This is a genomic window from Desulfuromonas sp. (genome assembly GCA_002869615.1).
Classification (GTDB): domain Bacteria; phylum Desulfobacterota; class Desulfuromonadia; order Desulfuromonadales; family UBA2294; genus BM707.
Genome location: PKUH01000004.1, coordinates 57,672 through 115,342, shown reverse-complemented (window position 1 = coordinate 115,342; position 57,671 = coordinate 57,672). Strand labels below are relative to the sequence as shown.

Below are 57,671 nucleotides of genomic sequence, written 5' to 3'. Positions count from 1 at the left end.
GGCTCTTCTGGCGCGCTTCGACACCTTCAAGACAGGCATCAGCCATTTTTGATGCAAAAAGGCGCAAGGCCCGAATCGCATCATCATTACCCGGGATGATGTAATCGACTTCATCCGGATCGCAGTTGGTGTCGACAACGGCGACAACCGGGATACCGAGCTTGCGGGCTTCCTTAACGGCGATCGCTTCTTTTTTCGGATCGACAACAAAAATAGCCCCGGGAAGCTTGGTCATCATCTTGATCCCGCCGAGACTCTTTTCGAGCTTTGCTTTTTCACGGTCGAGCTGCAGGGCTTCCTTTTTGGTAATAAGGTCGTAAGTGCCATCCTGAGCCATGACTTCGATTTTTTTGAGACGATCGATACTCGCCTTGATGGTCGAAAAATTGGTCAGCATGCCGCCGAGCCAGCGGCTGTTGACAAAATACTGGTCGGCCCGGAGAGCCTCTTCAAGAATCGAGTCCTGGGCCTGTTTTTTGGTGCCAACGAAAAGAACCTTTTCGCCGCCTTCAACAACCTCCTTGATGAACTGATAGGCCGTATTGAAATAGCGGACTGTCTTCTGCAGGTCGATGATGTAGATGCCGTTACGGGCGCCGAAGATATAAGGTTTCATCTTCGGATTCCAGCGCTTGGTCTGGTGACCAAAGTGGACACCGGCCTCAAGCAATTGCTTCATGGTAATCTGTGCCATTTTTTTCTCCTGTTGGTTTGTTGACCTCCGCTTTCATCATCCCAGCGAAAACCCCGATCAGCAAAGACAGAGGCACCCTTCAGCAGGTCAGAAAGCGTGTGGATTTGAGTAACGTGGCTATATACCATGCAGAAACGACCAAGGCAAGGGAAAAAACCGGCCGATCCATGTTTACAGTTGCCGATTGTTGTAATAAGATTCAGGCGCAATGAGCGTAAAAAAACTCAACAGATATATTGCGATGGAAATCGCAACTCCCACCCTGATCGGGATCATGATCTTTACCCTGCTTGTGCTGATGGGGAGAATGATCAGGCTGGTCGAGATGGTGCTCAATAAAGGCGTACCTCTTGCCGAGGTATCCCTGCTCTTTCTTTACATGATGCCGGCCTTCATGGTCATTACCTTGCCCCTTGCCTTCCTGATGGGGATCCTGCTTGCATTCGGCCGCCTCTCTTCAGATGCCGAAATTATTGCGATGAAAGCGAATGGCATCAGCCTGCAGAAAATACTGAAACCGGTTTTTTTTATGGCGACACTCACAGCGCTGGCGACGGCGATCCTCTCGATTTACGCCGGACCGGCCAGCAACAACGCTTTCCGCAGCAAAATTTATGATATATCGACCCAAAAAGCAGATGTCGGTATCGAACCGCAAATTTTCAATGATGATTTTGATGACCTGGTCATCTACGCTAACCAGCTCGAGCAAAAAAGCGGCTTGATCAACGGAGTATTCATTTCAGATGAACGGAGCAGTTCGACCCCGTCGATCATAACCGCCAGAACAGGCCAGATCATTTCCGACCCGGATGATCTGTCGTTGAGTCTGCACCTTGTTGATGGAAGTATTCACCGCCAGACAACCCGTGAAGAGCAGAATACCTATCAGGTTATCGATTTTGCGTCATACGATATCAATCTTGATATTGACCGGGAGCTTGCCCCCCAGGGGGAACGGCGCAAGAAAGAAAAAGAACTCTCCTGGTTTGAATTGACAACACTGATCAAAAACAGCCCGGACCAACAGAGAAAAGCCGAGCTGACAGTCGAGCTGCTGAACCGGACGGTTTTGCCTTTCACACCATTTATTTTCGCCCTGGTCGGAGTGCCTCTCGGCATCCAGACCACCCGTTCCGGTCGAGGTGGCGGATTCGCCCTCGGACTGCTGGTTTTCTTTGTCTTCTATATTCTTTATTCCTTGACCAAGACCCTGGCGGTCGATGGTGGAGTCACTCCGTATATTGTTATCCTGCCGGTTCTTGTGTTCCTGTTTGGAGGTGCCTATATGATGAAAATGGCAATCAATGAGAAGCGTCTTGAGCTGTTAGACCGGTTGCAGGATTTCACAACGAATGTTTTCAGGAATAAAAAGAAGTCATGACCCTTTTAACACGATATACCGTCAAAGTTTTTCTGACAAATTTCGCGCTGGCGCTCGCGGCCTTTGTCGGTATTTTTTTTCTTGTCGAGTTTTTCGAAAAGATCGATAAGTTTATTGAAAAAAAGGCAGCCCTCGGTCTCTACTTCAGTTATTTCATCAACGCCTTCCCGCTCATTATAACCCAGGTTGCGCCATTGGCTGTCCTGATGGCCGCCTTTACTTCCATCGGCAGCCTTTCCCGTACCGGCGAGCTGACGGCAATGCGGGCCGGCGGATTGAGTCTGTTCCGTATTTCCCGGCCAATCATCATTACGACATGCGGCATAACGCTTGCCCTCATTCTGTCCCAGGAACTCCTTTTGCCGAGAAGCACCAGGACCATGAACAAGATCCTCGAGCAGAAGATCAAAGGACTCTCGCAACCACAACTTCTCCGCAATAAATTATGGGTCCGCTCCGGCGACCGGATCATTCACATTGAGCAGGTCGTCCCGCGTGAAGGTGCCCTTCAGGGTATCACCATTTACCAGATGGACAGTGATTTCCAGATTGCCGGACGGACCGATGCCGGCAGTGCCCAATATATCGATGGCTCCTGGCAATTCAAAAATCTGAACATGAGGAAATTCGACGTCAACTCCGGCGCCATGATCGATTCCGTAAAATCGGCGCAACAGAGGATCGACTTCGGAAAATCACCGGAGGACTTTCAGCGTCCGGAGCCGCATGAATGGGAACTCAACTACCTTGAGCTCAAGAGCCTGGCCAAAAAGATGAAAGTCGAGGGGTATGACAATACCCGGTTGCTGGTGAACATGTATTCCCATTTATCGGCCCCTTTTTCGTGCATCGTCATGGTTCTGCTCGGCATTCCATTCGCATTGAACCGGGGACGAAACACCTCGCTATCCCTGGGTATCGTCATCAGTGTGATTATCGGAGTCGCCTATTTCATTCTGCATTCGGTCAGCATGGCCTTCGGCTATTCAGGCATATTGCCGCCGCTCCTCGCAACCTGGTCAGCCAATATTCTGGTCGGTCTTTGCGGTCTCTGGTTGGTCCTTTTCCGAACCCAATAAAAAGCCCCGCCTGATACAGACGGGGCTTTTGACTTGCAACGGAAACAGCTTCTCAATATCGATAATGATCCGATTTATACGGGCCTTCAATCGGCACGTTGATATAGTCGGCCTGCTTCTGGCTCAATACCGTCAATTTGGCTCCAAGTTTTTCAAGATGCAGCCGGGCAACTTTTTCATCAAGGTGTTTCGGTAGGACATAGACCTGGTTATCGTACTCATCCGAACTTCCGAACAGCTCGATCTGGGCGATCACCTGGTTGGTAAAACTGTTCGACATGACAAACGACGGATGGCCGGTCGCGCAACCGAGATTAAGCAAGCGGCCCTCTGCCAGTATGATGATCGCCTTGCCGTCCGGGAACACCCATTGATCAACCTGGTTGCCATGTTCCTGCGGGTTCTTGATATTGATCTTCTTGATCCCGGGAACCCTGGCCAGGGCAGCCATCTCGATTTCATTGTCGAAATGCCCGATATTGCCAACGATGGCATTGTGCTTCATCTTCTCCATGTGCTCAACCCGGATGACATTGTAGTTACCGGTGGTGGTGACAAAAATGTCCGCAGTTTCAACAACATCCTCGAGCGTCCGGATCTCGTAGCCCTCCATCAATGCCTGCAGGGCACAAATCGGGTCGATCTCGGTAATGATGACCCGGGCGCCCTGACCGCGCAGCGACTGGGCACTCCCCTTGCCGACGTCACCGTAGCCGCAAACCACTGCAACCTTGCCGGACAGCATGACGTCGGTCGCGCGCATGATTCCGTCGACCAGACTGTGGCGGCAGCCGTAGACATTATCGAACTTGCTCTTGGTGACCGAATCGTTGACGTTCATGGCCGGGAACGGCAATGTTCCTGCTTTTTCGAGCTGGTACAGGCGATGGACCCCGGTCGTGGTCTCTTCGGTCACTCCCTTGATTGTGTCGCGCATAGCGGTCCAGTCGTTACGCTTTTCGGCAATTGAACTCCGCAGGCACTTGACCAGTTCGACCCAGTCTTCAGGATCATCATCCTTTAATTCCGGAACCCCATCCTTTTCCCACTTGGCTCCTTCGAGAACCATCATGGTCGCGTCACCGCCATCATCAAGGATCATGTTCGGCAACTGACCGTCCGGCCATGTCAGGGCCTGCTCGGTACACCACCAGTATTCTTCGAGGGATTCACCCATCCATGCAAAAACCGGAACACCGGCCTCGGCGATAGCGGCTGCGGCATGGTCCTGGGTCGAAAAAATATTACATGAAGCCCAGCGCACTTCAGCGCCGAGGGCAATCAGGGTTTCGATCAGTACCGCCGTCTGGATCGTCATGTGTAACGAACCGGTTATCCGGGCGCCGGCCAGAGGTTTTTTTTGCCCATATTCTTCGCGCAGGGCCATCAGACCGGGCATTTCGACCTCGGCCATCCCGATTTCCTTGCGGCCCCAGTCGGCCAGGGCGATATCCTTCACCTTGTAATCCATGTTTTCTTCTCCTTAAGTTCTGTCTGTTGTCAGATTTCGATTTTCTCAGCAGTCAGCACAAAAACCGACGGCTTGCTGTCATCAATCTTTATTTGCACATACGGACCGGCCCGGAACCCGGCGGCATCGAGCCAGCGATCCATTTCCCTTCTTTCAAAACCCATCCATTGATCAGCCATCTGCACCTGAAACCATTCCATATCATGTCGGATCAGGTCAGCGACAATCAGCTTTCCTCCCGGCTTCAGGACCCGGCACAGTTCATTCAGGGAATCCTGGGGATTGGCGGCATGATGTAAGACCATGTTGAGGATGACGCAGTCGGCGTAGCCGTCCGCTACCGGCAAGTGAGTCAATTCCCCAAGCCTGAGTTCAACGTTGTCGAGTTGTCCGGCATTCACCCGGGCACGCGCTTCATCAAGCATTGCCGATGATTGGTCGATTCCGACAACATATCGTGCCGAATTCGACAGATCATTCAACAGACGGCCGGTGCCAACGCCAACATCAACGACCAGATGTCCGGGGTCAAGTTCGCGCAGAATATGATCGGCGTAATGCTCGACCGGGATCAGTTCACTCACCATCCGGTCCCATTGCCGGGCGTGCTGATCAAAAAACTGCCTGCTTTTACGGCGCCGTTCATCCAGGACCCGGCTCAGTCCGATCTGATCCCGGTGATAGCCATCGATTCCGCTGAGCCGCGGTATTAGCTCAGCTTTAATAGCAGCGAAAAAATCAGCCTTCCCGTCGATCTTGAAATAACTCCAGGTTCCCTGTTTTTCAACTGTACAGATTCCGGCTTCAACCAGGATCCTGAGATGCCGGGAGACACGTGATTGCCCCATCTCGAGTATCGCAACCAGGTCCTGTACCGTAAATTCTCCATGCTCCAGTATTCCGATCAGCCGGAGCCGCGTCGGATCGGCCAGAGCCTTGATGACGTTCAACATATCATATCCAGTAGATTTAATTAATCAACTTTTCTTGATATATCAAACCGGGGAAGGTTGAGTCAACCGTAAAATACTATTCAAAAGAGACCAGGCAGTCAGAGATCAAGGAGAACGGTATAGAGTTTTCCGGTCCGAATCGCTTCAATCTGAAGCCTTAACTGGCCGGCAGAAAGGGCCTCTCCGGGAAAAAAGAGAAAGCCGCGGGCCAGTTCGCCGGGACGAACCGGATGATTTTCCAATGCCTTGGATCCGAGATCGCGCGAAATCTGATACTCGGCCTCCGATGATTGAAGCGCCTCGGCACCACCGGTCACTGACCCGAGAGCACCCCCGATGGCAGCGCCCTTGCCGGCCCCCTTCCCGACATTTTCGCCGCCAACTATGGCAATGGCACCACCGACAACAGCACCGCCGAGAGCACCCCAGAAGGCATTTTTACCTGATTCACCAGTCACGTTGGCAAACTCGGTACTCTCGGTAACGCGACGATAGGCAGTCCTGTTGTCGAGGAGGTTCCAGTAGTTGCCCTCCTGGTCGACCAGAAAAGATTGCTCTGGACGAATTTCGAGTGCATCCTCTCCGGCATTGTCAATAACCACCTGAACCGGTAAAAGGCCGGCCTTGCGTATATCAAATCCGAATAATTGCCGCGCTTCAGATACCGTAACATATGCCTGTGCCGCAATCTGCGCTCCGGCAACCACTTTCATGGTCGTGTAGGCCGCAGGTGGGCGAAAAGGTATCTCCTGATTTCTGTAGCCACCGCTGCCACAACCGAAAAGAAAAAGCGAGGCAACAAGTATAATGAATATATTACGTCGCATATGGCATCTCCTGTTCGTTAGTCAAATTATAACAGAGAATTAGAATCATGGATGGAGTTTGCCGGTTCGATAGCGCCAGACCGTCAGTCGATACCAAATCCAGGTACCGCCCATTGCGACCAGGCGGCCGAATAAATTATCGGTCAGCAGTTCAAACCACCGATCATGAAACTCAAGAGCCGGCAGCGTGATGTCATCGACCGGAACCGCATCTTTGAAGTTGCGTTTGATATCTTTCAGGAAAGCCAGCTGCCAGGCATTGGGCCGGACATAAATGCCGGTCCGGTACCATCGTGTCAACCTCTGCAACAACGAAGACTGTCGATTCAACCGATCAATCAGAGCAAAAAACGGAACAAGGTCGAGCCCCCCGGTTTCGGACTGCTGCCGATAAACATCGCGGGCCTGTGAAAAAAAATCATTCCAGCCGATTGCGGCGAAATTCATAATGAGGGCATTCAGAGTCTGGCGTTGCTGAAGACCTTCATTCTCGAAACGGCGGGCCGAGGTGCAGAGCGAAGAGGAAAGGAGGTGCCATGCGCCGAGAGCCCGGACACGTTCAGCCAGCCTGGTATCTTCGGCAATGGGAACATCAACGTCAAACGGGCCGACTTTATCAAACAACTCGCGGGTCATCAGAAAACCCTGATCGCCATGCGTACATTCCGGTCGATCGAGCCTGGCTTTCGCTTCCCAGAAATAATAGCCGAACGCTGACTCTTGATTTGCGCGCTGAAATTGCAGCCGGAAATGCGCTGCAACGCACCGGTCAGGGCTATTATCGATAACCGTCCGATACTCATCCACCGCCCGCGCCAGGGTCAGGGCATCATTGAAAACAGTGTCGATATGGAGAAACAGCAACAGATCTGAGGCGGCCCGTGCGGCGCCGGTGTTAAGCTGACGGCCGCGACCGGGCGCTGATTCTACAAGGCAAAGCGGGCCGGGGTATTCTGCAGAGCTTTCAGAAACAAACGAAGTGCTGCCATCGCTGGAACCACCGTCGACAATGATCAGCTCAAACTCGAGACCCTGCTGCCCTGCCAGCATCCGTAAAAAAGCGGGCAATTGATCAATCTCATTGAGTACGGGGACAATCACTGAAAGCTTCATGCCGCCATCATAAGTGAAGATCCGGACAGTGACAAGAACACAAAAAAGCCGGACCTGCAACCAGGTCCGGCTGATAAAACACCTTAACCGGAAGAATCAGATGCCGGCACGTTTCTTCAATGAATCAACCCGATCGGTCTTCTCCCAGGTGAAATTCGGCAGTTCACGGCCGAAATGGCCATAAGCTGCTGTTTCACGAAAAATCGGGCGCAACAGGTCGAGGGATTCGATAATTGCCCGCGGCCGCAGATCAAACTCTTCCCGAACAATCCTGGATATTTCATTGGACGGGATCACTCCGGTACCGAAAGCATTGACCAGAACCGAGACCGGATCGGAAACACCGATGGCATAGGCGAGCTGAACTTCACATTTCTCAGCCAGGCCGGCCGCTACGACGTTCTTGGCAACATAGCGGGCCATATAGGAAGCGCTGCGGTCAACCTTTGACGGGTCCTTGCCGGAGAAAGCGCCGCCACCATGTGAGCCCTGGCCGCCGTAGGTATCAACAATAATCTTGCGCCCGGTCAGACCACAGTCACCCTGCGGGCCACCGATGACGAATCGCCCCGTCGGATTGATGTAATACTTGGTTTTTTCATCAAGCAGTTCATTCGGAATCTCTTTCTTGATGACCTCTTGCATGATCGCTTCCTTGAGCGTTTCGTAGGTAACATCCGGTGTGTGCTGAGTCGAAACAACAACCGAATCAACACGAACCGGCTTGTCGTCGATATATTCAATTGATACCTGCGACTTACTGTCGGGACGCAAAAAGGAAACCTGGCCGGCCTTGCGAATATCGGCCATGCGCTTGGTCAGCTTATGGGCAAAGGTGATCGGCATCGGCATCAATTCCGGTGTTTCATTGCAGGCGTAGCCGAACATGATGCCCTGGTCACCGGCGCCCTGCTCCTTGAACATCCCCTCGCCTTCAGTAACGCCTTGCGAAATATCGGGGGATTGACGATCGAGCGAGACCAGCACGGCACAGGTCTCCCAATCGAAACCCATTGCGGCATCACTGTAGCCGATTTCCTTGATCGTTTCGCGGACAACATCGGCGTAATCAACCCGTGCTTCGGTTGTGATCTCACCAGCAATCATCGCCATTCCGGTTGTTACCAGGGTTTCACACGCGACACGTGATTTAGGGTCCTGGGTAAGGATAGCATCGAGAATTGCATCGGAAATCTGGTCGGAGACCTTGTCAGGATGGCCTTCACTCACCGATTCTGATGTAAAAAGAAAGTCTGTCATTGGCATGGGATAAATCCTCCCCGTTTAAGATTTAAAAAGCGTCGTATTCTAATCAGATGATAAACCAAAGTCAAGTCAGCATTAGAAAGAAGGCTCACCGAACAGGTCCGGGAAAAGGTCGGCCATCCGTTTTTCCAGGCACTGAATGACTTCCTGGGCTGTCGTCAGGCCGAAAATTTCGTCAATCACTTTCTGTCCGGCAGACCGGTCAACCTGGCGCAGGATTCTTTTCACTCGTGGAAGCCCTGACGGGTTCATCGAAAGCTCGTTGATGCCGAGACCGAGCAGGATCAGGGTATAGAGCGGATCACCGGCCATCTCACCACACATACTGACCGGAATATTGTTTTTTTCTGCAGCCTGACAGATCAATGCAAGCGCCTTGAGAACTGCCGGGTGAAGAGGTTCATACAGATACGCGACATGCTCATTCGCCCGATCAACCGCCAGGCAATACTGGATCAAGTCATTGGTGCCGATGGAGAAAAAATCGACTTCGCTGGCCAGATGGTCGGCAATCAGGGCAGCCGCTGGCGTTTCAATCATGATCCCGACTGGTATTTTTTCATCAAATTTGATACCGGCCGTGCGCAATTCATTTTTTATGGCATTCAGATATTCAAGGCACTGACGCAACTCGGCAACGCCGGTGAGCATCGGAAACATGATACGCACCGGACCCTGTGCCGAGGCCCGCAATATCGCCCGCAACTGGACATTGAGCATCTGTTTCTCATTCAGCGAAAAACGGATACCGCGCAGGCCCATCGCCGGATTCATTTCATCATTCAGGTTGATTTCCGGTACAAACTTGTCGCCGCCAACGTCGAGCGTGCGGATCGTTACCGGATGAGGGGTCATCCTTTCAACTACTTCAAGGTAGGCATGGTACTGTTCTTCTTCATCCGGAGGGGTCGGCCGCCCCATGAAAAGAAATTCACTCCGCATTAATCCGACACCTTCGGTGCCCTGGCTCAATGCCTGTGAAATTTCCATCGGCAGCTCAATATTGCTCTGCAGGGAGACCCGGAACCCGTCCCTTGTGATCGCCGGAAGTTCTTTATAGGAAAGAAGTTCCTGTTCCTGGTATTCGTAATCTTGCTTTTTCCTGAGATATTCCCGGAAGGTCATCTCCGACGGATTGAGGATCAGGGTCCCATTGGTGCCATCCATGATCACCGGAATTCCGCCAGGGACAAGTGCTGTTGCCGTTTCCAGACCTACGACCGCCGGGACTCCAAGGGAGCGCGCGAGAATCGATGTATGGGAGGTGCGACCACCGACATCAGTGACAAAACCGATAATCTTCTTGCGGTCGATCTGAAGCGTATCAGCCGGAGACAGATCATGCGCAATCACAACCACTTTCTGATCGATATCGGTGAGAGACTGGCGCGTCTCTCCGGTCAGGTTACAGAGGATGCGATCACCGACCGAGTCAATGTCACTTTGTCGATCGCGCAGGTATTCGTCCTCGAGACTGGAAAAGACATCCCTGAACTTGCGAACCGTCTTCTGCAGTGCCGCCTCGGCGTTCAATAGTTCCTTTTCAATCAGTGAAATCGTATCCTTGACCAGCATCTCGTCATCGAGAATCATCAGATGGGTATCGATAATATAAAGATGGTCAACCAGTCGTTGATCACTCACCCCGTCCTTTACTTCACGGAGTTGAACCTGCGACATCTTCAGGGCCCGCCTGAAAGAAGCGACCTCACCGGGAACCTCTTCCGGAGTAATCTGGCGCGGTACGACCGTCGTCCGGTTGCGATGCAACAGAAACGATTCGCCGATAGCGATACCGGGAGAAGAACCGATACCGACCAGGAAAGTATCTTGCGGGATATCAATCTTCGCCGAAACCATTTTCAACCAATTCCCCAACCGCTTGCATTGCCGATTCGGCATCGTCGCCATCAACATTGACAGTGATTTCCGAGCCACATACCGCAGCCAGCATCAGGATTCCCATAATACTTTTGGCGTTTACCGTCTCCTCGTCCTTTTCGATCAGGATTTCTGATGTGAACAGGTTGGCCGTTTTAACCAACTGGGCGGCAGCCCGGGCATGCAGACCGAGGCGGTTTACAATTTTCATTGTTTTCGAAATTTTCATGTAATAACCTGGAACACCGTAATAACCAGCAGGACCGAAACAAAAACGAGAAATAACGTCGAAAGCCCTTTCCGGGCCAACCAAACCACTGACAACACAACCGGCAGGGCAAAAAGTCCCCAACCGGCTTCGATTTCACTCAATCGACATGTCTCAGTCGTGAGAAAAGCAATCAGGCCGCCAAGAAGGATAACCGCCCCCTCCTTGAACCGAATGGCAACATCCGGCAACCGCCGCCGCTGAATGATTTCGACAACACTGACACCCCGAACGTACCCCCTGGCAAAACCCCATGAGCGCATCATCAGATGAGGCAGGTTAAACAAGGTCAGAAAAACGAACGGAGCGAGCAGCGACCCCTTCCCGGCAAAGAAAAGAGCCGTACAGGCAGCCAATGGCCGTACCCCGCCCCAGAAAAGGGCGTCACCAATAGCGGCATAGGGGGCCATGATCATGCTTTTGAAATCTTCAACGCTGAAGGACATCTCCTGCCCATCGGCCCGACTCTCTTCCTGGGCCAGGGTCGCGCCCAGAACCGGAGCCGACATGTACGGATGGGTATTGAAATAAGTCAGATGCCTTTGATATGCCTCTTCAAGATCCTCGTCCTTGTATAAAAACCTGAGTGCCGGACTGAGTGCATACAAAACTCCCATGTTCTGCATACGCTCATAGTTCCAGCTTGCCTGAAGCAGCAGTGAGCGCCAGAGTGTTCTGATCAGTAGAGTAACCGGCAACTTCATCCTTGACGTCCTATAGCAGCCACAAAATCAGTAAAGAACTGGTAAAAGAAGCGCTGAATAAGGTAACGGACCGATTGATGTTGATCGACCGGAGAATCATCGCCGCACCAATCAGCGGAAAGACCAGCAACAGCCACTCTCCCGCCGGAACCAGATACCTTGCAAGCAGCGGAAAAATTGCATAGCAGATAAGGGAACCGATCCCGGCAACGACAAGAAACGTGCTGAGCGAGGAGATGGCAAAATGGCCGAGTCCGACAAGATGGCTCCGCTCGACCGTTCCGAGTTCACCCGCCTGTAAAAAACGATCAACTTTTTTACCGAGGTTGTCATTGGCCCGCCGTGTCATGTGATCAAAAAGTTGGCCCGACTTGCCGAGAGGGATGGCAACAAGGAGACAGATGGCTATCGTCACCGGTTGCGGATAATTCCAGATTCCGGCTGCTGATATGGCCAGAAAAGTTGCCCCGGTTGCAATCTGTGTATCATCAGGTGGTATCGACGCCCCGACCGGCAGGCGACCCAGCCAGAGCAACTCGACCAACAATCCGACTTCAAGACCAATCAGAGGCGCGCCGAGAACGAAACCGGTCAATGGACCGGCAACAATCGGACGAGAAATCATGACCTGACAAACCGCCATACGATCAAGGCCACATATAACCGCAACCAGGCTGACGGTGATGTAATCGAATAATGTCATGCTAATTCCTGGTGATTTTCAACATTTTATGCCAGCTGACTTCCTTGTCGGAAGGAACGCATTGTGAAGAGATTTTGATGCCGGCTCTCTCGAGATTCATAAGATTCTCGACATCGTCTTCATCAAGAGCGATGGTGCAGGAGCATTTCACCTTGCCGGCACCGGCATGCATGTTTCCGAGGTTCAGTTTTTTGTATTGAACACCCTGACGATTAGCCATCAGAGCGTCTCCCGAAGTAGCAAAAAGAAGAAGGATTCTGGCATTTGTCAATTCTTCGGAGTCAAGAACTTCACCAAGTTTATCAAGACTTACGATAATGACCCGTATCCCTTTCGGAACGGATGCTTCCATTAACAGTTTCTGCATTGCACTGTTCGCGATCTTGTTGTTGGCGACAACAATGCAATTAGCCTTGATCGTCGGAATCCAGGCCTCCAGAACCTGGCCATGGATCAGACGATTATCGATACGCGTCAATACGAGATTCATTGTTTAGGTCACTTTCTCAACAGGTCACTGATACAGCTTACGGCCCTCTGTCCATAGGCCCGCAGCATATCGGCCAACTCGTAGAGTGACAGATCATCACTGCTATTAAAAAATTTCAGGACCATCGGCAAATTGACACCTGTCAACAATTCGATCTTGCCTTCTTCGATAAAGGATGCGCCGAGGTTTGCCGGTGTACCGCCTATCATATCAGTCATGATAACGACTCCGTCCCCATCGCCTCCGACTTCAGTTATTGCTTCGATAAAGAATTGCCGTACCTGCTCAACCCCGTCTTCCCGCTGAACCGAGATTGCCCGTGCGCAACGAACCGGTCCGATAATCAGCTCGCATGCGCGGAGCAGTTCATCACCGAGATTTGCATGGGTTGCGATCACCAGGCCTTTCATTTTACATACTCCTCGTTATCGACATCGCGATGTTCCACTTTGACATAAAGTCCTTGCGCCGGCAAGGTGCGGGCCAACTCTTCAGCAACAGCAACACTTCGATGTTTCCCACCGGTACAGCCGAGAGAAATTGTGAGATAATTTTTACCTTCATCCCGATAACGTGGGATGAGGAACCCAAAAAGCTGCTGCAATTGGACCATCAGCTCTCGACATTCCTTTTTCTCGAGAACGTATCGACTGACTTTCCCATCCCGACCGGTTAATGCCTGGAGGCCAGGATCAAAATGAGGGTTGGGCAAAAACCGGACATCGATAACAATATCAGATTCCGGCGGCAAACCGTATCGGAATCCGAAAGACTGGACCCGGACGGTCAATCTGCTTTTATCCTCGAGTCCGGCAATAACACCGACGACACGCGCTCTGAGCTGATGTGGCGTCAATTGGGACGAATCGATAGTCACCGTTGCCCGGTTGCGCAACCGGGCAAGCAGTTCCCGTTCGAGGCGAACCCCATCGCTGACACCCATGTCAAGAGCGAGCGGGTGGCGGCGGCGTGTTTCAGAAAACCTTTTAAGGATATCAATTTCATCGGCGTCAAGAAAGAGGATTTCCGGTTCTACGCCAAAGGCCTCCACTTCATCGAGGATCTTATCGCATTCGGACAAAAACTCACGGTTTCTGACATCAAGGACTACCGCGACCTCATCGGTTTCGACGGCGCTCCCCTCGAATGTCTTCAGAAATTGAGGTAACAGGACGACAGGCAGGTTATCAACGACAAAAAAACCCTCATCTTCGAGGGCTCTGGCCGCAGTACTTTTACCGGATCCTGACAAGCCGGAAATGATCACAAGGCGGCCGGGTATCATTCGAGATTGTCTCCGATGATCTCATGTGCATGCAGATGCGCGATTTCGGCCATTCGCTTTTCAAGGCGATCCTGAAACTCAACAGCACTGTGATAACCCATTTCCTTGAGCAACTGATTACGGGCGGCAACTTCGACAATCGAAGTGATATTACGCCCGGGGCGAACCGGTATTTTCTGCATCGGGATATCGAGGCCGAGAATCTTGTATTGCAAATCTTCAAGCCCGAGCCGATCATAATCCTCGGTTGCATCCCAATCGACCAACTCAATAACCAGATCGATCTTTTTCCGCTCGCGAATAGCCGCAACACCGAAAAGGTGTTTGATATTAATAATCCCAAGACCGCGAATTTCCATATGATAATGGAGAAGGTCACTCCCTTCACCAAATAGAACAGCCGGTAATTTCATCCGAACCTTGACAACATCATCGGCGACCAGACGGTGGCCGCGAAGAATAAGATCGAGGGCACATTCGCTTTTACCGATACCACTCTTGCCGGTCAGCAACACTCCGACGCCGAGAACATCGACAAGAACACCATGCACAGTGGTTGCAGGCAACAACCTCTCTTCAAGCAGACGGGTCACAAGGGATATGAAATTGGAACTCTGGTGATGGGTCCGGAGTAGCGGGAGACCCTGCTGCTCCGCCTCTTTGATCAATGAGTCGGGCGGTTTTTGATTCTTGGTAATAATCAGGCAGCAAATAGGCAGAGCACAAAGCTCACGAATATTGTTCCGCGCCTCATCTTTGGATAGAGAGTCAAGGTAGGTAAGTTCGGTAGCTCCGAGGATCTGGACACGATCGGGATGAAGGCTGGTCGTATAACCGGCAAGCGCCAGGCCCGGCTTCTGAATCCGGGGAACCTTGATCAGGTTTTCAAGACCGGATTCACCTGCAAGCAGATCCAGATTGAGTCCGGCTTCTTTCTCGGAAAGAAGGTCCTTGATACTTAAACCGGCCATTTCACCTCGTCGGGATCAGAGTCTTTCTTCTTCAGCAGCTATAATCCTGAACAGTTCATCAGCATCATTTGCTGCCAACAGGGAATTACGAACTCCCGAATTTTTGAGGAGTTTTGAAATGCGGGCGAGAGTCTTCAGGTGAACACCAACCGACTCTTCGGGAGCAAGAAGAAGGAAAAAAAGATGTGCCGGTTTGCCGTCCATTGAATCAAAGTCAACCCCGGTCTTGCTACAACCAAAAGCCAAAAGCAGATTGTCGATATTTTTCAGCTTGCCATGCGGAATTGCAACACCATCGCCGATGCCGGTACTTCCAAGGCGCTCTCGTTCTTTGAGGACTTTAAGCACTTCCTCACGATCAAGACCATCTGCAAGGGCAACAATTGCATCGGTCAGTTCAACCAGTGCCGAATTCTTGTCGGTCGCCTTCATGTCGGTGGTAATGGCCGCCGGGGTTACCAATTCTGTGATTTTCATTATTGCGGTTAATCCTTTTCCATCAGTACAAGACCAAAAACGGTGGCAGGGGATTCACACCCCCTGCCACCGCTACATCTGAATTCAAGCGTGCGGAACGATCAGTCCGTAGTTTCCGTCCTTGCGCTTATAAACAACATTTACTTCTTCCGATGAGGCATCGGTGAAAACGAGGAAATCGCGATGCATCAAATTCATCTGCATGACTGCTTCTTCAACTGCCATTGGTTTGATTTGGTAATTATCAGTCTGAATTATTTCCGGATCGGGGTTGAACTCATCAATGCTGTCAGCCGCCAGAACCGATTTACTGATCTTTCTTTCACGGCCGGCGTGCGGCTTGTGGTCCTTGATTTTTTCCCGATACCGCTTAAGCTGACGTTCAATCTTGTCGACAACAGCATCAATCGTAGCGTACATGTCTCCGGTCTCTTCAGACCCCTTGATCGTAATTCCTTTGGCGTTTAATGTCACCACCGCTTTATGCCTGATCTTCTTGGCTACCGAAAGCACAACCTGAGCGTCGATCGGCTCATCAATATACTTTGTGACCCTGGAAACTTTCTCTTCAGCATAGTCCCTGATCGGTTGACTGACTTCCATGTGACGAAAAGATACGGCAATTTGCATAGAATCAAACCTCCTGCTGGATTGGGCGCTTACGCTCCGCAAGCGCAGTGGGATAAGTGTTTACAATTATAACACAAAACCGTCAACGCCCCGACACCTAAAACAGTCTTTTTCTCTCGGTAGACGAACCGACACCAAGCATTTCCCTGTACTTGGTTACCGTCCGCCGGGCAATATCAATTCCATTCTCTCGCAACAGCACGACAATTTTCTGATCCGAATACGGTTTCTTCGGATTTTCACCGGCGATAATCTCCTTGATCCTCGTCTTGACGCTTTCCGAGGCAACCGAATCACCACCTGTCGTACTGATACCACTGTTAAAAAAGTATTTCAATTCAAACAGACCACCGGGTGTCTGCATATATTTATTGGTCGTCACCCGGCTTATCGTCGATTCATGCATGTCGATATCGGTCGCCACGTCGCGCAAGACCAGAGGTTTAAGGTATTCGATCCCTTTGTCAAAGAACTCGCGCTGGAACTTTATAATACTTTTGGTGACCTTGTAAATCGTTCGCTGTCTCTGATGAATACTCTTGATCAGCCAAACGGCGCCACGCATCTTTTCCTGTATATACTCACCGGCCTTCTCATCAATTTCCGAGGCGCCGGAGAGTGCACTGCGATAGAAGGAATTGATTCTGAGGTTCGGCAAGCCCTCGTCATTCAGAACAACAACATACTCTCCGCCGATCTTGTAGACAAAGATATCGGGCGTGATGTACTGAACATCTTCCTGGCCATATTGCGATCCTGGCCGCGGGTCCAAACTCGCGATAATTTTGGCGGTTGCCAGAACCTCGTCGAGGGGGACTCCGAGTGTCTTGGCAATAACCTGATACTTTCTCGATTCAAGTTCGGAGATGTGGTTTTCGAGCACATTTTCGACAAGCGAGCCAGCCATTCCGAGCTGTCGCACCTGTATCAGCAAGCACTCCTGAAGGTTTCGGGCGGCGACACCGGCCGGGTCAAATTCCTGAACCGCCTTCAATGTCTGTTCGACCAGTTCGGAGGCAAATCCCGTAACCTGGGACAATTCGTCAATTGAAGTCTTGAGGAAACCGTCATTATCGATATTGCCGATAATCTCGGTGGCAATTCTGGTTTCCTGCTCACTCAGTCTGGTCAACTTCAGTTGCCACATCAAATGATCAACCAGCGTCTCTTTACGGGTCAGCAGATTTTCGAAAGATGGACGATCTTCATCCTCTTCATAGGAGCTGGCGACCGTTCCTCCGAGGTTATAACCCTCGAGATAGGTCTGCCAGTCAATATCGTTCAGTCCTTCATCATCCGCCTTGACTTCCTCGACCTGGTTTTCGGAAGGAGCTTCGGGTTCACCCTCTTCTATCTCGGGAGCGTCGCCTGCTTCGACATCAGCTCCCTCCTCAAGAACCGGATTCTCTTCCAGTTCCTGCTGAACCAGATCAATCAGTTCCATCCGTGACAGCTGGAGGAGCTTAATAGCTTGCTGCAGCTGGGGTGTCATCACCAGCTGTTGGCTCAATTTCAGTTGTTGCCGTAGCTCTAAAGCCATTCGTCAAGCCTCATCAAAAGTGTTCTTGAAATTACCAGAGCTGAAACCTCTCACCGAGATAAATTTCTTTCGCCTGCGGGCTGGCCGCTATCACATCGGGCTCACCATATTCGAGGATTTCGCCTTCGTTCAGAATATAAGCCGAATCACAAACCCCCAGCGTTTCACGAACATTATGATCCGATATCAGAACACCGATTCCCTGCTCTTTCAATTGCAGTATAATATTCTGGATATCAATCACCGCGATCGGATCAATCCCGGCAAAAGGTTCATCCAGCAGAATAAACTTCGGGGACAGAACCAGCGCCCGCGCAATCTCGATCCGCCGGCGTTCCCCCCCCGAAAGAGCAAAGCCATATGTTTCCGCAACATGTGTCAGCCTGAACTGTTCCAGCAACTCATCCTTGCGTTCATTACAGGCTGATTGCGACAGACCGAGAGTTTCGAGGATGGCGAGCAGATTCTCGGCAACTGTCAGTTTGCGAAAGACCGATGCTTCCTGTGGCAGATAGGAGATCCCGGAACGGGCCCGTTCGCACATCGGAAGGCCGGTCAAAGCGAGATCATCCAGAAATACCTGGCCTTCATCCGGCTGAACCAGCCCGACGACCATGTAAAAAGATGTCGTCTTGCCGGCACCGTTCGGGCCAAGAAGCCCCACAACCTTACCTGAATCAACATCGAGGTCAACCCCGTTTACAACCTTGCGGCCACGATAACTTTTACAAAGTCCCCGGGCTAACAGTTGGTGCGCCATTACGGTTTCCCCCCGGGACTGAATACGGCATTTACTCTTGAATCAGGCCGACTCTTAACGACACTACGGGCCTCGTTAAGATAGTAAATGATTTCGTCGCCGACTATACTGTTGCCGGACTGATGAACCTCGGCGCTGCCATAAAGCACAATCAGGCCGTCTGTAAATTTATAAATACCGTGATCAGCAGTCGCCACCCGGTCGCCCTGAACTATCCGCAAACCACCATCGATCTCTATCTTTTCAATCTCTCTGGCTTCACCGGGCCGATAAGCGAGGGTCATTTTCTCGGAGTAAATGGCCATGCCCGATTGTTGCGCAACGACCTGGCCATAAAACATGACCGTCCGATTCTTCTCATCCGCTTCCATCCGGTCGGCCGAAACCCTGATCAGGTCTTCGGCTGCCTTTTGCTGGTCACTGGCGCCAACAGATCCCGCCAAAATCAATAAAAGCATGGGCATCAACAGCAGGAGCTTTTTCATGGCAATCTCATCGCTCCCTTAAACTCCGCTTTGACCGAATCCAACAGTTTGAGATTGCCCTGGTCAATGTCATATCGCAACCCCACCGCCGTTAACTCCAGTTCGGCCGATTTGGCATAAACAGATTCGGAACTTTTCAAAACCCGCGTCGCACCATCAAAAAAAAGATCCTCGGTGAAGATCGAAAAACCATCGATATTTTCGACAACAACCTGACCACTCAAGACAACAGTTCTTTTATCAGAATCGAAACTCCCGCTTTCTGCAGTAGCCAGAATATCACCCTGTTCGCGACCGAACACGACAATCCTGACGTTATGGATACGAGTCATGTTCTGTTCGCGGTCATGGGTTGCCGAATCAGCCTGAACAGACCATTTTCGCTGTCCGTCGCGGGTTTCGGTATAGTTGACTTTCTGCATCGCCAGATCGGCATTCGGCCGCACAAAATCGGCAACGACGTCAGGCTGTCTCTGGCGCAGGTTGCCGACAACCAGTGCCGTCAAAAGCATCGCCAGAAGCAGAATAAAACCTGCCAGAAAAACCCGTGCGGAAAACCAGTCAGCCATAATTTCAGCTCAGTATATCATTCTGAAAAATGCGTGTAAAGACGAATAGACGTGATTTGGCATGAGAATTGAATGGAGCTGGCGCGTTAGGGGAAGTAGCGCCCGGCAACTGAATCCCAACGCCCCGACTGCTTAAGGATTAGATCACATATTTCGCGAACAGCGCCGCGGCCACCGGAACGCTCGGAAACGTAATCAACATATCCTTTGACATCTTCGACGGCATCGGCAACGGTGGCCGAAAAACCGACCCGGGTCAAAACCGGCAGATCAACGACATCGTCGCCGACATAAGCAACATGTTCATCGGACAGACCGGTCTGCGCGAGAATTTCCTCATAGGGTTCCAACTTGTCACGACATCCCTGATAGACAATCTCTATCCCGAGCTCTTCGGCTCTTGCCGCAACGATCTTTGACTGGCGGCCGGTAATGATTCCGACCTTGATACCGGTCCGTTGCACCAGCTTGAGGCCATGCCCGTCCTTGACATCAAAAGCTTTTGTTTCCTGACCGTCGTTACCGTATATGATCCGCCCGTCGGTGAGGACTCCGTCGACATCGAGCAAAAGCAATTCGATCTTGTTCAGCCGTTCCTGCATCAGACAACTCCCGCCTTGAGTAGATCGTGCAGATGGATAATTCCGACCGGAACCGACTCTTCTTCGGTTTCAAAAACAAACAGTGAAGTGATTGAATATTTATCCATCTGCTGCAATGCCTTGGCTGCAAGATTGGTCCGCAGGATCCGCTTCGGATTAGGCGACATAATCTCTTCAATCGGCAGTTCGAGGCTTTTGCTGTCCTTTTCTATAACCCGGCGCAGATCGCCGTCAGTAAAAACGCCGACCAATTCCCGGGAGCCATTAACAATCCCGGTGATTCCGAGTTTTTTACTGGTAATCTCAAACAGCGCCTCTTTCAGACTCACCCCTTGATCGACCGTCGGCATGGCCTCACCGGTGTGCATCAGATCATCTACCCGGGTCAGCAGTTTCCGTCCGAGGGCGCCACCCGGGTGATAGAGGGCAAATTCTTCCTCTTTGAAGCCACGCTTGACCAGGAGGGCAACGGCAAGAGCATCGCCCATCGCCAAAGTCGCCGTCGTGCTTGAAGTCGGAGCAAGGTTGAGCGGGCAGGCTTCCTCGACAACAGAAATATCGAGCGAAGCATCCCCGGCCCGCGCCAGGGTGCTCTCAGGGTTACCACTCATCGCGATCAGTGGCAGACCCATCCGTTTGATCACCGGCAGGATACGGGTGATTTCATCGGTTTCACCGGAATTCGAAACGGCAATCACGACATCCCCCTTCATCAGCATTCCGAGATCGCCATGAACCCCTTCAGCCGGATGGAGAAAAAAAGCAGGGGTCCCGGTTGACGCCATGGTCGACGCAATCTTCTGACAGATCAGGCCCGATTTGCCCATTCCGGTAATAACGACCCGGCCGGCACAATCGAAAATCATTTCAACCGCCCGCACAAACTGGTCGTCAATCCGATCGACCAGGGCGAGAACCGCTTCGGCTTCTGCCTTCAGAACATTTTGTGCCTTTTCAATTATATCTGACATCAGTTTTCCTTGACCAGGCGATCTATGGCCAGCATCTGTTCAAGCATCCGCCGGACATCTTTGAGATAGAGTGAATTCGGACCGTCACAAAGAGCCTGCTCGGGATCGGGATGAACTTCCCAGAAGAGACCGTCGATACCGACCGCAGCAGCAGCGCGGGAAAGGTCACCGACAAACTGCCTCTGCCCGGCCGATGCGGTTCCGGCTCCGCCGGGCAGCTGGACCGAATGGGTCGCATCAAAGACAACCGGACAACCCAACTCCCGCATGATGACCAGCGACCGCATGTCGGTTACCAGATTATTGTAGCCGAAACTGGCCCCACGCTCGGTCAGGATGATATTTCGGTTGCCGGTCGATTCAATCTTGGCAACGACATTTTTCATGTCCCCCGGGGCCATGAACTGTCCCTTCTTGACATTAATGACACAGCCGGAGTTTCCTGCAGCAACCAGCAAATCGGTCTGCCGGCAGAGAAAGGCCGGAATCTGGATAATATCGAGGACCTCGGCCGCCGGTGCGAGCTGGGAGATATCGTGGACATCGGACAGCACCGGCAGGGAATATTCTTTCCTGACCCGGGCGAGAATTTTCAAACCTTCGGCCAGGCCGGGGCCGCGAAACGAGTCGACAGATGTCCGGTTGGCTTTATCGTAGGAAGCCTTAAAAATCAGGCCGGCACCGAGTTCGGTGCAGATCGCCTTCAATGCCTCGGCGGTGGCCAAAGTCGCTTCTTCATTTTCAATGGCACAAGGCCCGGCAATAAGTGTCAGGGGACGGTTTCCACCGATAACCAGGTCACCGATTTTGATCTCGCGAACCGACATCTCAGCCTTTCCCTTTTTTAATACAGGCACCGACAAACGATTCAAACAACGGATGCGGTTCCATCGGCCGTGACTTGAACTCCGGATGAAACTGGCAGGCGAGGAACCAGGGATGATCCTTTAATTCGACAATTTCGACCAGATCGAGCTCCGGGTAGGTTCCGGAGATCACCAGACCATCCTCCTGGAGCTGCGCCCGATACGAGTTATTAAATTCGTAACGATGCCGGTGCCTTTCGGAAATTTCAGATTCGCCATAGATCCGACGGGCCATCGATTTTTCAGCCAGAACGCAGGGGTAAGCACCGAGACGCATCGTCCCGCCCTTGCCGGCAATGTTTTTTTGCTCCTCCATGATATGAATCACGTGATCAGACGCCTCCGGGTTGAACTCGGCTGAATGGGCATCCTTGATCTGGCAGACATTCCGCGCATACTCAACAACCGCCATCTGCATACCGAGACAGATACCGAAGAAAGGGAGCTGATTTTCACGGGCGAACTGGATGGCGGAAATCTTCCCTTCACTGCCCCGTTCGCCAAACCCGCCCGGCACCAGAATGCCATCTACTTCTTTGAAAGTTTCACTGACACCGTGACGTTCCAGGGCTTCGGAATCGACGTAAACAAGCTTGACCTTGCTGTTGTTGGCAATGCCACCATGAATCAGCGCCTCCGAAAGAGATTTGTAGCTCTCCGTCAGGTCGACGTATTTGCCGACAATGGCGATAGTCGTCTCTTTTTTCGGTTCCTTGACCCGTTTACCGATCCTCTCCCACCCCTTGAGGTCGGGCGCCTTGGTCCAGATGTTCAGATAATCGATAATCCTCTCGTCAAGACCCTGCTCATGAAAAGCGATCGGAACGTCATAAATTGTTTCAACGTCGCGAGCCGTGATGACCGCATCTTCCTGAACATTACAGAACAGGGCGATCTTTGACTTCATATCATGTGGAATTTCACGATCACACCGACACAGCAGAATGTCGGGCTGGATACCGATTTCGCGCAGATCCTTGACCGAATGCTGTGTCGGTTTGGTCTTTAATTCTCCGGCTGTCGGGATATAAGGGACAAGGGTCAGATGAATGTACAGAACATTGTCGCGACCACGATCGGTCCGGAATTGCCGGATTGCTTCAAGAAAAGGCAGTGATTCAATATCGCCAACCGTACCGCCGACCTCGACAATCGCCAGATCGGCCCCCTTGGCATTCTCCAGTATCTTGTTCTTGATCTCGTTGGTAATGTGCGGAATGACCTGAACGGTACCGCCGAGATAGTCGCCCCGTCTCTCCTTGCGGATAACTGAATCGTAGACCTGGCCGGTCGTGAAATTCGATTTCCGCGACAGGCTGGCCCGGGTATAACGTTCATAATGACCGAGATCCAGGTCGGTTTCGGCACCATCGTCTGTGACAAATACTTCACCGTGCTGAAAAGGGCTCATCGTGCCGGGGTCGACATTGATGTACGGATCCATTTTCTGCATCGACACCCGCAGCCCACGCGCTTCCATCAGCGCTCCGATCGAGGCGGCTGCGAGCCCTTTACCCAGCGAGGAGACGACCCCGCCGGTCACAAACAAAAACTTGGTCTTCATGCAAACTCCTTCATCGACAAATCGAAAGCGTCAAATCATGCAAAGCTAATCCGGTAATTTAATATAGAACCGTTCAAAAGGGAAACAGAAACAGAAAAAAAGAGGCGCAGATTCAGTTAGCAAGTCGAGCCAGAACCTTTCCAATATCACCCGGCACATCGACCCCGATCGACTCTCGTGCCGTTTCCGTCACATAAATCCTGTATCCATGTTCAAGTGCTCGAAGTTGCTCGAGCTTCTCCGATTTTTCAAGTTCGGTCTCCTCCAGTTGCGGATACTGCAGCAGAAAATCACGCCGGTAGACATAAAGACCGACATGCTTGTAAATCCGAGTGCTGCCAAATTTGCTATCACGCAGAAACGGGATCGATGAACGGGAGAAGTAGAGAGCAAAACCGGACTGATCGGTCACGACCTTGACGATATTCGGATTGAGATATTCGCTTTCATCGACCAGTCGGCTTTTGAGCGTTCCCATTCTGATTTCCGGGTTGTCAAGCATCGGCTGAACCGCCTCGTCAATCATTTGCGGATCAATCAGTGGCTCATCGCCCTGGACATTGACGATCCACTCCGCATCAAGGCCTGCCGCCACTTCGGCGAGACGATCCGTACCGGAGGGATGATCGGCACGGGTCATAACCGCCTCACCGCCAAAGCCGAGAACCGAGTCGCAGATTCTCTCGTCGTCGGTTGCAACGATAACCCGATTGACCAGAGCCGACTTGGCGGTCTGTTCATAGACATGCTGGATCATCGGTTTTCCGGCAATATCGGCCAATGGTTTTCCGGGGAAACGGGTTGAGGCGTAACGAGCTGGAATTATGGCAGAAACCGTCATCGAACAGACCTTTTGACAGGGGTAAACAAAACAGCGGTCAGGTTATGCAATCAGTTCGATTATGTCAAGAATCTGTTTGCCGCTGCAAAATAAAAAAGCCGCCAGAAGTTAGTAGCCGGCGGCATGAATTTAGCACTGGCAGCAGACCTGTCATGTTGATTTACGGACATGAATTTCGAGGGCCAATACCTGGTCAACGGCAAACTCGGAATTACCGATCCTGAAAATGTAGGAAGGAAATGCCTGCTTCAATTCTATCTGGTTCCCCGGGAGCACTCCCATGCTCATCAGTTTCTGCATCTTTTTCGAATCATTGGTTGAGAGGTAAGCGATCTCACCGGTTTCCCCCGGTTTAAGTTCGGTCAACGGAACGACGCCAACCTCACCAGTCTGCCTTGCCTGCTCGCAACAGATTCCGGGAGGAATCGGTTTGCCATGCGGACAGGTGGTCGGGTGATTAAGCAACGTACAGATCTTGGTGTCGACACCCTGATGCAGAAGGTGTTCAAATTCACAGGCCTTTTCATTGCCATGATCACCTTTGAGATCGAGAACATCCATCAGCAGACGTTCTGCCAGGCGATGCCGGCGAACGGTCATCTTTGCTTCGTCACGCCCTTCTTCACGGAGGTAAACCCGCGTGCCTTTAATTTCAATATAGGCACGTCGACCAAGTTCGACCAGTCCCTCATCGTCAGGAGCAACATTGAGCCGATCAAACTGAGCCGCGACATCGCACTCTTCCTCGGTCGCAATCCACAGCGCTTCGAGGATCTCTTCCGCTTTTTCTGATAATTTCATAAAACTATTCCCTTCCCTCGTCCGAATCGTCCTTAACAAGTATTTTTAAAAAACCCGGTGTGAGAGGATTACCATATCCACAATAGGGACAATGCACCAGTCGGCAACCTCCCGAGCAGGCACCGCAGCGGTTTTCCCGGCCAGGAGTCGCATCCGGGATCTGTTTATGGCACATTCCACATTTCATGATAAAAGACCTGTCTGAATTAAAACAAAATTAAGCAGGCACCCGAAAACGAATGCGAAAATCGTTACAAACGCAAATATTGCGAGCGAGACTTTCCAGCCGCGCTCTTTCTGCATCATCAAAAATTGGGCAACGCACGGCACAAACAGGGTCAGGGTGACCGCCGCCACCGTCAGTTGCACCGGTGTCAGAATCCCTGCGGTCTGCATGTCATAAAGCCCGGCCGCCCCAAAATCGCGGCGAAAGAATCCGAGGATAAACACCGCGGCTGTCTGCAAAGGCAGGCCCAGGGCGCTCATCGCCGGTTCCATAACCCGGATCAGCCACTCCATCAGGCCGGTCATTTTACCGGCCCAGAGCAGAACCGATGCAATAATGAACAGGGGGAAGATTTCGAGAAAGTACCAGTGCATCCGGGTCAGGGTTTTCACCATGACGTTGCGCAACTGCGGCAAGCGCAATGGCGGAATTTCCATATAAAACATCGGCTGCTCCCCCGGCATCAATTTCGAAGCAAGCACGCCGATCAGCAGGAAGACCAGAGCAATACAACCGGCCCAGACGGCAAGTGCTCCCGGTACCTCCGAAAGCAGCGCCATGATAACTCCGAGCTGGGCGCTGCACGGAATTGCCAGGGCCAGCAGGACGGTCGCGATAACCCGCTCGCGCACACTCTCCAGCGTCCGGGTCACCATCGTCGCCATGGTATCGCAACCGAAACCGAGAACCATTGGGATAACGGCCCGTCCGCTTAATCCGAAGAATTTGAAAATACGATCGACAAGCAGTGCCAGGCGCGGAAAGTAACCGGTATCTTCAATAATCGAAAATGCGATAAAAAAGGTTCCGACGATCGGCAGGATAATCGCCACAGCGTATCGGATGCCGAGAGTAAATATGCCATATTCGCCGACAATCAGCTCCCGCAACCACTCCCATTTCAGGTAATTGTCACCCAGAGATACGGCCCAGGGATTGAGATACTCCTCAAAAATCGATCCTTCAAGAAAGTCGACCAGGGTGCCGGCCCCGAAACCGCCGACAAACTCATAGAGACCGAAATAAAGAGCGATAATGAGCAAGGGGACCCCGGTCACCGGATTCATACTGAGCCGCGACAGCCGCTCGGAAAAAGGTGTGCGCCGGCCGGTACTCTGTGAAATAACGCCATCGAGCAGTCCTCGGCATACATGCTTGCGTTCAAGGCTGATCCTTAGGTGAAGATCGGCACGTCGCTCAAAGATGATCGACGAAACGGCCGCTTCGACAGCCTTATAATGATCGCCCTCTTTTTCCTTGAGCAATTCATTGACGTCTTCGTCGCGTTGCATCAGCAAAAGAGCGAGCGCCCGTTTGTCGACCCGGTAATCTCCGTTGAGAACGTTGACGATCACAGAAATATCATTCTCCAGATCGGTGGCGTAACGGAACGTGGCCCGGCGCATTCGATCGTATTGATCGATGGCACCATATAGCTCTTCGTAACCACGCTTGCGCGCAAAAGCCGCATCAACAACCGGAATGCCGAGTTTTTCCTGCAACAGCTCAATATCGATCGACATCCCGATCCGTTCGGCTTCATCCATGATATTGACCGCCAGGATCACCGGCAATCCGGACTCAATCAGTTGGATCGTCATCGGCAGCATCCGCTCGATGTTGCGAGCGTCGAGCAGATGAACAACGACGTGCGCATCTTCATTGAACAGAATATTGCGGGCAACCCGCTCTTCTTCGGTAATCGGCATCAGCGAGTACATGCCGGGAGTATCGAGGATCTGGTACCTTTCCCCGTGAATGGTTGAATGACCACGTGACACCTCGACCGAAGTGCCGGGATAATTTGAAACCGTTGTATATGCGCCGGTCAGTGCATTAAAAAGAACAGACTTGCCGACATTCGGGCTGCCGACAAGGATTATGTTCTTCGGCGAGACCTCTTCCAGTCCTGACTTCATAAAGACCCTTCCAACCTCTCCCTGCTAATGAAAATCGTTTTCATTGATGTGGCAAAAAAAATCATTTTTACTGGCATTTTTCACAGAGGCCATAAAGTTCGAGACGATGATCAACAACCTTGAAATTATGCTGGCTGGCAACTTTATCCTGCAGTTGTTCAATCCGGTCATCCTCAAACTCGATAATCAGACCACAGGATTTGCATACGAGATGGTCATGATGCTCTTCTTCCGAGATCGATTCGTAACGGGTTGTTCCGTCTCCGAAATTTTGTACGGATGCGATACCGCATTCGGCAAACAATTTCAGAGTACGGTGCACAGTCGCATATCCGACACTCGGATTTTTCTTCCGCACCCTCAGATAGAGGTCTTCGGTCGACGGGTGTTCACCAGAAGCGAGAAATTCATCGAGAATCAATTCACGTTGACTGGTCGATTTCAACCGTTGGGACTGTAGATAATCCCTGAATATTTTTTTCTTGGAATCAGTCATGTCATTATCAAGAATGAAAATCGTTTTCAAAAATACGCAAAGGATCGAACCAAGTCAAGAAATAAAATTCATTTTAGCAAACAGATATCGTTAAATGATCAACAACCGTTGAGCGAACACAAACATCTGCCAGACTGCGATCATGATTCAAAATTAAATTGATCGGTTACGAAAGGCTAAGTTTCTGCAGCAGAATTGGATATTCTGTCATCGCAGGAATTGGCGAAAAGAGGATAAAAAGAACGGTCTATCCCAGGTTCGGAAACCAGCGGTACAAATAACCCGACATTTTGCCGAACAGATCAAAGAAGAGTGCGACACCGACCGCCATCAGCAGCGCGCCGGTAATAATCTCGGTAAGCCGGATATGCTTTTTGAACTTGTTAAAGAATTGAAGGAACGTGTGAGAAAGCAGTCCGGAGAGGAGAAAGGGAACGCCGAGACCGGCCGAATAGGCAGAGAGCAACCAGACCCCCTTACCGACACCGCCGCTCGACCCGGCAACCATCGCCAGAATACTGCCAAGGATCGGACCGATACAGGGAGTCCAGCCGGCGGCAAAGGCAATCCCGACCAGAAGCGTTCCGAAAAAACCGGTCGGTTTACGTTGGAGATGGACCCTCTTCTCACCAAGGAGTACTCCGAAATGGAAAAGTCCGGTCAGGTGAATCCCGAACAGGAAAATCAGAATACCGCCGATTCTTTGAATCCAGACCAGCCCTTCCCGCAAATTCGCCTGGAAACTGGAAGAAGCGAAGCCGGCCAGAGCACCGAGTGATATAAAGACGACAGAAAACCCGAGAATAAAAAACAGCGAATGATACAGAACGGTCAAACGGACCCTGGCGCTCGGGCGTGCATCCTGAATCTGGCTGAATGAAAGACCGGTTATATAAGTGATATATGACGGGATCAGCGGCAGGACACACGGCGAGACAAACGAGAGAACCCCCGCTGAAAAAGCAATCCAGAATGTCACATCAGCTGTTGTTGACAAATTCTACTCCTGCATCAGGCCGTTAATATAACTCAGTGCGCCTGGATCGGTCCAGTCAATGGCACCAATAACCCGTTCTACGATGATCCCGTTCTTATTGACTATAAAAGTTTCGGGAAACTTGAAAACACCATACAGTTGCTGAACCGAGGCATCTTCATCGAAAAGAACCGGAAACGAATGGGGAAACTCCTTACTGAAATCATCCATCAGGCTGGGGCCTTCCGGTTCAACATTTATGGCGAGCAGTTCGAGGTTCCCTTTGCCATAACTTTTATACAATTCTTCCATGGAAGGAATTTCCGAACGGCAGGGAGGACACCAGGTCGCCCAGAAGTTAACCAGTACGACCTTGCCGCGCAGCGATGAAAGGGAATAAATCCCGCCATCCTTGTCGCGCAGTTCAAAATCGGGAGCGGGTTGCCCGACCGAGACCGTTTCCGAGATCGCACCGCTCGACTGGTCAAACGACCCGGCGAAGTACATCCCGACCAGACCCGATGCAATCAACGCCAAAAAGACAAGCCCGATACCTAAATAACGCATATTATCTCCAAAACTTTTCCGCGTTCATCCTCCGGCGTCGTTCTATCACCGGCAGTGGGGACAAGTCAAGATGTTAACCGGTCAATCGGCAAACCCCTGGTCCCGGGCGACTCGAAAGGTCGACGAAAAACGGGCAACCATGTTCTCCGCATCATCAAACAGGTCAGCTATTCCGTGAAAAGTACGACCCTCGGGTCCGGAAACCATCGCTTGCGCCCGCACCATGCCCTGGCGAACCGGGGCCAGAAAAGTCATCTGCAGATCGGTCGTCGCAAAAATCGTCCCCTCCGGCAGCAGGCTCTTGATTGCCATTGCGACGGCGGTATCGGCCAGAGTGGTCAATACGCCACCATGCAATAATCCACCGCCCTGGGCCAGCTTTAAGCGGAAGGGAAGACTCAACACGGCGCGACCCGATCCGGCTGATTCGATCGTGATGCCGACCAGATCTTCAAACGGAGCGGTATCGATCCAACCGTTGAGCTCAAAACCTGTTTCGCCTTCAGCAACGACAAGCGTATCGCCATTTTTCTTTAACTCCGCCATAAAAGCTCCATCATGGGAGGTCGATATAGTAGCCCCGATTGTCGCGGACGATCAGAAAAGAAAGCGGTAGTTTGCCAAGATTCTGCTCGATGACGTCAATATAGGTATTAATATCGGAGATGGCAATCCCTTCGACTTCGGCGATCCGGTCGCCCGCCCGGATTCGGGCTTTCGCCGCGTAGGAATCTTCCACGACCTTGTCAACGACAACTCCCCGGGCTGAAGCCTGGACAACCAGGCCGAAGAGTTGTCTGCTGTATCTGAGACCATAATTCTCCGGCATTTCCGTCAGTAATGCCGAGAGGGTGATTTCATCCTGACCACGCAACACTTTGAACACGACCCGGTGTCCGGGAGTATAGGAGTCGAGAACCTGCATCAGTTCTGCCGGACTTTCAACCGGCATTCCGTCCAGATCGAGAATAACATCAGCCAGAGAAAACCCGGCTTGACCGGCCGGCGAACCTATATCGACATCGGTGACCAGAACCCCGCCAATACCCCGTGAACGAACCAGGGCCCGGTTGACATTTCCGGGCAGCAAACCAAGATAAGGCTTGCGCACTTTGCCGAAATCAATCAGGTCGCTGACAATCCTTTTTGCCAGATCAATCGGAATCGAGAAGCCTATCCCCTGGGCCTGGCTGGCAATCGCCGTATTGATGCCGATCAGGTCTCCTTCAATATTGAGCAATGGTCCACCCGAGTTGCCCGGATTGATCAGGGCATCGGTCTGAATGAAATGGCCAACGATGCCATCGGACATCGGCACCCGTCGATGAGTCGAGCTGACGACGCCGGTGGTCACCGAGTTACCGAGTCCGAGCGGATTGCCGATAGCGATGACGGTTTCACCAAGAATCAGGTCATTCGCACGGCCCGGCTTGAGAAAAGGGTAATCATCCCCTTCCGCGATCCTGATCACAGCCAGATCAAGTTTTTCATGCACGCCGACCAGAGTCGCCTCGATCTCTTTCTGTTTGCCTGAAAGCGCAACATAAATTTTTGAAGCCTGCTCGATGACGTGCGCATTGGTCAGAATATAGCCGCGAGAGTCGACAATAACGCCGGATCCGAGAGACTGGGTTTTGTAAACCCGGGTCGGACCAAACCCCCGAAAGAACTCTTCGAAAAAACTGTCACCGAATCCGAACAGCGGTGAACCGCGGCGCTTGATAATCTGCTCAGTCCGGATATTAACAACCGCCGGACCGGCCTTGGCGACGACATCGACAACCGGTGAACGCCTCAACTCCGAAGCTTTGCCCGCCATCGGCAGGAGACAGATCAGCGAAAAGAACAGCGCCGCCGGCAAAACACATTTCCGCAAAATCATTTCGTTACAACCTCAATTCCGATTTACTTTTTTCAATTCATACTTTTCCATTCGATAGACCAGGGTATGCCGGGGAACCCGGAGAAAACGGGCCGCTTTCGTCTGATTCCAGCCACAATATTCAAGGGCCTGAACAACAGCTTCTTTTTCCAGTTCGGCCAGCGGGTAACCGTCCGCAGGAAGATTGACGACAGCCGAGGACCGGGGTACCGACCGGTGGCTGTTGATCTTGTCCGGCAGATCTTCGATTCCGAGCAAATCACCCTGGCGCATGATTATCATCTGCTCAATCGCATTTTCAAGTTCCCGCACATTGCCGGGCCAGTCGTAATTTCGTAAAGCAGCCAGTGCCTCATCTGCCATCTGCAGCTTCTGGTCGGCATATCGATTGAGAAAAAAACGGGTCAGAACCGGGATATCCTCTTTCCTCTCGCGCAGGGCCGGAAGGCTTAGCGGGACAACCGAGAGTCTGTAATAGAGGTCTTCACGGAATCTTTTTTCGTCAATTGCCTGCTCAAGATTGATGTTCGATGCGGCAACAACCCGGACGTCTACTTTCCGGAGCTGTCCGGAGCCGACCGGCTCGATCTCCATCCCCTGAAGAACCCGCAGTAACTTTGGCTGCAGATCTAACGGCATTTCACCGACTTCATCGAGGAACAGCGTTCCGCCATCGGCCTGTTCAAATTTACCGATGCGATCACTGACCGCACCGGTAAAAGAACCCTTGCGATGACCGAACAGTTCACTCTCGAGCAATTCCCGCGGAATGGCGGCGCAGTTGATCGGAACAAAAGGCGCATCAACCCGGTCACTGTTATTATGAATGGCCCGGGCAACCAGTTCCTTTCCGGTTCCGCTTTCACCGCCGATCAATACCGTTGCATCCGTTGCCGCGACCCGGCGGACCATTGAAAAGACCTGCTGCATGGCATCAGAGATTCCGATCAGGTGATCGAAACTGTTCCGGTCATCGAGTTGTTGACGCAGTCGCGCGTTCTCATTCTTCAGGCCGCGAAAGGAGAGCGCCCGCTCAACTACCATGGCCAGTTCATCCTTGCTGAACGGCTTGGTAATGTAATCGAAAGCGCCATCCTTCATTGCCTTTACCGCCTGCTCGACCGTCGCAAATGCGGTAATCATGACGATCAGGGTCTCTGTATTTTCGGCTCTGATCTTTTTCAGGACGTCATAGCCGGAGATCCCTGGCATCTGAATATCAGAAATGACAACGGCCGGCTCCATGCTGCGGAAGATGGCGAGGCCATCTTCGCCACTGGCAGCCGTTAGGACCCTGTGGCCGGCTTCATGCAGAGTGAATTCCATGACCCGTCGCAACGAATCATCATCATCAATAATCAGCACGACCGGCTTGTTTCTGCTCATGCCTCCCTCCCCTTCCAGAGCGGCAGTTCAACAATAAATGTTGCTCCTCTTCCCGGCAAACTTTCGACCGACAGTTTACCGCCATTGCTGTCGATAATCCGGTGGGTAATTGCCAGACCAAGACCGGTACCGTCACTCCTTGTTGTATAAAAAGGGTTAAAAATCCGGTCATGAAGTTCGACCGGGATCCCCGGGCCGGAATCATTGAAAAAAATCTTCAGGCTTTCGCCGGTTTCCGCGCATGAAATGTCGATTTTACCGCCATCCGGCATCACCTGCAGGGCGTTGAGAACAAGGTTCAAAAAAGCCTGCTTATAATGTTCGAGATCGCCGGCAACCAGTGCCGGCCGGGTTACCGGGGCCAGGTTAATCTCGACGTTGTTTTTAATCGCCTGTTGACGGGTCAGGGTGACGACTTCGGTCAAGGCTTCGCAGATCGGCACAGAACTTTGTCCGACCGCCGACGGTCGGGCAAAGTTCAGAAAGTCGCGAACGACTCCATCGAGACGGTCGACTTCCTTGACCAGTATTTCCGCAAATTCGTACCGCTTATCCTTCTTGTCAATTCCGTCCCTGATAATTTCTGCGGTTCCGCGGATAGATCCAAGCGGATTCCTGATCTCGTGAGCCATCCCGGCCGACAGCTCACCGAGCGCCGAAAGCCGGTCGGCCCGGCGCAGCTGTTCTTCAATCTCGAGCAGTTCATCTGCCTGATGCCGCAGCTTGTCGTAGCTCTTCTCGAGCTGTTCCGATGTTTTCTGGTATCTTTTTTTCTGTCTCTGCTCGCGTTGCGACAACAGCCCGGTCAGAAGTCCAATAACGTTGTAGAGCAGGATCTCGAGATATTGCTCCAGTTCGGTACCGGGCCAGTGCTGCCACTGGAACAAGACATGCGGCGCATAGACGATAGAAACCAGAACGGCTGTCGAAAGACCACCACCCAAGGTAAACCAGAGGCCGCCGAGAATGATCGGAATATAGTAAAGACGCCTGTAGATATCATGAAACTGGTGCAGTGTGGTCGAGGTCAGGTAATGCAGGGCGGTGATGATGACGACCAGCAGAATAATGATGGCTGATTTTATGATTACCTGACGATTCATGACGCTCTCTGCTCCTGAAAATTACTGATGAATATTCTACAATAGATCGCCCGTCAACGATACCTTTTTGCAGCTTCGGTTGACGATTCAGCATGGACATCCGGATATCGGGTAGGTTATTCTCCTGTAATTACTGGAGAATTTATGGCCCTGTTTGTTGAAATCCTGAATATCGTCCTACCGGTCTTTATTGTGATCGGTCTCGGAACCCTGCTTCGCCGAATCGGGCTGATCGATATAAATTTCGTCCAGCACACCAATCGACTGGTTTATTATCTCGCCTTGCCGCTGCTGCTTTTCTACAAGATCGGGACTGCCAACTTCTCTGCCAATTTTAATATCAAACTTGTCGTCGCCTCGATCATCGGCATCGCCCTCCTCTTTCTCATCTCTTTCGGTTATGCAAGATTGAGACAATACCCGGCCGAGGTTCACGGTGTCTTCAGCCAGGGATCCTTCCGCGGAAATATTGCCTATGTCGGACTCGCCATAGCTATGAACGCTTTTGGTGAAGTCGGCCTGACCAGAGCCGGCATCCTGATGGGCTTCATCGTACCGTTCCTGAATTTTTTTGCCATTATCGCCTTGCTGTTACCGCACCGGGGGAGCGGCAACCATACCGGTGCACGGTTCTGGTTGAAACAACTGATTCTCAACCCGCTGATCCTCGCCTCGGCCGCCGGCATCATCTGGAGTTTTCTCGCAATCCCACTACCGTTGATCGCCGAACGCAGCCTGCAAATAACGACCGGCATGACCCTGCCGCTGGCCCTGATTGCGATCGGTGGCGGCTTCTCCCTGGAAAAACTGAAGGGCGACATTGTCACCACCTTTCTCGCCAGCACCGGCAAATTAATCATTCTGCCGCTGATAACAATCGTTCTACTGAAAATTTTTGGAGTGACCGGTATGGATTACAGCATCGGCATCCTGATCGCCGCTACCCCGGCAGCGACGGCCAACTACATCATGGCAGCTGAACTCAATGGGGACGCCGAACTGGCCGGATCGATCGTCATGCTCTCGACCCTCCTCTCAGCCTTGACCTACACCATCATCCTTTACCTGCTCCGATCCGGCACTTTATGACACGTCCCGGTGTTTCAATCCTGATGTCGGTGCGCAACGAGGAACGTTACCTTGAAGCCGCACTCATTTCCCTGCGGCGGCAAACCTACGAGGAGTGGGAGCTGATTGCCGTTGATGACGGGTCAGATGACGGTACCGCGGAAATCCTGAAGCGGCATGCCGGTGAAGACAAAAGGATTAAGCCTTTTATCCGTCAACCGGCCGGTCTGGTCAACGCCCTTGTTTTCGGGACAGACAGATGCCAGGCAGACGTGATCGCCCGCATGGATGGAGATGACATCTGCCATCCAAAACGGCTGGCAAAACAGGCTAATTTCCTGCACGAAAATCAGGACATTTCCCTGGTCGCGACTAAAATCCGCTATTTTCCGACCCATGTTGTCCAGGGTGGCATGCGCCACTACGAACAATGGCAGAATTCCCTGACCAGTCATCAACTGATGATGCGTGATCTGTTCGTCGAATCACCGGTCACGCAACCGAGCGTCATGTATAGAAAAAATGCGGTCGATCAGGTCGGCGGCTATCAGGATAACAGCTGGGGCGAAGATTACGATCTCTGGCTACGGATGGCGCTGGCAGGCTACAGGTTTGCCCGGATTCCTGAAACTCTCTTTTTCTGGCGCGAGCACAAGATCCGCCTGACTCACCTGGCCGACGAGTTTTCCCTCGATTCGTTCCGGCGCTGCAAGGTGCACTACCTCAGGGAAAGTTATCTCAAGGGACACGACACCGTTACCCTCTGGGGGACCGGGCAGGAAGGAAAAGCCTGGCGCAAGGTCCTAAAAGCCGCCGGAATCAGGGTCGTACACTGGATTGATATCGATCCGAACAAGATCGGCCAGACCATCCACCAGGCCGCCGTCACCAACCCCGATTCCCTGCGCCCGGGCTGCGGTCCGATGCTGATTACCATCGGCGCCCGCGGCGCCCGGCCACTGGTCAGGAAAAAATGTGCCGAAATGGGTCTCACCGAAGGGACAGACTTCGTCTGCGTAACATGAAATGAATTACCAACCGTTTTACATCGGCAAACAATTCCGTATTGTGGCCCCCGACACACCTCCGGAGGAAGAACGGATCGATATTATCATGGCGCGCGGCGCCTTCGGTTCCGGTGAGCATGAAACCACGGCCAGCTGCATCGAGCTGATGGAAGGGCTCGACCTGACGGGCAAAACTTTTCTTGATCTCGGCAGCGGCACCGCCATCCTTGCGATCGCGGCAGCAAAGCTCGGCGCGGTAGATGGCCTCTGTATCGATATAGAACAGGATGCCGTTGCAAGTGGTCGCACGAATTGTGAATTGAACGGTATCGGCGACAGGGTCGCTCACCATTGTGGCACCCTGGCAAACGTCGGCGCAGAAGGGTTCGATTTTATACTTGCCAATATTTACGGTGACATCCTGCTCGATGTCTGCACAGACCTTGTTGCCAAAGTCAAACCGGGAGGGTGGCTCCTCCTGTCAGGGATTCTCTGGGAATACAACTTTGATGTTCGGCAGAGCTATCAACGGGGCGGTTGCGAGCTCATCCGGAACCGGATGCTGGATGAATTCAGCACGGTCTTGTTAAAAAAGAATAACTCCGGAAAACCCTGAGAAAACCTGATGACAGCTGGCTGGACAAGCGTCCCGTCAGGCAGGGAGCATGACCAACTTACTTCCGGACCGGTCATGGCCGGCTACTCGATGGCAATCACGAAACCGCCATTGAACTTGAGCTTGATATTCTCGGCCAGTTCAAGAGATGGGAATTGCCCGACCCAGACTCGGTAGAATTTCTTCCCCTTGACCCACCCCTCGTTGATCCGGGCGTGTCCATACTGGCTGCGCATTTTTGTGGCCAGGCGTTCGGCATTGGCGCGCACCGAGAAGGCACCGACCTGCACGGCAAAAGTACCGATATCGTAACTTTTTGGCTGGGTATAAACAGGTTGTGAAGACGGCTTGTCGTCGGCCCGGAAACCGAGCGCTTCAATCCGAACCGGGGCGGTTCCGGGCCCGACCACGCCGACCTGTTTGGCCGCCGAATAGGAAAGATCAATAATCCGGCCGGCCACAAACTGCCCGCGGTCATTGACCCGAACGACCGATCGTTGCCCGGTCAACTTGTTGGTCACCCGAACATAAACGCCCATCGGCAGTGTTTTATGTGCAGCCGTCATGGCGTACATGTTGTAAATCTCACCGTTGCTGGTCTTGCGCCCATGAAACTTCTTGCCGTACCAGCTCGCCATTCCCTCTTCCACGAATCCGGAATGGCTGCTGAGCGGATCGTAACGTTTGCCGTTAACAATGTAAGGCTTTTGATGGCCCTGAAGCTGCCTGTTCGATGGTGTTTCAACAACCGAAACCTGATAACTCGGTGCACATGATATAATTATACTTAAAATGAACATAATTAATGTTTTATTAATCATTTTTTTTATTAAATACATTTATTATAAACCTTATTTATTATAGTTATTTCTAATTCGTATTCATTATAGTTATTTAAGATTTATTTACATTTAAATATAACATTAATTCATTTAAGTTAGGTATCGCTGAACGGCCACCTAACTGACGAGATTTTAACGCAGCGGCTGCCGCGGAGAACCTTGCAATGCGAACCAGCTCCCACCCGTTCAACAAACCGTAAATATAGGCGCCATGAAAAACATCACCGCAACCGGTGGTATCTACCGTATCGACTGTAAAGGCCGGCTGATGAAAAGGCTTCCCTTCCCGTTGACAGGACCAGCTCCCCTGGGCACCCAAGGTCACAGTTGCCGCCACAGCACCGAATGACAGGAGACGTTCGAGCTTCTGTTGAACCGAACCACCTGGCAACAACTGTTCAGAAAATTTCTCACTGACCACCGGATGATCGATCCACGGCAACAGCTCGAGCGTCCCATCACGAACCGAACCACCGTCAAGGACTGTTACAACCCCTTGCTCACGGGCCAAATGCGCAGCCGCCAACGATGCTTCGTGCTGCAGACCATCGAGATGAAGAATACGACAACTTCCGATCAGATCTGGATCCAGTTCATCCCGGGACAACGGTTCAGCCGTGCCGCGATGCCAGAAAATATTGCGGCAGCCGGTTTCTTCAACAGCGATAAAAGCGACCTGACTGGTGGCATTCTGCCCGACCAGCAAAGAAGTACAATCGACCCCTTCGGCCTGCAGTCCCTGGCGAATGCGGTCCCCATATTCGTCATCACCTGTGCGACCGCAAAATGCGACCCCGGCGCCCAGGCGCGACAATGCAACAAGGGCGGTGGCCACTGGCCCACCGCCCTGATGTGTCAATTGATCGAGTTCGGTTTTCTGGTCGACCCCGGGAAACTGACCGCAATGCCCGAGTATATCAAAAGAACACTGACCGAGACCGACAACGTCGAAACGTTTTCCAGCCATCATCAGGATTCTCCGTCCTGCTATTCCTCAATCCGGGACATTGCCCGGTATTTCTGATAACGCTGTTCAACCAGTTCCTCGGGAGACATCTTCTGCAACTCGTCAAGGTGTTTCTTCAGGTAATCCTTGACATTGGCAGCCGCCTGTTTCGGATCATTGTGAGCCCCACCTTCCGGTTCAGGAATAACATCATCAATGACACAACCGAGCTCGTCAACATCCTTGGCAGTCAACTTCAGGGCTTCGGCCGCCTGCGGGCCGAGAGCGCCGTCATTCCAGAGAATTGCAGCACATCCTTCCGGAGAAATTACGGCGTAGACCGAATACTCCATCATCATAACCTTGTTGCCGACGGCAAGGGCCAGCGCCCCACCGGAGCCACCCTCGCCAGTGACCGTAACGATGACCGGCACCTTGAGGTCGGCCATCTCGCGCAGGTTGCGGGCTATTGCCTCGGCCTGGCCGCGCTCTTCGGCGCCGATACCGGGAAAGGCCCCGGGAGTATCAACAAAAGTAAAGATCGGCAGCCCGAATTGCTCGGCCATCTGCATAACCCGCAGCGCCTTGCGATACCCTTCCGGGTTCGGCATACCGAAGTTGCGGTAGACCTTTTCCTTGGTATCACGACCTTTCTGATGTCCGATTACGGCACAAGGCTGACCATCAAAACGGGCAAAGCCACAAACCAGGGCCGGATCGTCACGAAAATTACGATCACCGTGGACTTCAAAAAAATCGGTGAACATCAGGTCAATATAATCGAGAGTATAGGGACGGGCCTGATGACGGGCCAACTGGGTCCGCTGCCAGCGGGTCAAGTTGGAGAAAATATCCTTGCGCAACTTTTCAGCCTTTTTTTCCAGCTTTTGCAATTCGCCGGAAAAATCGACACTGTCGGTTGAGTAATCACGCAGTTCGTTAATCTTTTTACGCAATTCTACAAGCGGCTTTTCAAAATCAAGAAAAAATTGCATGTAAATAGCTCCTGTTTCTATTCAAACGTCACGACATTGTAGCTGAAAAGACGTTCGGTATCATCCATTAATTGATCGGTTGCTGCAACTTTAAGGTTTTCCGGCAATTTAATCATCGTCTCGCTCCGATTCGGAATCACCATATGCAGCATGGCATCACATTCTCCGCGGTGCTTGAGCAGCAGATCCCGCAATTGACGGAGCTGATCCTTGTCAAGCCCCGGCGTTGAAAGCCGGAAGTGAACTCGCGAGGTCTGCTTCTCCTTGACATCGCGCAGCAGAATCACCTCGGTAGCGAGAATTTTGCAACTCTCTTCGCCTATCTCGAGGGTACCGGTTACCAGAAGTGGTTCGTCGCCATTCAGCAGTTCGGCCGAGGCCTGGTAGACCTCCGTGAAAATCGTTGTTTCGACAAATCCGGTCATATCCTCAAGGGTAATCCGGGCCATGCGATCACCCCTCTTCGTTACCAGCTCCTTGATCCCGGCAACCAGACCACAAACCCTGACCTCGCTCCGATCGGCCCGTTCACTGAGGCTGGCCGTATCACAAGTCGCAAAACGTTTGATTGCGTCGCTGTGCCGGGCCAGCGGATGACCGGTAATGTAAAAACCGAGAGCTTCTTTTTCGTTGGTCAACAGGATATTTTCAGCCCATTCGTCGATATCGGGAAGAGTGCCGTAGCCGTTTCCACCCTGCGAGACGAGTTCCTCGGTTCCGAACAAAGATTCCTGTCCGGTCTCTTTCTCCTTCTGCATTTTCTGTCCGAGGTCGATCGCATCATCAAGAATGGCTATAAACTGGGCCCGCTTGCCGCCGAGCGAATCAAAGGCACCGCACTTGATCAAGGCCTCGATAACCCGGCGGTTCACTTTTCGCAGATCAACCCGTTCACAAAAATCGGAAAGGCTCTGATATGGCTCGTCCTTTCTGACCTCGACGATAGACTCGAGGGCCGCGGCCCCGACGCCCTTGACCGCACCGAGGCCGAAACGAATCGCGTTATCATGTACGGTAAATGAACGTAGCGATTCATTAATATCGGGTGGCAGCACATCGATCCCCATAGCCCGGACTTCGCTGATATTCTTGATGACCTTGTCGGTATTTTCCATATCCTCGGTCAGCAGCGCAGCCATAAACTCAACCGGGTAATGGGTTTTCAGGTAGGCTGTCTGAAAAGCAATCAGTGCATACGCCGCCGAATGTGACTTGTTGAAGCCGTACTCGGCAAACATTTCCATCAGATCAAAAACAGCGGTCGCCTTCTTGATATTGAGGTTCTTCTTTTTCGCCCCGGCGAGGAAAATCTCCTTCTGCTCGGCCATCTCCTCGCGAACCTTCTTGCCCATGGCGCGACGCAGCAGGTCGGCACCGCCGAGGGTGTAGTCGGCAAGGACCTGGGCAATCTGCATAACCTGTTCCTGGTAAACGATAATTCCGTAGGTATCCTTGAGGATCGGTTCAAGCTCAGGAAAGTCGTAAACGATCTTCTTTTTGCCATGCTTGCGCAGGATAAAATCATCAACCATGCCGGAGCCGAGCGGACCGGGCCGGTAGAGGGCACAGACCGCGATGATATCTTCAAAACAGTTCGGCTTAAGCTTGACCAGAAGCTCCTTCATGCCGCTTGATTCAAGCTGAAAGACGCCGGTTGTCTCGCCGCGGGACAACAGTTCATAGGTCGCGGGATCGTCATCGGACACGAGACCCAGATTAAAATCAGGATTAGCCTTGCGCACATGCTTGAGACAATTATCGATTACGGTGAGGGTCTTCAGACCGAGAAAGTCAAACTTGACCAGACCGATCTTCTCGACATATTTCATCGAATACTGGGTAACCTGGGCCCCTGTTTTCGGATCGGAATAGAGCGGCAGATACTCGGTCAGGGCCTTCGGCGTGACGACAACCCCGGCGGCATGGGTTGACGCGTGCCGGGTCAATCCCTCGAGCTTCAGGGAGATATCGACCAGCTGCTTGCTCTTGGCGTCCCGTTTGCTGACATCCTTGAGCTGCGGCTCCTTTTGCAGGGCTTCACCCAGGGTAATCCCGAGCTGATTCGGGACCAGCTTGGCGATACGATCGACATCTCCGTAAGGGAGATTCAGGGCACGCCCGACATCACGAATGACCCCCTTGGCCTGCATTGTTCCGAAAGTGATGATCTGTGCAACATTATGTTCGCCATAACGATCGCGGACATATTTGATGACATCCTCGCGACCATAGATACAGAAGTCGACGTCGATATCCGGCATACTGACCCGCTCCGGATTGAGAAAGCGTTCGAACAGCAGGTGGTACGGAATCGGATTGATATCGGTAATCCGCAGGGCGTAAGCAACCAGGCTCCCGGCGGCGCTACCGCGCCCCGGACCGACCGGAATGTCACGATCCTTGGCCCAGTTGATAAAATCGGCAACAATCAGGAAATAACCGGGAAACCCCATCTGCTTGATACAGTCGAGCTCCTTTTCGAGACGATGCCGGTACTTTTTAACATCCTCCTCTTCAAAATCCTTGCGTCGTTTCCGGATTTCATCAAGCCGTTCCTCAAGCCCAACCCATGCCTGTTCATCGAGAACATCATCAAGGCTTTGGTCTTCAGGCTTTTCATATTGCGGGAAATGGTAGGTTTTGAAATCGAAATCGAGATTACAGCGTTCGGCTATTTCGACGGTGTTGTGCAGAGCCTCCGGGACATGGAAAAAGAGCTTCGCCATCTCCTCGGGTGACTTGACATAGAATTCGTCATTATGGAAACGCATCCGGTTTTGATCATCCATCGTCTTGCCGGTCTGAATGCAGAGCAGCACCTCGTGCGCATAAGCCGCTTCCCGGGTCAGGTAATGACAATCGTTGGTTGCAACCAGCGGCAAGCCGGCTTCCTGCGAAAGCCGGATCAGACCTTCATTGGCGACTTTCTGTTCCGGAATAAAGTTTTCCTGCAGTTCGAGATAAAAACGACCATTATCAAAGATCGCTGCCATCTCTCGAGCCCGGATCAGAGCCTGATCGTACTTGTTATCCATCAGCAGCGACGGCAATTCACCACCGAGACAGGCCGACAGGGCGATCAGTCCCTCATTATGATCCTGGAGCTGATCCCAGTCGATCCGGGGCCGATAGTAAAAACCTTCGCGATAGGCGCTCGAGACAAGATGGCAGAGGTTTTTGTAACCGGTCTGGTTCATGCAGAGAAAAATCAGGTGATGCGATGCTTCGCCCGAACCACGCACACCGGTCTTGTCGAATCTGGAACCCGGGGCGACATAGATTTCACAGCCAATGATCGGTTTGACCCCGGCTTTCACCGCTACGAGGTGAAATTCGAGGGCGCCGAACATGTTGCCATGATCTGTGATCGCCAGAGCCGGCATATGCAGGTCATGCGCCCTTTTCACCAGATCGGGTATCTTGATCGCCCCATCAAGAAGGGAATACTGGGTGTGCAGATGCAGATGTACGAAGTCAGCGTGTCTCATCGGAGTAAGGATCGATACAAGTATTGAAGTTTAAAGAGAAAAAACCGACTTGCGCAACAGAATTGCCAAGGTTGCGAAAGCGGCTTCACGGCGGGATCATATTAGCACCGGCGAAGCCGGACGGTCAAGCTAACAGACTACAGAATTTCAATACCGAAACGCTCAAGCAGTGCCGTCAACTTGATGAGCGGCAGACCGATCAGACTGTTGTAGTCTTCCCCTTCCATCTTCTCCATCAATGTAATGCCGAGGCCTTCAACCCGGAAAGCGCCGGCACAATCATATGGCGATTCCCGGTCGACATACGAGGCGATCTGCTGATCACTCAGTTGACGGAGGGTCACTGAATATTCGGAATAATCAGAAGCGGCCTCACCGGTTTCGGCGTCGAAAACAGTGACCCCGGTATAAAACGTGTGGCGTTGCCCGACCATCGCCTTTAACTGAAGAATCGCTTCTTCACGGCCGGCCGGCTTGCCAAGAACACGGCTCCGCGGATCGACAAAAACCTGGTCGGCACCGATAATCAGTGAATCGGGAAAATGCTTCTGCAGGCTTTCGGCTTTACAGAAAGAGAGGTGTTTGACCAGCAACTCGGGAGCAACCCCCTGGTCCAGCTTCTCAACATAGAGCGGCGACGAGACAACAAAGGGAATCTCGAGTTGTCTTAAAAGATTGCGCCGATAAGGGCTGGTGGAAGCAAGAACAATTTTACGCATCGATATTTCCCCGAAAATTTTTACTGTTTTACCGCAGCTCCGGGGAAAAAGCAACGATTCAGACCGGTCTTGACCAGAGCGGATTCTCTTCGCAAACTGTGGGCGCCGATGCCCTGAACCAATGCGGCTGTTCCTTGCCTCCTGAGACCCCTGAATCACACTGCTGATGCGCAATATCGAGCAGTTCATACTCGAGTTGAGTCGAATCTAGCCTCGACAGCAACTGTCGGCCGCAAGACGACCCGGCGGACAAATCGATGTAGGTGACTTCGCCCTCTTCGTTCGGTTCCACCAGTACCGAAACCTCAAACAAACCGTTGCCGCAGATGCCACTGACCGCATACTGCCAGCGCCGACCGACCCGGCGTCGTTCAACATGGTGCATATCGAAATAGAGAGCATTACCCTGATCATCACAAATATCGAGCCAAATCATACCGTCACCTCCTGTTGAAAAACTGTGTAGCTTAACTATCAGTCGAGGCAGAGACAGAATAAGTCACTAGGTGTTTTTGAGTGATTCGGTCAGTACGGTACGAAATCGTTCTTTCAACTCGGGCGGCTGCAGGATGTCAACATGCGGTAAAAAGGAGAACACCCAGGCGAGGATCTCCTTGGCGCCGGCTGCTTCGAATTCAAGCAGTACCGACCCATCATCATCTTGATGCAGTTTCTGATTTGGATGCCAGGTCCGTTCGCGTATCAGGTGGGCGACGGCCGGCATGAACCGGATTTTCACCGACATCGGCGTGTCATCAACCAAACCAAAAGCACTGCCGGTCAGATCATCAACCCGGTAAGACCCAGGAACCTCAAAACGTTCTTTTGTCACGGTGACCGATCGGATCCGATCGACCAGAAAAAGGCGCAACCCGTTGCGGTTATGAGCAAAACCTCCGAGATAAAGAGAGTCCTTGAAAAACAGGAGCGTATAAGGGTCAAATTCGTAAATATCGGCGTCACGATTCGGCGGCGCATACTCAATCTGACAGCGGTACTGGTAAAGCAGTGCCCGGCGCAATTCGCCGAGCATCTCCTTTTTGTCGCGATAATCGCGGACTCCCTGAAAACGGGGCGCCGAAGCTTCGGCGATCCGCTCGAGATGGGCAACAGAACTCGGCCGCAGAGATGACCGGATTTTACCGAAGATAGCATCGAGGTCGTCATGGAATGGGGTTCCGCTCAGAAAATCGAGCTGGCCGCGGCAGAGATAAAGGGTCATCAATTCATCAAGTGAAAAGGTAATCGGCGGAATCGACTTGAACCCGGTCATGAATCGATAGAGGACCCGGCCATCATCCTCCGGCTCGCGAACCAGTGGATATCCGGCGTCGGCAATCGCCTGCAGATCGCGAAAAATAGTCCGGCGATGAACCTGGCACTCCTCGGCCAGTTCCTCGACCGTCGCCCCGTACCGGGCCTCAAGGATACGGATGACATCATGCAGGCGGGCCGCCTGGCTGTATTTCTTGGCCGGCTTCCCCGGCTTCCTATTCGTCGCCATGCTCGTCCCGGTAATAGGTATACTTGTGTGACTTGCCGCGAACTTTATCCTTCGGGTACTTGCGGATATTCTTTTCCATCTTGTCGATAATCGCCTCGGCCAGATCAATATTCAGAAAGTTGGAAAGCGAGAGTGCATAGATCACGATATCCGCCAGTTCCTCGCGGATATCAAGTAACGCTTCCGGGTCAAGGTTTTTCGACTGCTCGACCGTCAACCACTGAAAATGTTCCATCAACTCGGCTGCCTCGATGGCGATCGACATCGAAAGGTTCTTCGGCGTATGAAACTGTTCCCAGTCCCGCTCGTGAACGAATCGGGACATCCGTTCCTTTAACTCCTGAATTGTCGTAACCTGATCAGACATGGTTCCACCTGAAACGATTCGGGGACACATAAGCTATGTGTCCCCGAATTTTAATTTCACATCACTCCCACTCAATTGTTGCCGGCGGTTTTGAAGAGATATCATAGGTGACGCGATTGACGCCCTTGACTTCATTAATGATCCGGTTACTGATCCGGGCCATATCGGCATAAGGTAGCGGATACCAGCCGGCGGTCATGAAATCCCTGGTTTCGACCGCGCGCAGGGCGATGACATATTCGTACGTACGCCCGTCGCCCATGACGCCGACGCTCTTGACCGGCAAAAAGACGGCGAAGGCCTGGCTGATCTTGTCGTAATGCCCGGTCCGGTAGAGCTCCTCAATAAAGATATTGTCGGCCAGACGGAGGATATCGGCATACTCTTTTTTTACCTCACCGAGAATACGGACCCCGAGCCCCGGCCCCGGGAAAGGATGCCGCCAGACCATGCGATGCTGCAGCCCGAGTTCTTCACCGATCGCCCGGACCTCGTCCTTGAACAGCTCGCGCAACGGCTCAAGCAACTTCAACGTCATATAATCGGGCAGACCGCCGACATTGTGATGGCTCTTGATGTTGTGCGCCTTGCCGGTTTTGGCGCCGGCCGACTCAATCACATCCGGGTAGATTGTTCCCTGGGCGAGCCATTTGGCATCAGTGATTTTCTTCGACTCCTCCTCGAAAATATCAACGAAAAGATTGCCGATAATCTTCCGTTTCTTTTCCGGATCGGACTCCCCTGCCAGCTTTTCGAGAAAACGGTCTTCGGCGTCGACCCGGAGCACCTTAACCCCGAGGTTTTCAGCGAAGGTCGCCATAACCTGGTCCCCTTCACCGAGGCGGAGCAGGCCGTTATCGACAAAGACACAAGTCAGCTGATCGCCGATCGCCTTGTAGATCAGGCCGGCTGCGACCGAGGAATCGACGCCGCCGGAAAGGCCGAGGATAACATGCTCCGCACCGACCTGTTGACGGATCCGGGCAACCGCATCCTCAATGATCTGCCCAGGTGTCCACTGACCGGTACAATTGCAAATTTTACGGACGAAGGTGTCGATCAGAAGCTCGCCCCGCGGGGTATGATTAACCTCCGGGTGGAACTGAACACCATAGAGGTTGCGTTCGACATCCTGAATGGCACAGACCGGGGCGTTGTCGGTTGCAGCAACAACTTCAAAGTTTTGTGGAATCAGCTCAACATGGTCGCCGTGACTCATCCAGACCGGGCTGTGGCCGTCGACAAAAAATGAATCAAACAGCGGGCCGGGTGTATTTTTGGCGTACAGATCGGCATGACCATACTCCCGTTTGCCGGCCGGTACGACTTTGCCGCCAAAATGGTTCGCTACCAGCTGCATGCCGTAGCATATGCCGAGAACCGGAACACCAAGCTCGAACAACTCCCCGTCGATGACCGGAGCGCCATTGTCGTAAACCGACTTCGGCCCGCCGGACAGAATAATTCCTTTGGGATTAAACGATTTGATTTCATCGAGCGCCATGTCAAACGGATGCAGTTCACAGTAGACATGTGCCTCACGCACCCGCCGGGCGATCAGCTGGGTATACTGTGATCCGAAATCAAGAATCAGGATTTTTTCAGAATGGATATCAACCATTATCAATTGCCACGCTCAACCCGGTAATTCGGTGCTTCATGGGTAATCGCAACGTCATGCACATGCGACTCACGTAAACCGGCGTTGGTGATGCGCATGAACTGGCCGTTTTTCTTGAGGTCGGCGATTGTCGCGCAACCGGTGTAGCCCATGCCGGAACGCAAACCACCCAGCATCTGGTGGATATTTGCCGAAAGCGAACCGCGATAAGGAACCCGTCCTTCAATCCCTTCCGGGACAAGTTTGGTATCGGTCTGGACGTCCTCCTGGAAATAGCGATCCTTGCTCCCCAGCTTCATCGCGCCAAGGCTGCCCATGCCGCGATAGGTTTTGTAGGTCCGCCCCTGGTAGAGGATGGTTTCACCCGGTGACTCGTCGGTACCGGCAAACAATGAGCCAATCATGATAACGTCGGCACCGGCGGCAATCGCTTTTGGCAGTTCCCCGGAGTATTTGATGCCGCCATCGGCAATCAGCGGGACCCCCTTTTTCCCGACAACTCTGGCAACATCGGAAATCGCCGTAATCTGCGGTATCCCGACCCCGGCAACAACCCGGGTCGTGCAGATCGATCCCGGCCCGATTCCGACCTTGACCGAATCGGCACCAGCTTTTATCAGGGCCTCGGCCGCATCGGCTGTGCCAATATTTCCGGCAATCAACTGCAACTCGGGAAAGTTGATCTTGGTGTCACGAATAGCATCGAGCACACCTTGCGAATGGCCATGCGCAGTATCAATAACAACGACATCGACTCCGGCTTCAATCAGGGCCTGCAGGCGCTCATCGCGATCCGGCCCGACACCGACCGCGGCGCCGACCCGCAGTCGACCGAAATCATCCTTGCAGGCAATGGGGTATTTGCGAACCTTCTCGATATCCTTGATCGTAATCAGCCCGGTAAGCCGATAGTCATCCTCGACGACAAGAAGCTTTTCGATCCGGTGTCGGTGCAGATGCTCCTTGGCTTCTTCCAGGGTCGTGCCGGGGGGCACGGTAACCAGATTATCCTTGGTCATGACATTCGAAATCGGCTGTTCGAAATTGGTTTCGAAGCGCAAATCGCGATTCGTTAAAATGCCGACAAGCTTACCGTTCTTGGTGATCGGAATTCCGGAGATCCGGTATTTCTCCATCGCCTCGAGAGCTTCGAATATTTTCTGGTCCGGATCCATGGTTATCGGATCGACAATCATGCCGCTTTCCGATTTCTTGACTTGATCAACTTCAAGCGCCTGCTCGTTCGGCGTCATGTTTTTATGAACAATGCCGAGCCCCCCTTCACGGGCCATGCAGATTGCACTCCGTGCCTCAGTGACCGTATCCATCGCGGCCGAAAGCAACGGCACATTCAGACGCAGGGTCGGAGTCAGCTGGGTTGACAGGTCGGCGTCCTTGGGCAGGACCTGCGAGTGGGCGGGAACAAGCAAGACATCATCAAAGGTAAGGCCTTCACGGATAGCAGGGTCCGACATGGGAAACTCCTTGGGGAAAGAAAAGCGTTATGTTCGGGTTATTTTGACAAATCACCGTTCGCCAAAATATTAATCAGAGAAGGTACAAAAGCACCGGTACAACGTCAAGCAAAAACCGGACAGTTTGTTCATTATATTACCCTTATTGAAAGTTGCACCGAAACAGCGAAGGGCTCCCGTCCGGGAGCCCTTCATTCAGTTCGGGATGAACATGTTTTTTGACTCTATTCGGTAGATAAGTCCGACCAGCAATCGTACTGTATTTTCGAGATCCGCCAGAGACAGCACCTCGGATGGCGAATGCATATAACGTAAAGGCACACCGATCAGTCCGGCCGCTACGCCGCTGCGCGCCAATTGGATAACATTGGCATCGGTACCGGTTGCTCTCGGCATACCGCTGACCTGGTACGGAATCGCCTCTTCTTTGGCTGTTGTCACAAGCAGATCAAAAAGGGTCGGATTGATATTGGCACCCCGGGCGATAATCGGTCCCTTGCCAAGCTCCAACTCACCAATTTCCATCATATTAAGTCCCGGTGTATCGGAACTGAAGGTGACATCGACAGCAATACCGATATCCGGATCAATACCGAATGCACTGGTCGTCGCGCCGCGCAAACCGATCTCTTCCTGTACGGTTGAGACCCCGTAGAAATGAACCGGCGGCGTTTTTTTACTGACCTCCTGCAAGACACGAGCAACAACCCAGGCCCCCATCTTGTCATCAAAAGCGCGTGAGGTCACCCGCTCCCCCTGCAGTCTTTCAAGCCCGACCGAGAAGGTGACCGGATCACCGATTGCGACGAGTTTCTCAGCCATCTTTTTATCGGAACATCCGATATCGATGAACTGGTCCTTGAACTTGACCACCGATTCCCGTTCTTTCGGATCCATCAGATGGATCGGTTTTTTGCCGACCACCCCCCGGACCGGGCCGGTCGCAGTATGAACGTTGACGCGCTGGCCCGGGACCAGGTGGGCATCAACACCGCCGATCGGGGCAAAAAAGAGAAACCCGTTTTCATCAATATACTTGACCATGAAGCCGATTTCATCGCAATGCCCGGCCAGCATCAGTTTTGCTGCATCGGCGCTGGCCGCGTTGACCCGGCCGATCACATTACCCATTACATCGGTCTGCAGTGAATCAACGACCGGTTCGACGTGCTTGCGGAAAACCCGTTGTGCCGGCTGTTCATAACCGGACGGGCTCGGCGCCTCGACCAGTTCCTTCAGTAGTTCAATAGCTTTATCATCCATCTGTCCTATATTATCCTCTCTGGTTATATACCGGCCAGGGCTTCCGAATTTTTAAGGGCCCTGGCGATATCATCTTCGGTCATTCCGGCACCGAGTGCGATCTGGTGAATCAACTCCGGTTTGAGCAGATCACCGGGCGCATGGGCGTCGTTATTGATGACCAGCTTGGCACCATGTTTCCTGGCCATCAGCACAACATGACCATTGGTCAGGCTGTGCCCCTTGCGGGTCGTAATCTCCAGGCAGATCCCCTTTTCGGCAGCCAAGGCAGTATCATCATCGTTGATCAGCCCGGGATGGGACAAAATATCAACCCCCGCCTCAAGTGCGGCCCGGTTTGTCCCGGGTGCGACCGGCTCAACAATTGTTTCGCCGTGAGCATTAACGATTCGGGCTCCCAGCTTGCGGGCTTCAACCGTCGCCTCTTCATATTGGGCCGGCGGAACATGGGTCAATTCGATCCCGGGAACAACCTTGAGCCCCCACTGCGCTGAAAGATCATCGGCAACCCGGACAACTCGCGGAATAATCAAGTCAAGGTTCGACAGATCCCCGTGATCGGTCAGAGCGATAGCCCGATAGCCGATCACCGCGGCCCGTCGGGTCAGCTCGGCCGGTATCAGTTCCCCATCGCTGAACAATGTATGAGTGTGAAGGTCGATCATATTATTGTCTCCTCGATTTCGCTCCCGGTAAACCGGACAGCAAAGTAATGCAGCAGTTTTCGCAGCCCGAGTCGATCACCGCGGCGTAAAGGCAGAATACCATCAAAGTTCTCAACATCGCGATATTTTGCCACCGGAACATGGGCAGTTTCAAAAAAATATTTTTCGGCATCCTGTAAAGATTCGTCTCTGGCCAGGGACAGGACTCCGAAAAGACGGTGACAGAACGGTCGCCAGAAAGGTGCCGATTCATCACCGGCCGGGAGCAGAAAAAGCCGCAGATGGAACTTATCCGAAATATCAAGACGGCCGATATCACCGAGGGCGAGATCAGCACCACCCTGCAGAAAATCGGGTTCCGGTTCAAACTCGTCAATCCCCTGTAGTGATTGAAGGAAAGCCGCGGCCTGTGCATCATTTTCAGCAAGAACAATCAGCTTGGCCGAAGATTCTTCGAGCAGTGCATCGCTTTCGCCGAAAAAGTCCTTGATCGAAACAACTTCCTCACTGTTCAGCAGAACGCTCTCCTCACCAATCTCGTCTTTTTCACTTCTGCTTTCCCTGAGAACCCCTTTTTCCAGAAGTGCCCGAAGAACCTGCAACGCCTCATAATCGGTCCGGGGACTATTGTCAACAATATGCGAAACATGTGTTTCGCCATCGAGCAACTCAATGATCTCGAGGGTTCCCGGACGCAATCCTTTCGGCAGGTGCTCCGGCGGAACAGCCAGTTCAAGCAATTTGTCTGCTGCCGGGAAAGTCGACATCTGAGCCAGCATTTCATCGTTCTGGCGCATCCCCTCGAGCAGCAGCTGATCCGTCGCCAGATCGATATGATTCTCAATTTGCGGACTTCCGGGTGTAAACCGGAACTTGCCAAAATCCCAGAGAAGAAGCCGAAAGAATGCTTTTTCCGCAGAAACCCGGCCGATCCTGGCACTGACAACCTGCCCTTCGAGAAGATGGATATACCCCTTTTTCTTGTTGTTTGAAAGGGCCAGAACCCCGTCCTTACGATTATGCGAAAAGATCTGCAGCAGATCGGGAAGAGAGATTTGTTTCAGATCGCCCTCGACCTCGGTGCGGGTTTTGCCGAGTTGCTCACTTTTTTCGCGCCGGCTGAAAAAGGTCAGAATTTCAGCGAGCAGCTGTTCATTGTTAAACGGCCGCGGCACATAGCGGTCGATCTTGTTGCGGAACCCTTCGATCTGTTCGCCATCCGGACCGATAAAGAAAATCGAGTTCAGTTCGGTCTTGCTGTTGGACCGGAGGATCTGGACAAGCTTGTCGGCCGGCAGTACAGGTATGGCGGTGTCGACCAGCATCAGTTCCGGCTTGGCTTTCAAAGCAATCTCAAGAGCCTGTGCGCCATCAGAACACTTCGAAACCTTGAAACCGGACTGCTGTAACAGCCCTTCCATCGGATCGAATAATCCGCTTGAGGAAGCGAGAAGTATTTTCTGTTGCGCAAACGCCATAATCTAGATTTGTGACCTCAACTGATACTGTTCCTGAAGTTTGGCAATCATATTCTCGACAAAATAGAAATCCGAAGAATGAAAGCCGATCAGCTCGTCCCCGACCCGACGAGCCAGCATGGCATAAGCATAATCTTCATTCATGTAGAGGAGAAACGCATTCTGCAGAAAATTCCGGTCATCTATATGAATTGGTACGACATGGTTCATATCCCAGTTCGCCCTCTTGTTGCCGCCAAGCATAAAAAATGATGTTTCGGTTTTCTCGAGCTGATCAACATAGCGGAGAGAACGACGCATCGCCTCAAAATCGGCGCAGCCGCAATAGATAATACCGCGTACCCGGCTCGCTTCAACAACCTCGCGGCAAAGGGCCCGGGCGATCTCATCCAACCTCTCGGCCGGTACGCGAATAAAACGACTGCGGATCGGTGATTCAAATTTCTTCAGATCACTTGAGACAATCAGCTTCCCGTCGACCGTCCTGACTTCACCGGGGCGGCCGAGCACCCGGTTAAAAATTGACCAGAAATCGAGTCGGACCAGATTGCTTTTATAAAAAAGGCTGGTCCGCAGGCGCTGTAACCGGTTTTCAGTGGCCGCTTCCAGGTCTTCCAGCGTCGCGCCATCGGCCGGGTATGAAGACGAACGGAGAAAAACGTCAAAATTCAGTTCCCGTTTCATGTTGCTCAATTTCAACTCGCCCTCAATCGCCTTGCGGATCCGCTTCTGGGTCACCAGCGAACCCCAATAATCGGTCTCGGGCAAGAGGATACTGTAGCTGCTGTCCGAATGCATGGCAATGATGTCGGCGTCGCGCAACACCGCGTTGACCAGATCAAGCATGCGGGACTGAACCGCATCCAGATCACGCTGGTTAAAAAGACTTTTAACCTGATCCATATTATCGACCACCAGCCTGACATAAGAGAGCTGGCGATTGTAACGCCGGGCCTTGTAGAACTCCTTGGCGGCGTAATCCCTGAAGAAGGCCATACTATAGGCCTCATCACGACTGGCATGCAGGGAACTATGTTCAAGGGCGCGAATCTGCAGGACCTTATTCAGGGCGCTGGCGGAAAAGTCGGCGACCAGCTCGGAAACACGCAGATCCTGGCGGTTAAAGCCGGACCGGCCGATCGGGGACTCGATGCGAACCAGCCCGAGCGGTGTTCCGTTGTATTCAAGCGGCACCACGACAATCCGGTCTTCGCCCTGCAACCGGGATTGCCCGGAGCGAACCATTTGCCATTGCGTATCTCCGAGATTGAAGCTTTGTTCGTTCGGCCGAATGCGCGCCAGCCCTCGTCGGCAGCGGAGCAAAAAATCCTGTCCGTCAACAGCCAGCCAGAGGGCACTCCCCTCGGCCGACAAAAGCTCCATCAGGGTGTCAAGAATCAGATCGCCAAGTCGATCAAGGTCATCGACCTTCAGCAAGTCAAGACATTTGCGATACTGGGCGAGGATTGCATGAAACTCGACGTTCTCATCTATCAACCGCTGATGCTCCTGGTTGACAGCCTGACGGTAGAGGATCCGGTTAACCAGAAGGAGAAACTCTTCATGATTAACCGGCTTCAACAGGTAATCCGAGACGCCGAGCTTCATTGAATGCACGGCATGCTGAACATCCTGCTGACCGGTGACAATCAGAATATCCTGCTGCTGGTTGTACTTGCGAATCGAGTCGATCAGTGAAATGCCTTCACTGTCGGTCAGATGAATATCGGCGACGACCAGATCAAAGTCGTCCTTGCGCAATGCTTCAATCGCCTCGGCGGCGCTCGACGAAACACGGACGGCAAAGCCCTCGGACTCGAGAGTATTGCGGTAAAAGCGTTGATAGAATGATTCTCCATCGATGGCAAGGATTTTGCCCTTGGCCATTACAGATACCCCTTATCGTCAGCCGTCAGGCGACCTGTGTCTTTTCAACTTCACCCAGTTGCGAATTCCGAAAATTCCTGATGATCCGGACCGGTACGATTTGACCTATCATATCAGAAGTTCCGGTAAAGTTAACGATCCTGTTCCAGGTAGTCCGGCCGAACAATTGACCGTTCGCCTGTCGGCTTTCACCTTCAACCAGAACAGGCACAAGCCGGCCAACATCACCCTGCCAGAAGGTCAAACTTATCTTCTGCTGAGTTTCGATCAGCCGGTCGAAACGTTGCTGTTTCTGTTCCGGGGCAAGGGTCTCTTCCAGTTCTGCCGCGGCAGTCCCCGGGCGGGGTGAGTACAGGAAGGTGAAAGCATCGGCGAAACGAACCTTTTCAACCAGATCGAGTGTCTGCTCAAAGTCCGACTCTGACTCGCCGGGGAACCCGACAATAATATCGGTTGTAAACCTGATATCGGAACAGATCCGGCGCAAACGCTCAATCAAATCAAGGTAATGCTCCCGGGTGTAGCCCCGGTTCATCTTTTCAAGCACACGATTGGAACCGCACTGAACCGGCAGATGAATGTGATGACAAAGCTTTTCAAGTCGACCGAAACAGGAGATCAATTCCTCGGAAATATCCCTTGGATGCGATGTTGTGAAGCGGATCCGGTCAATACCGTCGATCGCGTTAACCTGATCGAGCAATCCGGCAAATGAGAGTTCTCCGACTTCGCGCAGACCATAGGAATTGACGTTTTGTCCGATCAGGGTCACCTCCCTGACACCTTCGCCGGCCAGGGAGCTGATCTCATTAACGATTTCCTCACTCGGACGACTGATTTCCCGACCACGGACATGCGGAACGATGCAGTACGAGCAGAAATTATCGCAGCCCTGCATGACGGTCACGAAACGGTTCACCGTATCTCCTCCGGTGCGGCTCGGAAAAAGATTGAGCCTCGTCTCGCGATCGAGGAACCCGGTCTCCTGGAAACGCCCCTCGGCGCCTTCGACCTTGAGCACCATTTCGGGAAGCTTGTGAACATTATGGGTTCCGAAAACGATATCGAGATGCGGTATTTTTTCGAGAAGTTTTTCCCCTTCCTGCTGGGCAACGCATCCGCCGACGCCGACTATCAGGTCGGGGCGACGGTCCTTGATCGGCTTGAACCGGCCGAGATGTCCGTAGACCTTCCGTTCGGCCCGGTCACGAACCGAACAGGTATTAAGCAGCACCAGGTCGGCATTATCCGCCGAATCAACCTGATGGTAGCCGATCTGTGCCAGAAGGTCGATGATCCGCTCCGAATCGACGATATTCATCTGACATCCAAAAGTTTCGAGATAAACCGTTTTACTCATAAATTATATTCTCTATCGCCACCTGACTCGACAACAGCGGCAGTTTTATCAGACCTCGATCTGTCACCGGAGGGGCATTCTTATTCGTTGCGACCGGTAATGTCAATACCGTTTGCCGAAAGGACCTCTTCGAGAATTCCGGTCAGCTGACGCGGGTGCTCGACACAGGTTACGGACATTCGCTGCTGAGGCTCGCGCCCCCTGATCCTGATGGTACCGAGTTCCTCACCGAGCGGTCGGAGTTCGAACCACACGATGTCCGCAAGAGCGATCGTTTTGATCCGGCGCGACCAGAGCCCGCTGATGGCGATTACCCGTTGATCGGTCAGTGCAAAAAAAACATGCTCCCACTCAAGCCTTGAGAGCACCAGGTGGCCAAACGCGAGGTAGACACCGGCAAGCAGAAAAGGTATCGGCAACAAAATAAAAACAAAACTGCCCTGTGCCGTCGCCAGATGCAGGCCATGGATTGACCAGGCGACCGCGGCAATCATGATAACGACCCCGAAAAGGGAATGTATCCAGTTACGGAAGGTATAGCAACGTGGAGCCGGCCGCCCCTGCCAACGGATCTGTTCGTTCTCGTTCAGATATTCAGTCCAGTTCATTTCGTTCCTTCAATCTCCCTGATTCGTTTCACCGACAGTTTAGCCATCGAGGAGTTCGGCACCGATTGCGCTACGACCTGGTAACGTTGAAGCGCTTTTCCGGATTCGTCAGAGCCATCATAACCACGCGCTGCCAGGTAAACAGACTCAACCGTGGGAAAAAGCTCAAAGCTTTTTTCAGCATGCAGGATTGCTTTTGAAAAACCTTCCCGGTCAAGATAGACATACGCCAGGCCGAGCCGGGACAAATAATAACTGCCATCGATCCTGACGGCTCGCGACAGGTGCTGCTTGGCAGAGACAAAATCTTCAAGTCGCAAATAAGCCAAACCAAGACCAGTCAGGATCAGAGACTCTTCGGGTGCCAGAGCGGCGGCTTCGAGGTAGAGTCCGATCGCCCGCGCAGAAGACTTCTCTTTTTCGATAAGCAGAGCCTGATCATATTTTTTGTATCCGGGGATGGCTTTGCGCATTTTTTCGGTCGCAATCAGGAATTCCTGATCAGGCTTGCGATCCGTCCGGTTCGCTTCCGGATAATTTTCAGCAATATATTCCCTGGTCTCTTCGAGACGTTTTTTTGAAAACGGATGGGTTCTGAAAAGACCGTCCAGCCACTGCGGATCTTCCGGTTTGTCGATTTTCCGGACAAAAACCTGCTGCAGGTCAACGGCGTCGACCGGATTGTAGCCGGTTCTGATCATGTAGTCGATAGCGAAACGATCCGATTCACTCTCCTGCTCGCGGCTGTAGGAATGCTCAATCAGGATTGTTGAGACTTCCCCGGATGAACGAATCAAGGCAGAATATCGAGCGCTGTCGGTCATACCGGGCAGAGACGTCAGGCCGAGACCGAGAAGATTGCTCCACTGCAGCCCCTGGAGCGCATGACGGGCATCGACATGGCCAATCTCATGCCCCAGAACCGCCGCCAACTGCCCTTCATTGGCGAGGCTGGACAACAAGCCCCTGGTGATGGCAATGTAACCACCCGGCAAGGCGAAGGCGTTGGGTGCAGAATCATTCGCAACCCTGAATGAGTAAGATACGTCTTTACGATATCCGGCATTCTTCAGCCGATCACCAACCGATTGGACATAGTCCTGCAGTTCCGGATCCGGATATTCACCCCCCATTTTCTGTAGAACAACGGGGAACATTTTTTGGCCAAGCGCTTTTTCTTCGTCAGCCGACATTGATATCAACGCCAGTTCGGAACGTCCGCTCGCAGGATTCACGGCACAGCCGGACAAGGGCGCAGTCAGGACAGCGAGGAGAACAGAGAGAACGACTATCATTTCAGGGGTGCGAGACATAATTTTCCTGTTACTTTTCATCTTAAAACGATCCGGGTTGAACAACAAGGCATAGATATAATCAAACATCATAATTAAATCTGAAAAAACGATGTTGGCCTTGAAAAAAAAACGTATTCCGCATAGCATAGCCTCAACATCATTGACCTTTTTAAAAACCTTGAAATAATGGAGGTTGTGTGGAAACAGCTTTAAAAAGCAAGGAAAAGAAGATTCTGCTCGATATTGCCCGTGACGCCATCCAATCAGCCATCCTCAAATCAGACGTTCTTCCCGAGCCACGCGAAGAAAAAGCTCTCAATGTTCGCAGCGGCTGTTTTGTCACAATCAAGCAACACGGCGACTTGCGGGGATGTATCGGCAATTTCCAGTCGGAATTGCCGCTGTTCAGGGAAGTCGCAGAAATAGCAGCGGCTTCGGCCACCAAGGATCCCAGGTTCTACCCCCTACAGGAAGTCGACCTGGAATCAATCTCACTTGAGATATCAGTCCTTTCACCTTTGCAAAAGATAGAGGATATCAGCGAGATCGAGATCGGCAAACACGGCATCTATCTCGAGAAAGGTTTTTACCGGGGTGTTCTGCTCCCCCAGGTCGCCGAAGAGCACGACTGGGACCGTGAGACCTTTCTCAAACAGACCTGTCTTAAAGCCGGCCTTCCGACTGACGCCTGGGAGGCCGAGGACGCTGATATCTATA

At 52.3% G+C, this 57,671-nt stretch carries 58 protein-coding genes (2 of these 58 cut by a window edge); 6 read left to right on the top strand and 52 right to left on the bottom strand.

Annotated features, from left to right (window positions below; all coding sequences use genetic code 11):
• Positions 1 to 694, bottom strand: partial view of a 30S ribosomal protein S2 gene (gene rpsB, locus C0623_01200; protein PLY03663.1) — the 5' portion only. Its footprint begins 128 nt before the window's first position; the window shows 694 of its 822 coding nt (coding positions 1-694); its start codon is at positions 692 to 694; the stop codon falls past the left edge of the window.
• A 208-nt stretch (positions 695 to 902) separates the two neighbouring features.
• Between rpsB and lptF the strand changes: the two genes are divergently transcribed.
• On the top strand, positions 903 to 2,078 hold the full coding sequence (gene lptF, locus C0623_01195; GenBank protein ID PLY03662.1) for an LPS export ABC transporter permease LptF: 1,176 nt from the start codon (positions 903 to 905) through the stop codon (positions 2,076 to 2,078).
• Positions 2,075 to 3,157 carry an LPS export ABC transporter permease LptG gene (lptG, locus tag C0623_01190; protein PLY03661.1) on the top strand — a complete coding sequence of 361 codons (1,083 nt, stop codon included), beginning with the start codon at positions 2,075 to 2,077 and terminating at the stop codon, positions 3,155 to 3,157. The genes lptF and lptG overlap by 4 nt, the downstream gene beginning before the upstream one ends.
• 52 nt (positions 3,158 to 3,209) lie before the next feature.
• Here lptG and C0623_01185 read toward each other — a convergent pair whose 3' ends face one another.
• From C0623_01185 to C0623_01020, 34 genes are all read right to left on the bottom strand, one after another.
• A complete protein-coding gene (locus tag C0623_01185) occupies positions 3,210 to 4,628 on the bottom strand; it encodes an adenosylhomocysteinase (GenBank protein ID PLY03660.1) in 1,419 nt (472 codons plus the stop codon).
• A gap of 29 nt (positions 4,629 to 4,657) precedes the next feature.
• Positions 4,658 to 5,581, bottom strand: coding sequence for an ArsR family transcriptional regulator (locus C0623_01180; GenBank protein PLY03659.1), 924 nt, complete (start codon positions 5,579 to 5,581; stop codon positions 4,658 to 4,660).
• Between the two features lie 98 nt (positions 5,582 to 5,679).
• Positions 5,680 to 6,396, bottom strand: coding sequence for a hypothetical protein (locus C0623_01175; GenBank protein ID PLY03688.1), 717 nt, complete (start codon positions 6,394 to 6,396; stop codon positions 5,680 to 5,682).
• Between the two features lie 57 nt (positions 6,397 to 6,453).
• On the bottom strand, positions 6,454 to 7,581 hold the full coding sequence (locus tag C0623_01170; protein PLY03658.1) for a glycosyl transferase: 1,128 nt from the start codon (positions 7,579 to 7,581) through the stop codon (positions 6,454 to 6,456).
• Between the two features lie 36 nt (positions 7,582 to 7,617).
• Positions 7,618 to 8,787 carry a methionine adenosyltransferase gene (locus tag C0623_01165; protein PLY03657.1) on the bottom strand — a complete coding sequence of 390 codons (1,170 nt, stop codon included), beginning with the start codon at positions 8,785 to 8,787 and terminating at the stop codon, positions 7,618 to 7,620.
• Positions 8,788 to 8,862: 75 nt separating this feature from the next.
• Positions 8,863 to 10,647: a phosphoenolpyruvate--protein phosphotransferase gene (gene ptsP / locus C0623_01160; protein ID PLY03656.1), complete on the bottom strand. Its 1,785-nt coding sequence runs from the start codon at positions 10,645 to 10,647 to the stop codon at positions 8,863 to 8,865.
• Positions 10,628 to 10,897: an HPr family phosphocarrier protein gene (locus tag C0623_01155; protein PLY03655.1), complete on the bottom strand. Its 270-nt coding sequence runs from the start codon at positions 10,895 to 10,897 to the stop codon at positions 10,628 to 10,630. The genes ptsP and C0623_01155 overlap by 20 nt, the downstream gene beginning before the upstream one ends.
• Entirely contained in the window at positions 10,894 to 11,640 is a 747-nt protein-coding gene (locus C0623_01150; GenBank protein ID PLY03654.1) for a PTS mannose transporter subunit IID, read from the bottom strand. Before C0623_01150 ends, C0623_01155 begins: the two co-directional genes overlap by 4 nt.
• 10 nt (positions 11,641 to 11,650) lie before the next feature.
• On the bottom strand, positions 11,651 to 12,343 hold the full coding sequence (locus C0623_01145) for a hypothetical protein (GenBank protein ID PLY03653.1): 693 nt from the start codon (positions 12,341 to 12,343) through the stop codon (positions 11,651 to 11,653).
• 1 nt (position 12,344) lies between these two features.
• Positions 12,345 to 12,833, bottom strand: coding sequence for a hypothetical protein (locus C0623_01140; GenBank protein PLY03652.1), 489 nt, complete (start codon positions 12,831 to 12,833; stop codon positions 12,345 to 12,347).
• Between the two features lie 8 nt (positions 12,834 to 12,841).
• The gene (locus tag C0623_01135) at positions 12,842 to 13,243 is read right to left on the bottom strand and encodes a hypothetical protein (GenBank protein ID PLY03651.1); all 402 of its coding nucleotides are present in this window, start codon (positions 13,241 to 13,243) and stop codon (positions 12,842 to 12,844) included.
• Positions 13,240 to 14,118, bottom strand: coding sequence for an RNase adapter RapZ (locus C0623_01130; protein ID PLY03650.1), 879 nt, complete (start codon positions 14,116 to 14,118; stop codon positions 13,240 to 13,242). Before C0623_01130 ends, C0623_01135 begins: the two co-directional genes overlap by 4 nt.
• Positions 14,115 to 15,089 carry an HPr(Ser) kinase/phosphatase gene (gene hprK / locus C0623_01125; protein ID PLY03649.1) on the bottom strand — a complete coding sequence of 325 codons (975 nt, stop codon included), beginning with the start codon at positions 15,087 to 15,089 and terminating at the stop codon, positions 14,115 to 14,117. The genes C0623_01130 and hprK overlap by 4 nt, the downstream gene beginning before the upstream one ends.
• A gap of 15 nt (positions 15,090 to 15,104) precedes the next feature.
• On the bottom strand, positions 15,105 to 15,566 hold the full coding sequence (locus C0623_01120; GenBank protein PLY03648.1) for a PTS fructose transporter subunit IIA: 462 nt from the start codon (positions 15,564 to 15,566) through the stop codon (positions 15,105 to 15,107).
• An 84-nt stretch (positions 15,567 to 15,650) separates the two neighbouring features.
• The gene (raiA, locus tag C0623_01115; protein PLY03647.1) at positions 15,651 to 16,196 is read right to left on the bottom strand and encodes a ribosomal subunit interface protein; all 546 of its coding nucleotides are present in this window, start codon (positions 16,194 to 16,196) and stop codon (positions 15,651 to 15,653) included.
• A gap of 97 nt (positions 16,197 to 16,293) precedes the next feature.
• Positions 16,294 to 17,736 carry an RNA polymerase sigma-54 factor gene (gene rpoN, locus C0623_01110; GenBank protein ID PLY03646.1) on the bottom strand — a complete coding sequence of 481 codons (1,443 nt, stop codon included), beginning with the start codon at positions 17,734 to 17,736 and terminating at the stop codon, positions 16,294 to 16,296.
• Between the two features lie 31 nt (positions 17,737 to 17,767).
• Positions 17,768 to 18,496, bottom strand: coding sequence for an LPS export ABC transporter ATP-binding protein (gene lptB, locus C0623_01105; protein ID PLY03645.1), 729 nt, complete (start codon positions 18,494 to 18,496; stop codon positions 17,768 to 17,770).
• A complete protein-coding gene (lptA, locus tag C0623_01100) occupies positions 18,496 to 18,981 on the bottom strand; it encodes a lipopolysaccharide transport periplasmic protein LptA (GenBank protein ID PLY03644.1) in 486 nt (161 codons plus the stop codon). The genes lptB and lptA overlap by 1 nt, the downstream gene beginning before the upstream one ends.
• Positions 18,978 to 19,550 carry an LPS export ABC transporter periplasmic protein LptC gene (gene lptC / locus C0623_01095; GenBank protein PLY03643.1) on the bottom strand — a complete coding sequence of 191 codons (573 nt, stop codon included), beginning with the start codon at positions 19,548 to 19,550 and terminating at the stop codon, positions 18,978 to 18,980. The genes lptA and lptC overlap by 4 nt, the downstream gene beginning before the upstream one ends.
• Positions 19,551 to 19,636: 86 nt before the next feature.
• Positions 19,637 to 20,152 (bottom strand): phenylphosphate carboxylase subunit delta, encoded by a 516-nt coding sequence (locus C0623_01090; protein ID PLY03642.1) that lies wholly within the window; start codon positions 20,150 to 20,152, stop codon positions 19,637 to 19,639.
• The gene (locus C0623_01085; GenBank protein ID PLY03641.1) at positions 20,152 to 21,123 is read right to left on the bottom strand and encodes a D-arabinose 5-phosphate isomerase; all 972 of its coding nucleotides are present in this window, start codon (positions 21,121 to 21,123) and stop codon (positions 20,152 to 20,154) included. The genes C0623_01090 and C0623_01085 overlap by 1 nt, the downstream gene beginning before the upstream one ends.
• Positions 21,123 to 21,950: a 3-deoxy-8-phosphooctulonate synthase gene (locus C0623_01080; GenBank protein ID PLY03640.1), complete on the bottom strand. Its 828-nt coding sequence runs from the start codon at positions 21,948 to 21,950 to the stop codon at positions 21,123 to 21,125. The genes C0623_01085 and C0623_01080 overlap by 1 nt, the downstream gene beginning before the upstream one ends.
• Before the next feature lies 1 nt (position 21,951).
• Complete coding sequence (gene pyrG / locus C0623_01075) at positions 21,952 to 23,553, bottom strand: CTP synthetase (GenBank protein ID PLY03639.1); 1,602 nt, start codon at positions 23,551 to 23,553, stop codon at positions 21,952 to 21,954.
• A gap of 112 nt (positions 23,554 to 23,665) precedes the next feature.
• Positions 23,666 to 24,394 carry a 3-deoxy-manno-octulosonate cytidylyltransferase gene (gene kdsB / locus C0623_01070; protein PLY03638.1) on the bottom strand — a complete coding sequence of 243 codons (729 nt, stop codon included), beginning with the start codon at positions 24,392 to 24,394 and terminating at the stop codon, positions 23,666 to 23,668.
• Positions 24,395 to 24,544: 150 nt separating this feature from the next.
• Positions 24,545 to 25,195, bottom strand: a complete 651-nt coding sequence (locus C0623_01065; GenBank protein PLY03637.1) for a transcriptional regulator — start codon at positions 25,193 to 25,195, stop codon at positions 24,545 to 24,547.
• Between the two features lie 4 nt (positions 25,196 to 25,199).
• Positions 25,200 to 25,382, bottom strand: a complete 183-nt coding sequence (locus tag C0623_01060; protein ID PLY03636.1) for a hypothetical protein — start codon at positions 25,380 to 25,382, stop codon at positions 25,200 to 25,202.
• The gene (gene feoB / locus C0623_01055; GenBank protein PLY03635.1) at positions 25,379 to 27,340 is read right to left on the bottom strand and encodes a ferrous iron transport protein B; all 1,962 of its coding nucleotides are present in this window, start codon (positions 27,338 to 27,340) and stop codon (positions 25,379 to 25,381) included. Before feoB ends, C0623_01060 begins: the two co-directional genes overlap by 4 nt.
• 67 nt (positions 27,341 to 27,407) lie before the next feature.
• Complete coding sequence (locus C0623_01050; protein PLY03634.1) at positions 27,408 to 27,836, bottom strand: transcriptional repressor; 429 nt, start codon at positions 27,834 to 27,836, stop codon at positions 27,408 to 27,410.
• Positions 27,837 to 28,083: 247 nt separating this feature from the next.
• Positions 28,084 to 28,833 (bottom strand): cytochrome C biogenesis protein, encoded by a 750-nt coding sequence (locus C0623_01045; protein ID PLY03633.1) that lies wholly within the window; start codon positions 28,831 to 28,833, stop codon positions 28,084 to 28,086.
• 3 nt (positions 28,834 to 28,836) lie between these two features.
• Positions 28,837 to 29,379 (bottom strand): hypothetical protein, encoded by a 543-nt coding sequence (locus tag C0623_01040; protein PLY03632.1) that lies wholly within the window; start codon positions 29,377 to 29,379, stop codon positions 28,837 to 28,839.
• Between the two features lie 81 nt (positions 29,380 to 29,460).
• Positions 29,461 to 29,925 carry a PaaI family thioesterase gene (locus tag C0623_01035; GenBank protein ID PLY03631.1) on the bottom strand — a complete coding sequence of 155 codons (465 nt, stop codon included), beginning with the start codon at positions 29,923 to 29,925 and terminating at the stop codon, positions 29,461 to 29,463.
• Positions 29,926 to 29,935: 10 nt separating this feature from the next.
• Complete coding sequence (locus C0623_01030; protein ID PLY03630.1) at positions 29,936 to 31,261, bottom strand: serine protease Do; 1,326 nt, start codon at positions 31,259 to 31,261, stop codon at positions 29,936 to 29,938.
• 12 nt (positions 31,262 to 31,273) lie between these two features.
• On the bottom strand, positions 31,274 to 32,647 hold the full coding sequence (locus tag C0623_01025; GenBank protein ID PLY03629.1) for a DNA-binding response regulator: 1,374 nt from the start codon (positions 32,645 to 32,647) through the stop codon (positions 31,274 to 31,276).
• Positions 32,644 to 33,750, bottom strand: a complete 1,107-nt coding sequence (locus C0623_01020) for a sensor histidine kinase (GenBank protein PLY03628.1) — start codon at positions 33,748 to 33,750, stop codon at positions 32,644 to 32,646. Before C0623_01020 ends, C0623_01025 begins: the two co-directional genes overlap by 4 nt.
• Positions 33,751 to 33,894: 144 nt before the next feature.
• Between C0623_01020 and C0623_01015 the strand changes: the two genes are divergently transcribed.
• The 3 genes from C0623_01015 to C0623_01005 are packed head-to-tail and all read left to right on the top strand — an operon-like array spanning position 33,895 to position 36,441.
• Complete coding sequence (locus C0623_01015) at positions 33,895 to 34,839, top strand: AEC family transporter (protein PLY03627.1); 945 nt, start codon at positions 33,895 to 33,897, stop codon at positions 34,837 to 34,839.
• On the top strand, positions 34,836 to 35,843 hold the full coding sequence (locus C0623_01010; protein ID PLY03626.1) for a glycosyl transferase: 1,008 nt from the start codon (positions 34,836 to 34,838) through the stop codon (positions 35,841 to 35,843). The genes C0623_01015 and C0623_01010 overlap by 4 nt, the downstream gene beginning before the upstream one ends.
• Position 35,844: 1 nt before the next feature.
• Positions 35,845 to 36,441: an SAM-dependent methyltransferase gene (locus tag C0623_01005; GenBank protein ID PLY03625.1), complete on the top strand. Its 597-nt coding sequence runs from the start codon at positions 35,845 to 35,847 to the stop codon at positions 36,439 to 36,441.
• A gap of 83 nt (positions 36,442 to 36,524) precedes the next feature.
• On the opposite strand, the gene C0623_01000 is transcribed toward C0623_01005, so the two are convergent.
• The 17 genes from C0623_01000 to C0623_00920 all read right to left on the bottom strand — a co-directional run bounded on the left by C0623_01000 (position 36,525) and on the right by C0623_00920 (position 57,101).
• Positions 36,525 to 37,262 carry a septal ring lytic transglycosylase RlpA family lipoprotein gene (locus tag C0623_01000; GenBank protein PLY03687.1) on the bottom strand — a complete coding sequence of 246 codons (738 nt, stop codon included), beginning with the start codon at positions 37,260 to 37,262 and terminating at the stop codon, positions 36,525 to 36,527.
• A gap of 73 nt (positions 37,263 to 37,335) precedes the next feature.
• A complete protein-coding gene (locus C0623_00995; protein PLY03624.1) occupies positions 37,336 to 38,253 on the bottom strand; it encodes a carbohydrate kinase in 918 nt (305 codons plus the stop codon).
• Positions 38,254 to 38,270: 17 nt separating this feature from the next.
• A complete protein-coding gene (locus tag C0623_00990) occupies positions 38,271 to 39,224 on the bottom strand; it encodes an acetyl-CoA carboxylase carboxyl transferase subunit alpha (GenBank protein PLY03623.1) in 954 nt (317 codons plus the stop codon).
• Between the two features lie 17 nt (positions 39,225 to 39,241).
• Complete coding sequence (locus C0623_00985) at positions 39,242 to 42,712, bottom strand: DNA polymerase III subunit alpha (GenBank protein ID PLY03622.1); 3,471 nt, start codon at positions 42,710 to 42,712, stop codon at positions 39,242 to 39,244.
• Positions 42,713 to 42,849: 137 nt separating this feature from the next.
• Positions 42,850 to 43,431 (bottom strand): septum formation protein Maf, encoded by a 582-nt coding sequence (gene maf / locus C0623_00980; protein ID PLY03621.1) that lies wholly within the window; start codon positions 43,429 to 43,431, stop codon positions 42,850 to 42,852.
• 58 nt (positions 43,432 to 43,489) lie between these two features.
• The gene (locus C0623_00975; protein PLY03620.1) at positions 43,490 to 43,867 is read right to left on the bottom strand and encodes a hypothetical protein; all 378 of its coding nucleotides are present in this window, start codon (positions 43,865 to 43,867) and stop codon (positions 43,490 to 43,492) included.
• Between the two features lie 66 nt (positions 43,868 to 43,933).
• Entirely contained in the window at positions 43,934 to 44,935 is a 1,002-nt protein-coding gene (locus tag C0623_00970) for a transcriptional regulator (protein PLY03619.1), read from the bottom strand.
• Entirely contained in the window at positions 44,922 to 45,302 is a 381-nt protein-coding gene (locus C0623_00965) for an NTP pyrophosphohydrolase (protein PLY03618.1), read from the bottom strand. The genes C0623_00970 and C0623_00965 overlap by 14 nt, the downstream gene beginning before the upstream one ends.
• 61 nt (positions 45,303 to 45,363) lie before the next feature.
• A complete protein-coding gene (gene guaA, locus C0623_00960; GenBank protein PLY03686.1) occupies positions 45,364 to 46,926 on the bottom strand; it encodes a GMP synthase (glutamine-hydrolyzing) in 1,563 nt (520 codons plus the stop codon).
• The gene (locus tag C0623_00955) at positions 46,926 to 48,398 is read right to left on the bottom strand and encodes an IMP dehydrogenase (GenBank protein PLY03617.1); all 1,473 of its coding nucleotides are present in this window, start codon (positions 48,396 to 48,398) and stop codon (positions 46,926 to 46,928) included. The genes guaA and C0623_00955 overlap by 1 nt, the downstream gene beginning before the upstream one ends.
• A 195-nt stretch (positions 48,399 to 48,593) precedes the next feature.
• A complete protein-coding gene (locus C0623_00950; protein PLY03616.1) occupies positions 48,594 to 49,661 on the bottom strand; it encodes a hydrolase in 1,068 nt (355 codons plus the stop codon).
• A gap of 23 nt (positions 49,662 to 49,684) precedes the next feature.
• Entirely contained in the window at positions 49,685 to 50,326 is a 642-nt protein-coding gene (locus tag C0623_00945) for a PHP domain-containing protein (protein PLY03615.1), read from the bottom strand.
• Positions 50,323 to 51,804 carry a hypothetical protein gene (locus tag C0623_00940; protein ID PLY03614.1) on the bottom strand — a complete coding sequence of 494 codons (1,482 nt, stop codon included), beginning with the start codon at positions 51,802 to 51,804 and terminating at the stop codon, positions 50,323 to 50,325. Before C0623_00940 ends, C0623_00945 begins: the two co-directional genes overlap by 4 nt.
• Positions 51,805 to 51,807: 3 nt before the next feature.
• Positions 51,808 to 53,691, bottom strand: a complete 1,884-nt coding sequence (locus C0623_00935; protein PLY03613.1) for a hypothetical protein — start codon at positions 53,689 to 53,691, stop codon at positions 51,808 to 51,810.
• Positions 53,692 to 53,716: 25 nt separating this feature from the next.
• Complete coding sequence (locus tag C0623_00930) at positions 53,717 to 55,051, bottom strand: tRNA (N6-isopentenyl adenosine(37)-C2)-methylthiotransferase MiaB (protein PLY03612.1); 1,335 nt, start codon at positions 55,049 to 55,051, stop codon at positions 53,717 to 53,719.
• Between the two features lie 80 nt (positions 55,052 to 55,131).
• Complete coding sequence (locus tag C0623_00925) at positions 55,132 to 55,659, bottom strand: hypothetical protein (GenBank protein ID PLY03611.1); 528 nt, start codon at positions 55,657 to 55,659, stop codon at positions 55,132 to 55,134.
• On the bottom strand, positions 55,656 to 57,101 hold the full coding sequence (locus C0623_00920) for a hypothetical protein (protein PLY03610.1): 1,446 nt from the start codon (positions 57,099 to 57,101) through the stop codon (positions 55,656 to 55,658). The genes C0623_00925 and C0623_00920 overlap by 4 nt, the downstream gene beginning before the upstream one ends.
• 50 nt (positions 57,102 to 57,151) lie before the next feature.
• Between C0623_00920 and C0623_00915 the strand changes: the two genes are divergently transcribed.
• Positions 57,152 to 57,671: the 5' portion of an AMMECR1 domain-containing protein gene (locus tag C0623_00915; GenBank protein ID PLY03609.1), read on the top strand. The gene runs 29 nt beyond the window's last position; the window shows 520 of its 549 coding nt (coding positions 1-520); its start codon is at positions 57,152 to 57,154; the stop codon falls past the right edge of the window.

What these genes read in the sequence shown, in the direction of transcription:
- lptF (PLY03662.1), top strand. Translation starts at nt 903, where the DNA reads ATGAGCGTAAAAAAACTCAACAGATATATTGCGATGGAAATCGCAACT.
- C0623_01130 (PLY03650.1), bottom strand. Translation starts at nt 14,118, where the DNA reads ATGATACCCGGCCGCCTTGTGATCATTTCCGGCTTGTCAGGATCCGGT.
- pyrG (PLY03639.1), bottom strand. Translation starts at nt 23,553, where the DNA reads ATGAAGACCAAGTTTTTGTTTGTGACCGGCGGGGTCGTCTCCTCGCTG.
- lptA (PLY03644.1), bottom strand. Translation starts at nt 18,981, where the DNA reads ATGAAAAAGCTCCTGCTGTTGATGCCCATGCTTTTATTGATTTTGGCG.
- C0623_01085 (PLY03641.1), bottom strand. Translation starts at nt 21,123, where the DNA reads ATGTCAGATATAATTGAAAAGGCACAAAATGTTCTGAAGGCAGAAGCC.
- C0623_01050 (PLY03634.1), bottom strand. Translation starts at nt 27,836, where the DNA reads ATGACTGATTCCAAGAAAAAAATATTCAGGGATTATCTACAGTCCCAA.
- C0623_00965 (PLY03618.1), bottom strand. Translation starts at nt 45,302, where the DNA reads ATGTCTGATCAGGTTACGACAATTCAGGAGTTAAAGGAACGGATGTCC.
- C0623_00975 (PLY03620.1), bottom strand. Translation starts at nt 43,867, where the DNA reads ATGATTTGGCTCGATATTTGTGATGATCAGGGTAATGCTCTCTATTTC.
- lptG (PLY03661.1), top strand. Translation starts at nt 2,075, where the DNA reads ATGACCCTTTTAACACGATATACCGTCAAAGTTTTTCTGACAAATTTC.
- C0623_01010 (PLY03626.1), top strand. Translation starts at nt 34,836, where the DNA reads ATGACACGTCCCGGTGTTTCAATCCTGATGTCGGTGCGCAACGAGGAA.
- C0623_01015 (PLY03627.1), top strand. Translation starts at nt 33,895, where the DNA reads ATGGCCCTGTTTGTTGAAATCCTGAATATCGTCCTACCGGTCTTTATT.
- C0623_00920 (PLY03610.1), bottom strand. Translation starts at nt 57,101, where the DNA reads ATGCTATGCGGAATACGTTTTTTTTTCAAGGCCAACATCGTTTTTTCA.
- C0623_01180 (PLY03659.1), bottom strand. Translation starts at nt 5,581, where the DNA reads ATGTTGAACGTCATCAAGGCTCTGGCCGATCCGACGCGGCTCCGGCTG.
- C0623_00925 (PLY03611.1), bottom strand. Translation starts at nt 55,659, where the DNA reads ATGAACTGGACTGAATATCTGAACGAGAACGAACAGATCCGTTGGCAG.
- C0623_01060 (PLY03636.1), bottom strand. Translation starts at nt 25,382, where the DNA reads ATGAAATGTGGAATGTGCCATAAACAGATCCCGGATGCGACTCCTGGC.
- C0623_00955 (PLY03617.1), bottom strand. Translation starts at nt 48,398, where the DNA reads ATGTCGGACCCTGCTATCCGTGAAGGCCTTACCTTTGATGATGTCTTG.
- C0623_01150 (PLY03654.1), bottom strand. Translation starts at nt 11,640, where the DNA reads ATGAAGTTGCCGGTTACTCTACTGATCAGAACACTCTGGCGCTCACTG.
- C0623_01025 (PLY03629.1), bottom strand. Translation starts at nt 32,647, where the DNA reads ATGAGCAGAAACAAGCCGGTCGTGCTGATTATTGATGATGATGATTCG.
- C0623_01165 (PLY03657.1), bottom strand. Translation starts at nt 8,787, where the DNA reads ATGCCAATGACAGACTTTCTTTTTACATCAGAATCGGTGAGTGAAGGC.
- C0623_00930 (PLY03612.1), bottom strand. Translation starts at nt 55,051, where the DNA reads ATGAGTAAAACGGTTTATCTCGAAACTTTTGGATGTCAGATGAATATC.
- C0623_01135 (PLY03651.1), bottom strand. Translation starts at nt 13,243, where the DNA reads ATGAAAGGCCTGGTGATCGCAACCCATGCAAATCTCGGTGATGAACTG.
- C0623_01005 (PLY03625.1), top strand. Translation starts at nt 35,845, where the DNA reads ATGAATTACCAACCGTTTTACATCGGCAAACAATTCCGTATTGTGGCC.
- feoB (PLY03635.1), bottom strand. Translation starts at nt 27,340, where the DNA reads ATGAAGTCAGGACTGGAAGAGGTCTCGCCGAAGAACATAATCCTTGTC.
- C0623_01145 (PLY03653.1), bottom strand. Translation starts at nt 12,343, where the DNA reads ATGACATTATTCGATTACATCACCGTCAGCCTGGTTGCGGTTATATGT.
- rpoN (PLY03646.1), bottom strand. Translation starts at nt 17,736, where the DNA reads ATGGCTTTAGAGCTACGGCAACAACTGAAATTGAGCCAACAGCTGGTG.
- C0623_01140 (PLY03652.1), bottom strand. Translation starts at nt 12,833, where the DNA reads ATGAATCTCGTATTGACGCGTATCGATAATCGTCTGATCCATGGCCAG.
- lptB (PLY03645.1), bottom strand. Translation starts at nt 18,496, where the DNA reads ATGGCGCACCAACTGTTAGCCCGGGGACTTTGTAAAAGTTATCGTGGC.
- C0623_00940 (PLY03614.1), bottom strand. Translation starts at nt 51,804, where the DNA reads ATGGCGTTTGCGCAACAGAAAATACTTCTCGCTTCCTCAAGCGGATTA.
- C0623_01020 (PLY03628.1), bottom strand. Translation starts at nt 33,750, where the DNA reads ATGAATCGTCAGGTAATCATAAAATCAGCCATCATTATTCTGCTGGTC.
- C0623_01065 (PLY03637.1), bottom strand. Translation starts at nt 25,195, where the DNA reads ATGAAATTATCAGAAAAAGCGGAAGAGATCCTCGAAGCGCTGTGGATT.
- maf (PLY03621.1), bottom strand. Translation starts at nt 43,431, where the DNA reads ATGCGTAAAATTGTTCTTGCTTCCACCAGCCCTTATCGGCGCAATCTT.
- raiA (PLY03647.1), bottom strand. Translation starts at nt 16,196, where the DNA reads ATGCAAATTGCCGTATCTTTTCGTCACATGGAAGTCAGTCAACCGATC.
- lptC (PLY03643.1), bottom strand. Translation starts at nt 19,550, where the DNA reads ATGGCTGACTGGTTTTCCGCACGGGTTTTTCTGGCAGGTTTTATTCTG.
- C0623_01040 (PLY03632.1), bottom strand. Translation starts at nt 29,379, where the DNA reads ATGCGTTATTTAGGTATCGGGCTTGTCTTTTTGGCGTTGATTGCATCG.
- hprK (PLY03649.1), bottom strand. Translation starts at nt 15,089, where the DNA reads ATGGCCGGTTTAAGTATCAAGGACCTTCTTTCCGAGAAAGAAGCCGGA.
- C0623_00970 (PLY03619.1), bottom strand. Translation starts at nt 44,935, where the DNA reads ATGGCGACGAATAGGAAGCCGGGGAAGCCGGCCAAGAAATACAGCCAG.
- C0623_01035 (PLY03631.1), bottom strand. Translation starts at nt 29,925, where the DNA reads ATGGCGGAGTTAAAGAAAAATGGCGATACGCTTGTCGTTGCTGAAGGC.
- C0623_00990 (PLY03623.1), bottom strand. Translation starts at nt 39,224, where the DNA reads ATGCAATTTTTTCTTGATTTTGAAAAGCCGCTTGTAGAATTGCGTAAA.
- C0623_00945 (PLY03615.1), bottom strand. Translation starts at nt 50,326, where the DNA reads ATGATCGACCTTCACACTCATACATTGTTCAGCGATGGGGAACTGATA.
- C0623_00985 (PLY03622.1), bottom strand. Translation starts at nt 42,712, where the DNA reads ATGAGACACGCTGACTTCGTACATCTGCATCTGCACACCCAGTATTCC.
- C0623_01030 (PLY03630.1), bottom strand. Translation starts at nt 31,261, where the DNA reads ATGATTTTGCGGAAATGTGTTTTGCCGGCGGCGCTGTTCTTTTCGCTG.
- C0623_01090 (PLY03642.1), bottom strand. Translation starts at nt 20,152, where the DNA reads ATGCAGGAACGGCTGAACAAGATCGAATTGCTTTTGCTCGATGTCGAC.
- C0623_01080 (PLY03640.1), bottom strand. Translation starts at nt 21,950, where the DNA reads ATGTCGGTTCGCGAGATCAAAATCGGTGACCTGGTTATCGGTGGAAAC.
- C0623_00995 (PLY03624.1), bottom strand. Translation starts at nt 38,253, where the DNA reads ATGATGGCTGGAAAACGTTTCGACGTTGTCGGTCTCGGTCAGTGTTCT.
- ptsP (PLY03656.1), bottom strand. Translation starts at nt 10,647, where the DNA reads ATGGTTTCGGCGAAGATTGATATCCCGCAAGATACTTTCCTGGTCGGT.
- C0623_01120 (PLY03648.1), bottom strand. Translation starts at nt 15,566, where the DNA reads ATGAAAATCACAGAATTGGTAACCCCGGCGGCCATTACCACCGACATG.
- C0623_01185 (PLY03660.1), bottom strand. Translation starts at nt 4,628, where the DNA reads ATGGATTACAAGGTGAAGGATATCGCCCTGGCCGACTGGGGCCGCAAG.
- kdsB (PLY03638.1), bottom strand. Translation starts at nt 24,394, where the DNA reads ATGACGGTTTCTGCCATAATTCCAGCTCGTTACGCCTCAACCCGTTTC.
- C0623_01155 (PLY03655.1), bottom strand. Translation starts at nt 10,897, where the DNA reads ATGAAAATTTCGAAAACAATGAAAATTGTAAACCGCCTCGGTCTGCAT.
- C0623_00935 (PLY03613.1), bottom strand. Translation starts at nt 53,691, where the DNA reads ATGGCCAAGGGCAAAATCCTTGCCATCGATGGAGAATCATTCTATCAA.
- C0623_01000 (PLY03687.1), bottom strand. Translation starts at nt 37,262, where the DNA reads ATGATTAATAAAACATTAATTATGTTCATTTTAAGTATAATTATATCA.
- C0623_00950 (PLY03616.1), bottom strand. Translation starts at nt 49,661, where the DNA reads ATGGATGATAAAGCTATTGAACTACTGAAGGAACTGGTCGAGGCGCCG.